At 73.6% G+C, this 57,671-nt stretch carries 30 protein-coding genes (2 of these 30 only partly in view); 16 read left to right on the top strand and 14 right to left on the bottom strand.

The features are described 5' to 3' along the window. A protein-coding gene (gene mqnE, locus MID12_RS02495; RefSeq protein WP_263164590.1) for an aminofutalosine synthase MqnE crosses the window boundary here: on the bottom strand, positions 1 to 152 show its 5' end (the start). Its footprint begins 1,012 nt before the window's first position; 152 of the gene's 1,164 nt are visible here — the first part of the coding sequence; its start codon is at positions 150 to 152; its stop codon lies off the left edge, out of view. Positions 153 to 571: 419 nt separating this feature from the next. Between mqnE and MID12_RS02490 the strand changes: the two genes are divergently transcribed. From MID12_RS02490 to MID12_RS02480, 3 genes are all read left to right on the top strand, one after another. Continuing rightward, positions 572 to 1,432 carry a 1,4-dihydroxy-6-naphthoate synthase gene (locus MID12_RS02490; protein ID WP_040246435.1) on the top strand — a complete coding sequence of 287 codons (861 nt, stop codon included), beginning with the start codon at positions 572 to 574 and terminating at the stop codon, positions 1,430 to 1,432. A gap of 266 nt (positions 1,433 to 1,698) precedes the next feature. After that, on the top strand, positions 1,699 to 11,775 hold the full coding sequence (locus tag MID12_RS02485; RefSeq protein WP_411576894.1) for a type I polyketide synthase: 10,077 nt from the start codon (positions 1,699 to 1,701) through the stop codon (positions 11,773 to 11,775). Between the two features lie 103 nt (positions 11,776 to 11,878). Beyond that, positions 11,879 to 21,418 carry a type I polyketide synthase gene (locus MID12_RS02480; protein ID WP_263164586.1) on the top strand — a complete coding sequence of 3,180 codons (9,540 nt, stop codon included), beginning with the start codon at positions 11,879 to 11,881 and terminating at the stop codon, positions 21,416 to 21,418. 273 nt (positions 21,419 to 21,691) lie between these two features. Here the strand turns inward: MID12_RS02480 and MID12_RS02475 are convergent, their stop codons facing one another. From MID12_RS02475 to MID12_RS02455, 5 genes are all read right to left on the bottom strand, one after another. Beyond that, on the bottom strand, positions 21,692 to 22,267 hold the full coding sequence (locus tag MID12_RS02475) for a helix-turn-helix transcriptional regulator (RefSeq protein ID WP_040256081.1): 576 nt from the start codon (positions 22,265 to 22,267) through the stop codon (positions 21,692 to 21,694). A 613-nt stretch (positions 22,268 to 22,880) separates the two neighbouring features. Next, positions 22,881 to 25,706: a helix-turn-helix transcriptional regulator gene (locus tag MID12_RS02470; protein WP_263164584.1), complete on the bottom strand. Its 2,826-nt coding sequence runs from the start codon at positions 25,704 to 25,706 to the stop codon at positions 22,881 to 22,883. 640 nt (positions 25,707 to 26,346) lie between these two features. After that, positions 26,347 to 29,235, bottom strand: coding sequence for an ATP-binding protein (locus tag MID12_RS02465; protein WP_263164582.1), 2,889 nt, complete (start codon positions 29,233 to 29,235; stop codon positions 26,347 to 26,349). A gap of 194 nt (positions 29,236 to 29,429) precedes the next feature. Continuing rightward, the gene (locus MID12_RS02460; protein WP_040246429.1) at positions 29,430 to 30,650 is read right to left on the bottom strand and encodes a cytochrome P450; all 1,221 of its coding nucleotides are present in this window, start codon (positions 30,648 to 30,650) and stop codon (positions 29,430 to 29,432) included. Positions 30,651 to 30,711: 61 nt separating this feature from the next. Next, positions 30,712 to 31,935 (bottom strand): cytochrome P450, encoded by a 1,224-nt coding sequence (locus MID12_RS02455; protein ID WP_237282641.1) that lies wholly within the window; start codon positions 31,933 to 31,935, stop codon positions 30,712 to 30,714. Positions 31,936 to 32,246: 311 nt separating this feature from the next. Here MID12_RS02455 and MID12_RS02450 point away from each other — a divergent pair, with 311 nt between their 5' ends. The 4 genes from MID12_RS02450 (at position 32,247) to MID12_RS02435 (ending at position 35,636) form a co-directional block, all read left to right on the top strand. Next, positions 32,247 to 32,459 carry a ferredoxin gene (locus MID12_RS02450; RefSeq protein WP_040246426.1) on the top strand — a complete coding sequence of 71 codons (213 nt, stop codon included), beginning with the start codon at positions 32,247 to 32,249 and terminating at the stop codon, positions 32,457 to 32,459. A gap of 44 nt (positions 32,460 to 32,503) precedes the next feature. Then, positions 32,504 to 33,751: an activator-dependent family glycosyltransferase gene (locus MID12_RS02445; protein ID WP_263164578.1), complete on the top strand. Its 1,248-nt coding sequence runs from the start codon at positions 32,504 to 32,506 to the stop codon at positions 33,749 to 33,751. An 89-nt stretch (positions 33,752 to 33,840) separates the two neighbouring features. Next, on the top strand, positions 33,841 to 34,857 hold the full coding sequence (rfbB, locus tag MID12_RS02440) for a dTDP-glucose 4,6-dehydratase (protein WP_040246424.1): 1,017 nt from the start codon (positions 33,841 to 33,843) through the stop codon (positions 34,855 to 34,857). Further along, positions 34,851 to 35,636, top strand: coding sequence for an AfsR/SARP family transcriptional regulator (locus tag MID12_RS02435; protein WP_052482061.1), 786 nt, complete (start codon positions 34,851 to 34,853; stop codon positions 35,634 to 35,636). The genes rfbB and MID12_RS02435 overlap by 7 nt, the downstream gene beginning before the upstream one ends. An 84-nt stretch (positions 35,637 to 35,720) precedes the next feature. Here the strand turns inward: MID12_RS02435 and MID12_RS02430 are convergent, their stop codons facing one another. Then, on the bottom strand, positions 35,721 to 36,719 hold the full coding sequence (locus MID12_RS02430) for an NAD-dependent epimerase/dehydratase family protein (RefSeq protein ID WP_052482060.1): 999 nt from the start codon (positions 36,717 to 36,719) through the stop codon (positions 35,721 to 35,723). Positions 36,720 to 36,930: 211 nt separating this feature from the next. On the opposite strand from MID12_RS02430, the gene MID12_RS02425 reads away from it, so the two are divergent. Further along, positions 36,931 to 37,521 carry a dTDP-4-dehydrorhamnose 3,5-epimerase family protein gene (locus MID12_RS02425; protein ID WP_078844694.1) on the top strand — a complete coding sequence of 197 codons (591 nt, stop codon included), beginning with the start codon at positions 36,931 to 36,933 and terminating at the stop codon, positions 37,519 to 37,521. 55 nt (positions 37,522 to 37,576) lie between these two features. Continuing rightward, positions 37,577 to 38,803, top strand: a complete 1,227-nt coding sequence (locus tag MID12_RS02420; protein WP_263164572.1) for a macrolide family glycosyltransferase — start codon at positions 37,577 to 37,579, stop codon at positions 38,801 to 38,803. A 133-nt stretch (positions 38,804 to 38,936) separates the two neighbouring features. Here MID12_RS02420 and rfbH read toward each other — a convergent pair whose 3' ends face one another. Then, positions 38,937 to 40,238: a lipopolysaccharide biosynthesis protein RfbH gene (gene rfbH / locus MID12_RS02415; protein ID WP_263164570.1), complete on the bottom strand. Its 1,302-nt coding sequence runs from the start codon at positions 40,236 to 40,238 to the stop codon at positions 38,937 to 38,939. A 433-nt stretch (positions 40,239 to 40,671) separates the two neighbouring features. Here rfbH and MID12_RS02410 point away from each other — a divergent pair, with 433 nt between their 5' ends. Continuing rightward, entirely contained in the window at positions 40,672 to 42,030 is a 1,359-nt protein-coding gene (locus tag MID12_RS02410; protein ID WP_263164568.1) for an acyltransferase, read from the top strand. Between the two features lie 20 nt (positions 42,031 to 42,050). Here the strand turns inward: MID12_RS02410 and MID12_RS02405 are convergent, their stop codons facing one another. Further along, on the bottom strand, positions 42,051 to 43,793 hold the full coding sequence (locus MID12_RS02405; protein WP_263164566.1) for a pyruvate dehydrogenase: 1,743 nt from the start codon (positions 43,791 to 43,793) through the stop codon (positions 42,051 to 42,053). Positions 43,794 to 43,879: 86 nt separating this feature from the next. Continuing rightward, positions 43,880 to 45,391 (bottom strand): protein phosphatase 2C domain-containing protein, encoded by a 1,512-nt coding sequence (locus MID12_RS02400; protein WP_263164565.1) that lies wholly within the window; start codon positions 45,389 to 45,391, stop codon positions 43,880 to 43,882. Positions 45,392 to 45,933: 542 nt separating this feature from the next. Between MID12_RS02400 and MID12_RS02395 the strand changes: the two genes are divergently transcribed. Next, a complete protein-coding gene (locus tag MID12_RS02395) occupies positions 45,934 to 46,422 on the top strand; it encodes an ATP-binding protein (protein WP_263164564.1) in 489 nt (162 codons plus the stop codon). An 86-nt stretch (positions 46,423 to 46,508) separates the two neighbouring features. Here the strand turns inward: MID12_RS02395 and MID12_RS02390 are convergent, their stop codons facing one another. After that, positions 46,509 to 47,531, bottom strand: coding sequence for a DUF2637 domain-containing protein (locus MID12_RS02390; RefSeq protein WP_263164562.1), 1,023 nt, complete (start codon positions 47,529 to 47,531; stop codon positions 46,509 to 46,511). Positions 47,532 to 47,809: 278 nt separating this feature from the next. Next, positions 47,810 to 48,655: a (2Fe-2S)-binding protein gene (locus MID12_RS02385; RefSeq protein WP_263164561.1), complete on the bottom strand. Its 846-nt coding sequence runs from the start codon at positions 48,653 to 48,655 to the stop codon at positions 47,810 to 47,812. 218 nt (positions 48,656 to 48,873) lie between these two features. On the opposite strand from MID12_RS02385, the gene MID12_RS02380 reads away from it, so the two are divergent. Together MID12_RS02380 and MID12_RS02375 are read left to right on the top strand one after the other, a co-directional pair. Further along, on the top strand, positions 48,874 to 49,701 hold the full coding sequence (locus MID12_RS02380; protein WP_263164559.1) for a GntR family transcriptional regulator: 828 nt from the start codon (positions 48,874 to 48,876) through the stop codon (positions 49,699 to 49,701). 328 nt (positions 49,702 to 50,029) lie between these two features. After that, positions 50,030 to 52,096, top strand: a complete 2,067-nt coding sequence (locus MID12_RS02375) for a neutral/alkaline ceramidase (RefSeq protein WP_263164558.1) — start codon at positions 50,030 to 50,032, stop codon at positions 52,094 to 52,096. A gap of 145 nt (positions 52,097 to 52,241) precedes the next feature. On the opposite strand, the gene MID12_RS02370 is transcribed toward MID12_RS02375, so the two are convergent. Both MID12_RS02370 and MID12_RS02365 read right to left on the bottom strand, forming a co-directional pair. After that, positions 52,242 to 53,018 carry a hypothetical protein gene (locus MID12_RS02370; protein WP_040246412.1) on the bottom strand — a complete coding sequence of 259 codons (777 nt, stop codon included), beginning with the start codon at positions 53,016 to 53,018 and terminating at the stop codon, positions 52,242 to 52,244. Positions 53,019 to 53,147: 129 nt separating this feature from the next. Then, positions 53,148 to 54,827, bottom strand: a complete 1,680-nt coding sequence (locus MID12_RS02365) for a PucR family transcriptional regulator (protein ID WP_263164557.1) — start codon at positions 54,825 to 54,827, stop codon at positions 53,148 to 53,150. A gap of 256 nt (positions 54,828 to 55,083) precedes the next feature. Here MID12_RS02365 and MID12_RS02360 point away from each other — a divergent pair, with 256 nt between their 5' ends. The 3 genes in view from MID12_RS02360 to pucD are tightly spaced (at most 3 nt apart) and all read left to right on the top strand, a layout consistent with a single transcriptional unit that may run on beyond the window. Continuing rightward, positions 55,084 to 55,974, top strand: a complete 891-nt coding sequence (locus MID12_RS02360) for an FAD binding domain-containing protein (protein ID WP_263172808.1) — start codon at positions 55,084 to 55,086, stop codon at positions 55,972 to 55,974. Further along, on the top strand, positions 55,974 to 56,522 hold the full coding sequence (locus tag MID12_RS02355) for a (2Fe-2S)-binding protein (RefSeq protein WP_040246409.1): 549 nt from the start codon (positions 55,974 to 55,976) through the stop codon (positions 56,520 to 56,522). The genes MID12_RS02360 and MID12_RS02355 overlap by 1 nt, the downstream gene beginning before the upstream one ends. A gap of 3 nt (positions 56,523 to 56,525) precedes the next feature. Continuing rightward, on the top strand, positions 56,526 to 57,671 hold the 5' end (the start) of the coding sequence (gene pucD / locus MID12_RS02350) for a xanthine dehydrogenase subunit D (protein WP_263164556.1). The gene runs 1,254 nt beyond the window's last position; 1,146 of the gene's 2,400 nt are visible here — the first part of the coding sequence; the start codon lies at positions 56,526 to 56,528; its stop codon lies beyond the right edge, outside the window.

The raw sequence follows: 57,671 nt of genomic DNA, 5'->3' as shown, positions 1-57,671 counted from the left end.
ACATCGCCGTTCTTGCGCGTGCGCACCTCGTGCGCGAGTCCACCCAGCCAGGCCAGGTCGTCCGACTCGTACAGGGCGATGCCGTCCTCGCGGGACAGCCGCTCACCGGAGAAGACCTTGTCCTCCAGCTCGCGCTTGAGCCCAGCGTCCATGGCCGGGAACCTCCTCGATCAGTGCCTGGCGGCACGGTTGATGAGTCCGGGCTCCGCTCCGCGCGCAGTCCGTGACTCGTGAGCGGGCCCTGCCTCGCGTCTCCCCTCCACGGGACGGGGAGGCCCCGCCCGGTAGGGGGACAACCGGGCGGGGCACGACGGAGCCGTGCGGCCGTCGACCCGGGCAGGAGCCGCGCGTCCGGTCCGCAGTGCCGGGCGCGGGGCGGGTCCCTGCCGGACGGCAGACACTGACGCCGCGTCGGTGGGGCGTCTCCATCCTTACGGAGGACGGTCTGGGGAAACCCCCACACTGGCAACGGGTTTGCTGACCGCACACGATCGCGGCGCCACTGTCGAAGAGCGGCGGCGGTACACCCGGTCCGCCCGCCGAGCCGCCCGGTCACGAAAGAAGGCAGCCCATGACGACACCGCTCGCGCTGGCGTACTCCCCGTGCCCCAACGACACCTTCGTCTTCCACGCCTGGACCCACGGCCTGCTCCCCGGCGCCCCCGGCACCGAGGTCACGCTCGCCGACATCGACCGCACCAACCACCTCGCCCAGGACGGCGGCCTGGACCTGCTCAAGGTCTCCTACGGGGTGCTGCCGCACATCCTCGACGACTACGCGCTGCTGCCCTGCGGCGGAGCCCTCGGCCGCGGCTGCGGCCCGCTCGTCCTGGTGCGGGAGCCGCAGCAGCCGGCGGCCCTCGCCGGGGCGCGGATCGCGGTGCCCAGCACGACCTCGACCGCCTATCTGCTCTTCCGCCTCTGGGCGGACACCGCCGTGCCCTCCGGCGTCGGGGAGATCGTCGTCCTGCCCTTCCACGAGATCATGCCCGCCGTCCGGGACGGCCAGGTCGACGCGGGCCTGGTCATCCACGAGGCCCGCTTCACCTACGGCGACTACGGACTCCACTGCCTGGCCGACATGGGCGAGGAGTGGGAGAAGGAGACCAGCCTGCCCATCCCGCTCGGCGCCATCGTCGGCAGACGCAGCCTCGGCGAGGAGGTGCTCAAGGACGTCACCCGGGCCATCCGCGCCTCCGTGCAGGCGGCCTGGCTCTCCCCCCAGGCCTCCCGCGCCTATGTCCTGGAGCACGCCCAGGAGATGGAGACCTCCGTCGTCGACCAGCACATCGGCCTGTACGTGAACAGTTTCACCGCCGACCTCGGCGACGAGGGCCTGCACGCCGTACGCACCCTCCTGGAGCGCTCCGCGGACCGGGGCCTCGTCCCGCCGGTCCCGCCGGAGGCGTTCCGCGCGACGAGCCGTCTGTGAGCCGGGCCCCGCGGCCCCGCGACCCGGCCCGCCCGCCGTACCGCACACCCGGCGTCACCACAGGTGGGCAACGCTAGGAGTTCTCTTAGAGCCCCTCTCGCGCCCCCTCGGGAACGACGGAGCGTCACCATAATCGGCCACGGGGAGCTGCCCCGCCCGGGGCGATCCGCGGACTGCGCCCCCGAGAGGACGAACTGCCGCGCTCCGCCCGCGACACCGCGAGGGGAGACCGCAGGCCGGTGCCCCGTGCCCGTCGGCGAGACGCCGTGCCCACTGTCGAAGGGAATCGATCCGTGAGCGAGGACAGGCTTCGCGACTTCCTGACCCGCGTCTCCTCCGACCTCCAGCGCACCCGGGCCCGGTTGCGCCAGGTCGAGGGCAGGGCGACCGAACCCATCGCCGTGGTCTCCATGAGCTGCCGCTACCCCGGCGGCGTCCGCAGCCCCGAAGACCTGTGGCACCTGGTCGACTCGGCCGCCGACGGCATCACCGGCTTCCCCGAGAACCGCGGCTGGGACCTCGACGCCCTCTACGACCCCGACCCCGCCCACCCCGGCACCTGCTACACCCGCGAGGGCGGATTCCTGCACGACGCCGCCGACTTCGACGCCTCCTTCTTCGGCATGTCCCCCCGCGAGGCCCTCGCCACCGACCCGCAGCAGCGCCTGCTCCTCGAAGTCGTCTGGGAGGCCCTGGAGCGGGGCGGACTGCGCCCGGCCGACCTGCGGGGCAGCGCCACGGGTGTCTTCGCCGGCGTCATGTACAACGACTACGGCACCCGCTTCGCCGAGATGCCCGCGGGCTTCGAGGGCTACCTCGGCAACGGCAGCGCCGCCAGCATCGCCTCCGGCCGCATCTCGTACACCTTCGGCTTCGAGGGGCCCGCGGTCACCGTCGACACCGCCTGCTCCTCCTCGCTGGTCTCCCTGCACCTCGCCGCCCAGGCGCTGCGCGGCGGCGAGTGCGACCTCGCGCTCGCCGGAGGCGTGGCGGTGATGTCGACGCCCGTCACCTTCCTGGAGTTCAGCCGCCAGCGCGGGCTCTCCCCCGACGGCCGCTGCAAGTCCTTCGCCGACGCGACCGACGGAACCGGCTGGGGCGAAGGCGTCGGCATGCTCCTGCTCGAACGCCTCTCCGACGCCCGCCGCCACGGCCACCCCGTCCTCGCCGTGCTCCGCGGCTCCGCCGTCAACCAGGACGGGGCCAGCAGCGGCCTCACCGCCCCCAACGGCCCCGCGCAGGAACGCGTCATCCGCGCGGCCCTCGCCGCGTCCGGCCTCACCCCGGCCGAGGTGGACGCGGTCGAGGCGCACGGCACCGGCACCACCCTCGGCGACCCCATCGAGGCGCAGGCGCTGCTCGCCACCTACGGGCAGGACCGGCCCGCGGGCCGCCCCCTGTGGCTGGGCTCCCTGAAGTCGAACATCGGCCACACCCAGGCCGCCGCCGGGGTCGGCGGCGTGATCAAGATGGTGCAGGCCCTGCGCCACGGCCGACTGCCCCGAACCCTGCACGTCGACGCCCCCACCACCGAGGTGGACTGGACCGAGGGCGAGGTACGGCTGCTCACCGAGGCCGTCGACTGGCCCGCCGGTGAGGCCCCGCGGCGCGCCGCCGTCTCGGCCTTCGGCGTCTCCGGCACCAACGCCCACCTCGTCCTGGAGGAGGCCCCGCCCGCCCCGCGGGACGAGACGGAACAGGAGCCCGAACCCCGGGCCCCGGCCCGCCCCGGGCTCCTGCCCTGGACACTGTCCGCCCGCAGCGACGAGGCCCTCCGCGCACAGGCGGCCACCCTGCTCGCCCGCCTCGACGAGGAGGACGAGGAGACCGCGGACCCCCTCGCCACGGCACACACCCTGGCCGCGCACCGCTCGCTCTTCACCCACCGCGCCGTCGTCCTCGGCGACACGACCGAGGCACTCAAGGAAGGCCTCCGCGCCCTGGCCGCCGGGGAGCCCTCCGCCCACCTCACCCTCGGAACAGCGAGCCGCCGACAGAAGAAGGCCTTCCTGTTCGCGGGTCAGGGCTCCCAACGGCCGGGCATGGGACGGGAGTTGTACGAGGCGTTCCCGGTGTTCGCGGAGGCTTTCGACGCGATCTGCGCGCGGATTCCCGGGTTGAAGGAGGTCGTGTTCGAGGGCGGGGATCCGGAGGTTCTGCGGCGTACGGAGCATGCTCAGCCCGCGTTGTTCGCGTTCGAGGTGGCGTTGTTCCGTCTGGTCGAATCGTTCGGTGTGCGGCCGGAGTTCGTGGCCGGTCACTCGGTCGGGGAGATCGCTGCCGCGCATGTGGCGGGGGTGTTCTCGCTGGAGGATGCGTGTGCTCTGGTGGCGGCACGCGGTCGTCTGATGCAGCAGCTGCCTTCGGGTGGTGCGATGTGGGCGGTGGAGGCTTCTGAGGAAGAGGTGCTGCCGCTTCTTGAGGGCCGTCCGGAGGTGGGTGTTGCGGCGGTCAACGGGCCGCGTGCGGTGGTGCTTTCGGGCGCCGAGGCCGAAGTCGAAGTGCTGGCAACGCAGTTGAAGGAGCAGGGCCACCGCGTCAGTCGGCTGAAGGTCAGCCATGCCTTCCATTCGCCGTTGATGGAACCGATGGTGGAGGAGTTCCGCACCCTCGCCGAGGGCTTGACGTACGCCTCGCCGCGACTCGCGGTGGTCTCCACCCTGACCGGTGGTCCCGCCGACGCCGACGAGTGGACGGACCCGGCGTACTGGGTGCGCCATGTGCGCGAGGCCGTGCGTTTCGGCGACGGGGTGAAGGCACTGGCCGCCGCCGGGGTGACCCGGTTCCTGGAGATCGGGCCGGACGCCACCCTCACCGCACTCGCCGCCGACTCCCTTGCCGAGAAGGCCGATGCGGTGCTCGTTCCCGCCCAGCGCAAGGACCGCCCCGAGACCGAGGGAGTGCTCGCGGCGCTCGCCGCGCTGCACACCACGGGCACGGCCGTCGACTGGGACGTACTGCTCCCCGGCGACCACCCGCTCGTCGCCCTGCCCACCTACGCCTTCCAGCGCACCCGCTACTGGCTGGAGCCCGAGCCGGCCCGGAACCCGGGCCGCGGCGGCGGCCACCCGCTGCTCCCGGTCAGCACCTCGCTCGCCGAATCCGGCGCCGTGGTGGCCTCCGGGCAGCTGTCCCGCCGTACGCACGCCTGGCTCGCCGAACTGGCCACGGGCGGTGCCGGAGCACTGCCCGTGGCCGTCGTCACCGAACTCGCCCTGCACACGGGCCGGTCGCTCGGCGCGCACCACCTCACCGAGCTGCGGGTCGACGCGGTCTCGCTCCCCGCCGAGGGCGAGGTCGAGATCCAGACCGTCACCGAGGCCGCGGAGACCGAGGGCCGGTGGCGCTTCACCCTGCACGCGCGCGTCGCCGCCCCAAAGGGGGAGGAGCCCAAGCCCTGGCACCGCTGCGGCCAGGGTCTCCTCTCCGCCCGCCCCGAGGACGCCGCCGGCCCGGACGAGGAGCCCGAGGCCGGAACCTGGCCGCCGCCCGGAGCCGTTCCGCTGCCGACCGAGGAGCTGTTCGCCGCCCTCGGCGACCCGGCGGAGGCCCCCCTCACCCGCGCCGCGCTCACCGCTGCCTGGCGGCTCGGCGACGAGGTGCTCGCCGAAGTCTCCGTACCGGAGGAACGCCTCCCCGAGGTGGACCGGCACGCCCTGCACCCCGCCCTCCTGGACGGCGCCCTGCTGGCCCTCACCGCCCTCGGCGAGCCGGTCGCCCGGCGCGCCGAGTGGTCCGGCCTCGGCCTGCACGCGAGCGCCGCCCGCGACGTACGGGTCCGGTGGAGCCCCCGCCCCGGAGCCGGGGCGCGGCTGCGGCTCACCGACACCGAGGGGGCGCCGGTGCTCACGGCGACCGCCGTGGCCGTACCGCCCGCCGAGCCCGTGGTCCTGCCCGGCGCCGCCCCGGAACGCGGCGGCGAACTGTACGCACTGACCTGGTCGGCGGCCGGACCGGCCACCCTCCCGGCACCGGACTCCGTGGCGCTCGCGGCCGACCGCGCGGACCTGCTCACCGCCGGGGACGCCCCGTACGCCGGACTCGTCGTCCTGCCCTGGCCCGCCCAGGAGGAGGGCGACCCGGCGGCAGCCGTGCACCGCTGCCTCGCCGAAGCCCTCGAACTCCTCCGGCACTGGCTCACCGACCCGCGGGCCGCGCGGTCCCGCCTGCTCCTGCTGACCCGGGGCGCCGTCGCCGCCACCCCGCGGGAGGACGTCACCGACCTCCCGGCCGCCGCGGTACGGGGCCTGGTCAAGTCCGCCCAGGCCGAGAACCCGGGCCGCTTCCTCCTCCTCGACAGCGACCGGGACCTCACCGAGGCCGAACTCGCCCGGGCCGCGCGGTACCCGCACGAGGACCTGCTCCAGCGCGACGGTGCCTTCCTCGCCCCCGCCCTGGCCCCCGCCGAGGAAGTCCGCGAGGAGCCGGTCGTCTCCTTCGACCCGGAGCGGACCGTTCTGGTCACCGGCGGAACCGGCACCGTGGGCGCGGCCACCGTCCGCCACCTCGTCCACCGGCACGGCGTACGCCACCTGCTGCTGCTCACCCGGCGCGGTCCCGCGGCCCCCGAAGCGGCCGAGCTGCTCGCCGAACTCACCGGCTCCGGCGCCGAACTCAGCGTCCTCGCCTGCGACGCCGCGGACCGCGGGGCCGTCGAGGCCGCCCTCGGCACCCTCCCGGCGGCCCACCCGCTGGGCGCCGTGGTCCACGCCGCCGGGATCCTCGACGACGGTGTCCTCACCTCGCTCACCCCGGCCCGCCTGGACGCCGTACTGCGCCCCAAGGCCGACGCCGCCCTCGTCCTGCGCGAGCTCACCCGGGACCTGGACCTGACCGCCTTCGTCCTCTACTCCTCGGCCGCCGCCACCTTCGGCGGCCCGGGGCAGGGCAACTACGGTGCCGCCAACGCCTTCCTCGACGCCTACGCCGCCCGGCTGCGGTCCGAGGGGCTCCCCGCGCTCAGCATCGCCTGGGGCCTGTGGGAGCAGGAGAGCGGGATGACCCGCAGCCAGGAGTCGGCCGTACGCGGCCGTGCCGCACGGGGCGGCATCGGCGCCCTGCCCACGGACGAGGCCCTCGACCTCTTCGACCGGGCCCTGCACCACACCGGGGGCACTCCGCTCCCGCTGCGCCTGGACCGGGCCGCGCTCGCCCGCGAGCCCGAGGGGATCCACCCGCTCCTGCTCCCCTTCGCGCCCCGCAACACCCTGCCCAAGGCCGCCGCCCGCCCCGGAAGCACGGCAACCGCCGCCTCCGCGCGGCGTTCCCTGAGCCCTGCCGAGCCGGCCGACCTGGTGCGCGCCACTCTCGCCGCGGTGCTCGGCCACGGCTCCGGCACCGCGATCGCCCTGGACGGCCCCTTCAGCGAACTGGGCCTCGACTCGCTCACCTCGCTGGAACTGCGCAACGCGCTGAGCGCCTCGACCGGCCTCGACCTGCCCGCGAGCCTGGTCTTCGACTACCCGACCCCGGCCGCCGTCGCCGCCCACCTCGCCGCACTCCTCTCGCCGGGGTCCACCGAGGGTGCCGCCGCCCCGGACGCGCCGTCCGCGGCGGGCGCCACCCTCGGCGAGGAGCCGCTCGCCATCATCGGCATGGCCTGCCGCTTCCCCGGCGGTGTCGAGAGCACCGAGGACCTGTGGGACCTGCTCGTGTCGGAGCGCGACGCCGTCGGCGACTTCCCGGGCGACCGGGGCTGGAACGTCCCGGTCCACCAGGGCGCGGGCCCCGCCGCCCCCGGCACCACTCTCACGCGGCGCGGTGCCTTCCTGCGCGATGTCGGCGGTTTCGACGCGGAGTTCTTCGGCGTCTCCCCGCGTGAGGCCCTGGCGATGGACCCGCAGCAGCGGCTGCTCCTGGAGACCTCCTGGGAGGCGCTCGAACGCTCGGGCCTCGACCCCCGGTCGCTCAGGGGAAGCCGTACGGGGGTCTTCGCGGGGACCAACGGCCAGGACTACCCCCAGGTCCTCGCCGCCTCCGACGAGGACACCGACGGCTACCTCGGAACCGGCAACGCGGCCAGCGTCTTCTCCGGCCGCATCGCCTACTCGCTCGGCCTCGAAGGCCCGGCGGTCACCGTCGACACGGCCTGCTCCTCCTCCCTCGTCGCCCTGCACTGGGCGGCCCGTTCCCTGCTCGCCGACGAGTGCACGACGGCCCTCGTCGCCGGAGCCACCGTGATGTCCAGCCCCGCCGCCTTCGTGGAGTTCTCCCGTCAGGGCGGTCTGGCGGTGGATGGCCGGTGCAAGGCGTTCGGTGAGGGTGCGGATGGTACGGGGTGGGGTGAGGGTGTCGGTGTTGTGGTGGTGGAGCGCTTGTCGGTGGCCCGTGCGAAGGGGCATCGGGTTCTGGCGGTAGTGCGTGGGTCCGCGGTCAATCAGGACGGTGCGTCGAATGGTTTGACGGCGCCTAATGGTCCTTCGCAGCAGCGGGTGATTCGTGCGGCTCTGGCGGATGCGGGTGTGTCTGCCGATGGTGTGGATGTGGTGGAGGCGCACGGGACGGGCACGGCGTTGGGTGATCCGATCGAGGCGCAGGCGCTGCTGGCCACGTACGGGCAGGACCGGCCGATGGGGAGCCCGTTGTGGTTGGGGTCGGTGAAGTCGAATCTTGGTCATACGCAGGCTGCTGCGGGTGTGGCGGGTGTGATCAAGATGGTGGAGGCCTTGGGGCGTGGGGTGTTGCCCGCCTCGTTGCATGTGGGGGCACCGTCGTCGCGGGTGGATTGGTCTGCGGGTGCGGTGCGGGTGTTGGAGGAGTCGTGCGGGTGGCCCGAGGTGGGGGGTCGTCCGCGTAGGGCGGGTGTGTCGTCGTTCGGGTTGAGCGGGACGAACGCACATGTGATCTTGGAGCAGGCGCCTGAGGACCTGTCCGGTGAGGCTGAACTCCCGGCGGATGAAGGGTCGTTGGCGCAGACCGACACCGACACCGACACCGGCGCAGGCATCGATGTTGCTGGTGTTCCGGTGGCGTGGGTGGTGTCGGGGCGTGGTCGCGGTGCGTTGAGTGCGCAGGCGGAGCGTCTGGCTGCCTGGGTCGAGGATCAGCCCGCTGTGGATGTGCGGGGTGTGGGTCGTGCGTTGGCGTTGACGCGTTCGGCGTTCGAGGACCGTGCCGTGGTGCGGGGCTTTGACCGTGAGGAACTGCTTGCCGGTCTGGGGGCGTTGGCGCGAGGTGAGACCTCGCCGCGGGTGACGCTCGGCACGGTGGGTGAAGGCCGGTTGGCGTTCCTGTTCGCGGGCCAGGGCGCCCAACGCCCAGGCATGGGACGGGAGTTGTACGAAGTCTTCCCGGTGTTCGCGGAGGCGTTCGACGCGATCTGCACCCACATCCCCGGGTTGAAGGACGTGGTCTTCGAGGGCGAGGACCCGGAGGTTCTGCGGCGTACGGAGCATGCCCAGCCCGCCCTGTTCGCCTTCGAGGTGGCCCTGTTCCGTCTGCTCGAATCGTTCGGCGTACGCCCGGACTTCGTGGCCGGTCACTCGGTCGGAGAGATCGCCGCCGCGCACATCGCAGGCGTCTTCTCCCTGGAAGACGCGTGCACCCTGGTAGCAGCACGTGGCCGTCTGATGCAGCAACTGCCCGCAGGCGGAGCCATGTGGGCGATAGAAGCCTCCGAGGCGGAAGTCCTGCCTCTGCTGGACGACCGCCCAACCATCGGTATCGCGGCGGTCAACGGCCCCCGAGCCGTGGTCCTCTCCGGCGCCGAGGCCGAAGTCGAAGCGCTCGCAACCGAGTTGAAGGAGGCGGGCCACCGCACCAACCGGCTGAAGGTCAGCCACGCCTTCCACTCACCGTTGATGGACCCGATGCTGGAGGAGTTCCGCACCCTCGCCGAGAGCCTGACCTACGAGACCCCGCAACTCCCCGTCGTCTCGACCCTGACCGGCGCCGCAGCACAGGCGGACGAGTGGACGAACCCCGCCTACTGGGTCCGTCACGTCCGCGAAGCCGTCCGTTTCGCCGACGGCATCGAAGCCCTGGCGCAGGCCGGAGTCACCCGCTTCCTGGAGATCGGACCCGACAGCACCCTCACCGCCCTCGCCGCCACCAACCTGCCGGGGGAGGGGAGTTGGCTCCTCGCCCCCGCCCAGCGCAAGGACCTGGGTGAGGTGGAGAGTCTGCTCGGGTCGGTTTCCGAGGCGTATGTCCGGGGAGTCGACGTGGACTGGACGGCCCTGCTGGGCCAGTCCGCCGCGGCAGGGCTGCCCGTACTGCCGACGTACGCCTTCCAGCGGGAGCGCTTCTGGCCGAAGGCCGCGCGTGTCTCCCCGGCGCGGGACACCCAGGACTCGCCCTTCTGGGAGCTGGTCGAACGGGAGGCCGCGCAGGATCTCGCGCAGGTGCTCGGCCTGGACGAGGGGCTGGTCAAGGAGGTCGTTCCGGCGCTGTCCGCCTGGCACAGGGACCGGTCGGCACGGGCGGAGGCCGATGCCTGGCGCCACCGGATCGCCTGGGAGCCCGTGCGGCTTCCGGCCGGCCGCTTCGAGGGGCGCTGGCTGCTGCTGCACACCGAGCACGGCGGCGCCCTGGCGCGGGCCCTCGCCGACGCCGTCCCGGAGGTGACGCCGCTCGCGGTGGGCGCCGACACCGACCGCGCCGGTCTGGCCGAGGCGCTCGCACGGGCCACCGGGGACGGGCAGCCGACCGGTGTCCTGGTGCTCCCGGACACCGTGGCCGGAGCGCTGCGGCTGATGCAGGCGCTGGGCGACGCACAGGTGACCGCCCCGTCCTGGTGGCTCACCCGGAACGCCGTCGCCGCGGGCGCGCCCTCGCAGGAGGGGCCCGATCCCGAGCAGGCGGCGATCTGGGGACTCGGCCGGGTGGCCGCCCTGGAGCACCCCGAACGCTGGGGAGGCCTGGTCGATCTGCCCGCCACCCTCGACGCGGGGCTTCTACGGGGTCTGGCCGCCGCCGTCACCTCGGGAACCGAGGACCAACTCGCCCTGCGCGGCGCCGAGATACTCGCCCGGCGCCTGGAAGCCGCGCCGCTGCCCGAGGCCACCGGACCCGCCTGGGTCCCCCCGGGGCGCGTACTGGTCACGGGAGGCACCGGTGCCCTCGGCGCCCACGTCGCCCGCTGGCTGGCCGAGCGCGGCACGCACCACCTCGTACTGACCGGACGACGGGGGCCCGAGGCTCCCGGCGCCGCCGAACTCCGCGCGGAACTGGCGCACTTGGGGGCGGAGGTGAGCATCGAGGCCTGTGACGTGGCCGATCGCGCCCAGCTGACCGCCCTGCTCGACGCCCACCCCGTCGATGCGGTCTTCCACGCGGCGGGACTGCCCGACGCCACCCGCCTGGACGACGCCGACGAGGCCCACCTCACCGAGGTGTGGCGGGCGAAGGCGGTGGGTGCGGTGTTGCTGGACGAGTTGTCGCGGGGGCGTGATTGGGATGCCTTTGTGGTGTTCTCGTCGATTGCGGGTGTGTGGGGGAGTGGGGGGCAGGGGGCGTATGCGGCGGCGAATGCGTGTGCGGAGGGTGTGGTGGAGCGGCGTCGTGCTGGTGGTCTGGTGGGGACGTCGGTGGCGTGGGGGCCGTGGGCCGGTGGGGGGATGGTCTCGGGTGAGGGTGCGGGGGAGTTGGAGCGTCGTGGCTTGCGGTTGATGGATCCGGGGCGTGCTCTGGTGGGTCTGGAGCGTGCGTTGGGTGCGGGGGAGGGTGTGGTGGTGGTCGCGGATGTGGAGTGGGAGCGGTTCGTACCGGCGTTCACCAGCCGCCGCACCAGCCCCCTGCTGACCGGCTTCGCACCGGCCGCCGAGGACACCGGGGCCCCGGAGGCCTCCACCGTCGACGCGGCGGCCCGGCTGCTGGCCCGGCTCGCGGGCAAGCCCGAGTCCGAACGGCGGCGCGCGCTGCGCGAGTTGGTACGGGAGCTCGCCGCCCGCGTACTGCACCGTTCGAGCGACCGGCCGGTGGACAACGACCGCTCCTTCCAGGAGGTCGGTTTCGACTCCCTGACCGCGGTCGAACTGCGCAACCTGCTCAACGCCGAGACCGGCCTGCGGCTGCCCTCCACCCTGGTCTTCGACCATCCGACGCCTCGGCACCTGGCCGAGCTGCTGCACACGGAGCTGTTCCCGGAGCCCGAGGCCGCCCACGAGGAGCAATTGCGGCAGAAGCTCGACCGCATCCCCTTCTCCCGGTGGAAGGACAGCGGGCTGCTCGCCGCCGTGCTCTCCCTGGCCGAGGAGGGCGAGCCGGGCGGTACGGGCCAGGCCGCCACCCCCCAGGGTGCGCCCGGCCCGAGGCAGGACTCCGCGCCCGAGGACGACGAGGCCATCCACGCGATGGAGATCGACGACCTCGTCGAACTCGCCATGGGCGATGGCGCGCCCTGACCGGCACGACACCCGGCGCGCCCGCCGCCCCGCCCGGCACCCCCATACCCCTCTTCCGGCATCCCGTCCGCTCGTACGGACCCACCAACCAGTGGAGCTGAGCATGTCCACCTCCGAGGAGCGCGTCGTCTCGGCGCTGCGTACGTCACTGCTGGAGAACAAGCGTCTGCGCAGGCGCAACGAGGAACTGGAGCGGGCGGCGACCGAGCCCGTGGCGATCGTCGGAATGGCATGCCGCTACCCGGGCGAGGTCGCGGCCCCCGAGGACCTGTGGCGCCTCGTCCTGGACGGTGTGGACGCGATGACGCCGTTCCCGGCCGACCGCGGCTGGGACCTCGCGGACGCGGCCGTCGGCCACGGCGGTTTCGTCAGCACCGCCGCCGACTTCGACGCCGGTTTCTTCGGGGTGTCGCCGCGCGAGGCCCTGTCGATGGACCCCCAGCAGCGCCTCGTCCTGGAGACCTCCTGGGAGGCCCTGGAACGCGGCGGCATCGACCCGGCCTCGGTCCAGGGCAGCCGTACGGGCGTCTTCGTCGGGTGCAGCAACCAGAACTACGGTGCCGCGGGCGGCAGGCTGCCCGACGGCGCCGACGGCCACCTGCTCACCGGCAACGCGGCCAGCGTCGTCTCGGGACGCGTCTCCTACGTCCTCGGGTGCGAGGGCCCCGCCGTCACGGTCGACACGGCCTGCTCCTCCTCGCTGGTGGCGCTGCACCTGGCCGTGCAGTCGCTGCGCTCGGGCGAGTGCGACCTCGCGCTCGCGGGCGGGGTCACGGTCATGGCGACGCCGGAGGTGTTCGCCGAGTTCGACCGGCAGGGCGGCCTGGCGGGCGACGGCCGCTGCAAGGCCTTCGCCGAAGCCGCGGACGGCACCGGCTGGGGCGAGGGAGCGGGCATCCTGCTGGTGGAACGGCTCTCCGACGCGGAGCGCAACGGCCACCGGGTCCTCGCCGTGGTCCGCGGCTCCGCGGTCAACCAGGACGGCGCCTCCAACGGGCTCACCGCGCCCAACGGCCCCGCCCAGCAGCGGGTGATCCGCGCGGCCCTGGAGAACGCCGGGCTCCGGCCGCAGGACGTGGACGTGGTCGAGGCGCACGGCACCGGCACCACCCTCGGCGACCCGATCGAGGCCCAGGCCCTCCTGTCCGCCTACGGGCGCGAACGCGAGGCCGGGCGGCCCCTCTGGCTCGGCTCGGTCAAGTCGAACATCGGCCACACCCAGGCCGCCGCGGGCGCCGCCGGTGTGATCAAGATGGTGGAGGCCCTGCGCCACGGCGTGCTGCCCGCCACCCTCCATGTCGACGAGGCGACCTCGCACGTCGACTGGAGCTCGGGTCAGGTACGCCTGCTCACCGAGCGGCAGGACTGGCCCGAGGCGGAGCGCCCCCGCACGGCCGGAGTCTCCGCCTTCGGCGTCAGCGGTACGAACGCCCATGTCCTCCTCCAGCAGTACGAGCCCGCCCGCACCCCGCAGGAGCCGGAGGCCGCCGACGGGACCGCGACCGCGCGCGCGGTCCCGCCCCTGGTGACCTGGCCCCTCTCGGGCCGTACGGAGGAAGCCCTGCGCGACCAGGCCCGCGCCCTGGCCTCCTTCGTGGACCGGCACCCCGGCCTCGACCCCCACCGCCTCGGCCAGGCCCTCGCGACGACCCGCACCCCCTTCACACACCGCGCCGTCGTCGTGGCCGAACCCACCGCCGACTTCGCCCGCATTCTTCGGGGACTGGCCGACGGCACGGCCGAGAAGACCCCGGAACTCGTCCGCGGCCAGGACCGCGGCGAGGGACGCACCGCTTTCCTGTTCGCGGGTCAGGGCTCCCAACGGCTCGGCATGGGACGGGAGTTGTACGAGGCCTTCCCGGTGTTCGCGGAGGCTTTCGACGTGGTGTGCGCGCTGGTCGGTGAGGGCCTGCGGGATGTCGTCTTCGGTGGGGATGCCGACCGGTTGAACGAGACCGGGTGGACGCAGCCCGCGTTGTTCGCGTTCGAGGTGGCGTTGTTCCGTCTGGTCGAATCGTTCGGTGTGCGGCCGGAGTTCGTGGCGGGTCACTCGGTCGGGGAGATCGCTGCCGCGCATGTGGCGGGGGTGTTCTCCCTGGAGGATGCGTGTGCGCTGGTGTCGGCGCGCGGTCGTCTGATGCAGCAACTGCCTTCGGGTGGTGCGATGTGGGCGGTGGAGGCCTCGGAGGCGGAGGTGCTGCCGCTGCTCGAGGGCCGTCCGGAGGTGGGTGTCGCGGCGGTCAACGGGCCGCGTGCGGTGGTGCTTTCGGGTGCTGAGGCCGAAGTCGAGGTGCTGGCTGGTGAGTTGCGGGAGCGGGGTCACCGCGTCAACCGGCTGAAGGTCAGCCACGCTTTCCATTCGCCGTTGATGGAACCGATGGTGGAGGAGTTCCGTGCGGTTGCCGAGGGCGTGACGTATGGGCCTTCGCGGCTCGCTGTGGTGTCTACCCTGACCGGTGCGGTGGCGGACGCGGACGAGTGGGGGGACCCGGCGTACTGGGTGCGTCATGTCCGCGAGGCCGTGCGTTTCGGTGACGGGGTGGAGGCGCTGGCGGGGGCGGGAGTGACCCGTTTCCTGGAGATCGGGCCGGACGGCACCCTCACCGCACTCGCCGCCCACAGCCTCTCCGGGGACGGCGGTCACCTTCTCGCCTCCACTCAGCGGAAGGAGCGCCCCGAGGCCGAGTCCTTGTTCCGGGCGCTCGCCGGGGTGCACTCCGACGGCGGTGAGCTGGACTGGGCCGCACTGCTGGGCGACCGGCAGGACACCTCGGATCTCGACCTGCCGACGTACCCCTTCCAGCGTCGGCGCTACTGGCTCTCTCCCGACGAGCCCGCCTCGGGCACCTCGGCGGGACCCGTGCACGCCTCGGCGGTGGTCGACGCTTCCTTCTGGGCGGCGGTCGAGCAGGAGGACCTCGACCACCTCGCCGCGGACCTCCGGATCACCCCCGGGACGCTGGAGCCGGTGCTCCCCGCGCTCTCCGCTTGGTACCGGCAGCAGCGCGACCGCGTACGGCTCAACTCCCTGTGCCATGAGGTCTCCTGGCAGGTACTGACCGGCGACGGGGAGGCGGCACCGGCCGGGACGCGGTCCGGGCAGTGGGCCGTGCTCGCCCCCGGCGGCGGCACGGAGGGCGAGGCCGCGGACCTGGTGGAGCGCCTCGTCGCCGCCCTGCGTGCGCGGGGGCTCTCCGCCCAGGTGATCGAGACCGCTCCGGACGAGCACGAGCGGCTCGCTCCGGCGCTCCGGACCGTTCGCGAGGAGCACGGACCGCTGGACGGGATCCTCTCGCTGCTCGCGCTGGACCCCGCGGCCGACCCCGCCGCGACCACGGTCGCCCTCGTATCGGCCGCGAACGAGGCCGGTTCCTGCGGGCGCCTGTGGACGCTCACCCGGGGCGCGGTCGCCGTGAGCCCCGCGGAGAGCCCCGACTCCCTTGCCCAGAGCGCTGCTTGGGGACTCGGCCGGGTGGCCGCGCTGGAGCACCCCGACCTCTGGGGCGGCCTGATCGACCTGCCCGCCTCGGTCGACGCGCTTGCCGCCTCGCGGATCGTCAAGGCCGTGACCCGCCCGACCCCGGGCGAGGACCAACTCGCCGTCCGGGCGAACGGCCTCTTCGGCCGTCGCCTGGTGGCGGCCTCTCCGCTCCCGGCCGTCGCCGAACGCTGGGAGCCGCGAGGCACGGTGCTCATCACCGGCGGCAGCGGGGCACTCGCCGGGCACCTCGCGCGCTGGGCCGTGGAACGCGGTGCCCGCGATCTCCTGCTGGTGAGCCGACGGGGAGCCGAGGCGCCCGGCGCGAGCGCGCTGCGGGAGGAGCTGACGGAGTCGGGCGCGCAGGTCACCTTCGCCGCCGTCGACGTCTCCGTACGCGAGGATCTGGCCGGACTTCTGGCGGAGCACCCTGTCGACGCGGTCTTCCACACGGCAGGTGTGCTGGACGACGGCACGCTGCTCAGCACCGGTGCGGAACGTCTGGCCCGGGTCAGGGCGCCGAAGGCCGAAGCCGCCCTTCTTCTCGACGAGTTGACGCGCGCGCAGGACCTCTCCGCCTTCGTCCTGTTCTCCTCACTGGCCGGCACGCTGGGCAGCCCCGGCCAGAGCGCGTACGCCGCCGCCAACGCGACGCTGGACGCGCTGGCCGAGCGGCGTCGGGCGGAGGGTCTGCCGGGCACGTCGATCGCTTGGGGCCCCTGGGCCGGTGGCGGCATGGCCGCCGAGGCGGGGGACCGCCGCCGCGGCCAAGGCGCGGTGACCGCGCTGGACCCGGAGACGGCGCTGTCGGCCCTCGGCGCGGTACTGGACCACGGGCGCACCCACCACTTCGTCGCCGAGGTCGACTGGGACCGTTTCGTCCCGGCCTTCACCGCCGTCCGCCCCAGCGCACTCCTCGCTGCACTGGCCCCGCCCACCGGCTCCACGGAACCGGCGACCGACCAGGGGGCCGCCCCGGACCCGACCGGTCTTCGTGGGCGTCTTGCGGGGTTGTCGGTGGAGGGGCAGTTGCGTGAGGTGTTGGAGTTGGTGCGGTCGCGTGCTGCTGGGGTGTTGGGGTTTGCGGGTGCGGGGGAGGTGGGTGCGGAGCGTTCTTTCCGTGATCTGGGTGTGGATTCGTTGATCGCGGTGGAGTTGCGCAATGTGCTGGCGTCGGTGTGTGGGGTGTCGTTGCCGGCGACGGTGGTTTTTGATTATCCGACGCCGTTGGCGTTGGCGGGGTTCTTGCGGGATGAGGTGTGCGGGGGTGCGGTCGCGGAGGCGGCTGGTGCTGCTGTGGTGCCCGTGGCGGGTGCTGTCGGTGATGAGCCGGTGGCGATTGTCGGTATGGCGTGCCGTTTCCCGGGTGGGGTGGATTCCCCGGAGTCGTTGTGGGAGTTGCTGGTCCAGGAGCGGGACGGGATCACCGACTTCCCCACCGACCGCGGCTGGGACTCGCTGGACGAGATGTACGACCGATATGCGGGTGCGGAAGGTGAGGGCCGTACCTATACGCGTCAGGGTGGCTTCCTGAGCGATGTCGGTGGTTTTGATGCGGAGTTCTTCGGGGTGTCTCCGCGTGAGGCGTTGGCGATGGATCCGCAGCAGCGGTTGCTGTTGGAGGCGTCGTGGGAGGCGGTGGAGCGCTCGGGGATGGATCCGCGGTCGCTGCGGGGGAGCCGGACGGGCGTTTTCGCGGGCACCAACGGCCAGGACTATCCGGTGCTGCTCGGAGTCTCCGAGGGGGACTTCGGGGGCTACGTGGGTACGGGCAGCGCGGCCAGTGTGGTGTCGGGTCGTGTGTCGTACGTGCTGGGGCTTGAGGGTCCTGCGGTGACGGTGGACACGGCGTGCTCGTCGTCGTTGGTGGCCTTGCATCTGGCGGTGCGTTCGGTGCGCTCGGGGGAGTGTGATCTGGCGCTTGCGGGTGGGGCGACGGTGATGTCGACCCCGGGTGCGTTTGTGGAGTTCTCCCGCCAGGGTGGTCTGGCGGTGGATGGCCGGTGCAAGGCGTTCGGTGAGGGTGCGGACGGCACAGGATGGGGTGAAGGCGTCGGTGTTGTGGTGGTGGAGCGCCTGTCGGTGGCCCGTGCGAAGGGGCATCGGGTTCTGGCGGTAGTACGTGGGTCCGCAGTGAACCAGGACGGTGCGTCCAACGGTCTGACCGCGCCGAATGGTCCCTCGCAGCAGCGGGTGATCCGTGCCGCTCTCGCCGATGCGGGTGTGCCTGCTTCCGGGGTGGATGCGGTGGAGGCGCACGGTACGGGCACGGCGTTGGGTGATCCGATCGAGGCGCAGGCGCTGCTGGCCACGTACGGGCAGGACCGGCCGATGGAGAGTCCGTTGTGGTTGGGGTCGGTGAAGTCGAATCTTGGTCATACGCAGGCTGCTGCGGGTGTGGCGGGTGTGATCAAGATGGTGGAGGCCTTGGGGCGTGGGGTGTTGCCCGCTTCGCTGCATGTGGGGGTGCCGTCGTCGCGGGTGGATTGGTCTGCGGGTGCGGTGCGGGTGTTGCAGGAGTCGAGCGACTGGCCGGAGGTGGACGGCCGTCCACGTAGGGCGGGTGTGTCGTCGTTCGGGCTGAGCGGGACGAACGCACATGTGATCTTGGAGCAGGCGCCTGAGGACCTGTCCGGTGAGGGCGAACTCCCGGCGGATGAAAGGTCGTTGGCGCAGACCGACACCGACACCGACACCGACACCGGCGCAGGCATCGATGTTGCTGGTGTTCCGGTGGCGTGGGTGGTGTCGGGGCGTGGTCGTGGTGCGTTGAGTGCGCAGGCGGAGCGTCTGGCTGCCTGGGTCGAGGACCAGCCTGGTGTGGATGTGCGGGGTGTGGGTCGTGCGTTGGCGTTGACGCGTTCGGCGTTCGAGGACCGTGCCGTGATCCGGGGCAAGGACAGGGAGGAACTGCTCGCCGGTCTGGGGGCGTTGGCGCGGGGCGAGACGTCGTCGCGGGTGACGCTCGGCACGGTGGGTGAAGGCCGACTGGCGTTCCTGTTCGCGGGCCAGGGCGCCCAACGGCCAGGTATGGGCCGGGAGTTGTACGAAGCGTTCCCGGTGTTTGCGGAGGCGTTCGACGCGATCTGCACGCAGCTCGGTGAAGAGCTGCGAGACGTCGTCTTCGGTGAGGACGCGGACCGGCTGAACGAGACGGGCTGGACGCAGCCCGCTCTCTTCGCCTTCGAGGTGGCCCTGTTCCGTCTGCTCGAATCGTTCGGCGTACGCCCGGACTTCGTGGCCGGTCACTCGGTCGGAGAGATCGCCGCCGCGCACATCGCGGGTGTGTTCTCCCTGGAGGACGCCTGCGCCCTGGTAGCAGCGCGTGGCCGTCTGATGCAGCAACTGCCCGCAGGCGGAGCCATGTGGGCGGTAGAGGCCTCCGAGGCGGAGGTCCTGCCTCTGCTGGACGACCGCCCAACCATCGGTATCGCGGCGGTCAACGGCCCCCGAGCCGTGGTCCTCTCCGGCGCCGAGGCCGAAGTCGAAGCCCTCGCAACCGAGTTGAAGGAGCAGGGTCACCGCACCAACCGGCTGAAGGTCAGCCACGCCTTCCACTCACCGTTGATGGACCCGATGTTGGAGGAGTTCCGCACCCTCGCCGAAAGCCTGACCTACGAGCCCCCGCAACTCCCCGCCGTTTCCACCCTGACCGGCGCCACAGCGGACGCGGATGAGTGGACGAACCCCGCCTACTGGGTCCGTCACGTCCGCGAAGCCGTCCGCTTCGCCGACGGCATCGAGACCCTGGCAGGCGCGGGAGTCACCCGCTTCCTGGAGATCGGGCCCGACGGCACCCTCACCGCCCTCGCCACCCACACCCTTGCCGCGCTCTCCGAGGCCTCGGCTGAGACCGGTGACGTAGCGGTCGAGGGAGTCGCCGAGGAGTACGTCTGCGCGCCGGTCGCACGGAAGGAGGTCGCGGAGGCCCCGGCCCTGCTGGAGGGGCTCGCGCGGCTGTATGTGGCCGGTGCCGCGGTCGACTGGGCCGCTGTCTGCAAACCGATGGCGGTGGCCGGGGCGCCGGTGGATCTGCCGTCGTACGCCTTCCAGCGCACCCGCTACTGGCCGCAGACGCCGGTCCGGGCGCGGGGTGCGGGAGGGAGCGAGGGCGACCGTGCCTTCTGGGAGATCGTCGGGAACGAGGACGCGGGTGAACTGGCCGCGACGCTCGGTGTCTCCGAGGACGCCCTCGGATCCGTGCTCCCCGCGCTGACGACGCTGCGGCAGCAGTACGCGGAGCGCTCGGCCACCGACCAGTGGCGCTACCGGACCGAGTGGCTGCCGGTGTCCCCGGACGCCGGTGCCGCGCGGGACGGGCGCTGGCTCCTGCTCCAGGAGCCCGGTACCGCACCGCTCGCGGGCCTGGAGGAGTTCCTCCCGGGGCTGGAGCGGATCGACTGCGCGGCCCGCGAGCGCGACGGACTGGCCGGGATCCTCAAGGACGCGGTGGGCGGCGACCAGCCGCAGGGCGTCCTCTCCTGCCTCTCCGGCGCAGCGCACGACGGGGTCGCGCTCGCGCTCGCGCTGGTGCAGGCCTTGGGGGACGCCGCGCCGACGGTCCCACTGTGGCTCGCCACCCGGGCCGGGTTCGGTCCGGAGCCGGTCCCCGAGGATCCGTGGGCGGCGGCGGTCTGGGGTCTGGGCCGGGTGGCCGCCCTGGAGCACCCGGAACGCTGGGGCGGTCTGCTCGACCTGCCCCGCGACCCGGGCGCCGCCGAACTGGAGCGTGCCGCCGCGGTGTTGGCCGCGGGCGAGGAGGACCAGGTGGCGGTGCGCGCCGAGGGGACGTACGCCCGGCGGCTGCTGCCCGCGCCCGTTCCGGCGGCCACCACCGACTGGACCGCCCCGTCCCGGGTCCTGGTGACCGGCGGTACGGGGGCACTCGGCGCCCGTGTCGCCCGCTGGCTCCTGGAGCACGGCACCACCGACCTGGTACTGACCAGCCGCAGCGGTCCCGAGGCTCCCGGCGCCACCGCCCTCGCCGAGGAACTGCGGGACGGCGGCGCGAAGCGGGTCGAGATCCTCGCCTGCGACATCGCGGACCGGGACTCGGTGACCGCCCTGCTCGACGCCCACCCCGTCGACGGCGTCGTGCACGCCGCGGGCGTCCTCGACGTGGCGCCCCTCGACGTCGTCAACTCCGAGGACCTGAACACGGCCCTGCGGGCGAAGGCGGTGGGTGCGGTGTTGCTGGACGAGTTGTCGCGGGGGCGGGATTGGGATGCCTTTGTGGTGTTCTCGTCGATTGCGGGTGTGTGGGGGAGTGGGGGGCAGGGGGCGTATGCGGCGGCGAATGCCTGTGCGGAGGGTGTGGTCGAGCGCCGCCGTGCTGGTGGTCTGGTGGGGACGTCGGTGGCGTGGGGGCCGTGGGCCGGTGGGGGGATGGTGTCGGGTGAGGGTGCGGGGGAGTTGGAGCGTCGTGGGTTGCGGTTGATGGATCCGGGGCGTGCTCTGGTGGGTCTGGAGCGTGCGTTGGGTGCGGGGGAGGGTGTGGTGGTGGTCGCGGATGTGGAGTGGGAGCGGTTCGTGCCGGCGTTCACCAGCCGCCGCCCCAGCCCCCTGCTCGCCCAACTCCCGCAGGCGGAAGCGGTCTTGGCCCAACAGGACCGGGCCGCCGGGCCGGCCGGTACGACGCCGCCGCTCGTCGCCAGGGTCCTGGCGCTGCCGCGTGAGGAGCGCAGGTCGGCGCTGCGCGAGCATGTGCGGCAGGCCGCCGCGCTCGCGCTCGGCCACGGGGACGCCGCGGGTGTCGACCCCGGGCGGTCCTTCCGCGACCTGGGCTTCGACTCCCTCACCGCGGTGGAACTGCGCAACACCCTCACCAGGGACACCGGCCTGCGCCTGTCGGCCACGGTCGTCTTCGACCATCCCAGCGCGGCCGACCTGGCCCGCCATCTCGACGCCGCACTCGCGGGCGAGAGCCGGACCGTGGCCACGATGCTCGCGGAGCTGGAGACCAGCGTCTCCGGGATCCTGTCGGCCGAGCCCGACCGGGACGCCCGGGAGCTGCTGGGCAGCCGTCTGCGGGCCATGCTGGCCCAGGTCGAGGGCGCGGAGGCCGAAGAGGCGGACGGCGCCGGGAGCGTCTCGCTCAGCGACCGTCTGGACGGGGCCAGCGACGAGGAGCTCTTCGACTTCATCAGCCGGGAACTCGACCAGTGACACGGGAACTCGACCAGTAGCAGGGGCCGTACGGCAGTGGTGGGGATCGGTCGCCTCCGGGGGCCGGTCCCCACCACCGCCGTACCCAACGCCGATGTCCGGGCCCGGGGCCGATCCGTGAGAGCGGACCGGACCCGGGCCCCGGACATGCGACGGCAGGCCCGGCCCCGGACATGCGACGGCAGCGGTCGCACCCTCGGGGGAAGGAGGCGCGACCGCTGCCGTGATCAGGGGGGGCCGGGGCCCGTGCGCCCGGGAGAGGGCGCGGTGCTGCTACTTGATGAACTCGGGGAGCACCCGCGGCGGCCACTGACCGACCGTCAGCATCCCCATCGAGTGGGCGCGGGCCACCAGCGCGGCCCGGTTGGGCGCGCGGAGCTTCCGCAGCATCAGCCCGACGTGGTACTCCACGCCCTGCCGGCTCAGATAGAGCCGCGCCGCGAGCTGCACGGTCGAGGCGCCGCTGGCCACGCCCTCCAGGACCTGGGCGTCCAGGCTGCTCAGGAGCTTCTCCTTGGGCTTGACGGCCGCGTCCTCGGCGGCCGGGGCGGCCGCCTCGTCGGGGCGCACCTGGACAACGATGCCCACCAGGTTGCCGGAGGTGTTCTGCACCGCTATGCCGGTCAGTTCGCCGGAGAAGGCCCGCCCGGCGCCGCCCAGACCGACGACGCGCTCGGCGAACCGGTTGCAGCGCCCCTCCGAGAGACGGCTGAAGTGCCGGCCCAGGACGGTCGGGGAACTCGGGTGCAGCAGATCGTAGAGGCTGCGTCCGCAGGTCTCGGCCGAGGTGCGGCCGAACTGGCGGGCGAAATCCGGCTCCGCGGCGAGGATGTGCATAGCCGGGTCCATGTGCGCGGTGTATGCGCGCCGAGGGGCCACGGGATGCGGCCGGGTTTCCGCGGACTGCCTTCGTGAGGCGGCCGCCCGGCGTTTCGCCGCCGACTCGCCGGTGTGGTGATCGCTGATCATCTGTGTGGTCACTACGGGGTACCGACTTTCTGTGTATAAGCATGGGGGATACAGATATCGCCGGGAGGACACAAGGCAGAGTGGTATAGCGATAAGGAGTGCGCGGCGATATGCCGCCAGCCGCTCCGAAATCAACTGTGATTGAGCCTAGGAATGCCGAGCAGGTCGGTCAAGCAAGGTTTTGCGTACCGCCAAAACATTGTGGTTCGGGGGTTCGGTGGTTCGGTGCCGAACCGGGCGGTGCAAGCGGTTTCCCGAGGGTCAAATCGCCATATTGGCGAGCGTACCGTGCAGTGTTTCCGGTACGTTACGCAGCTCGTCGAGCGTTCGCCGCCTGGAGGTTTGGCGTTCAGTTGCCCTGTGCAATGCCACCATAGACGCTTGCGCAGTGCATGATGACCCTAGTCGCTCGATGCCCGTTTCCCCAATTTCGATGCCCGACTGCTGCCCGTCGGGTGCGCATGCGTCCGCACGGGAATGGCGGATCGGGTTGTCAGGCTTCCTCGTCCAATTCGGCGAGAGCGGCGGCCAGGCTGGGGCGGCCCGGTATGTCGAGTTTCCGGTAGGTGTTCGACAGGTGCTTCTCGACCATGCGCGAAGATATTCCGAGCTCGCCGGAAATCTCCGGGTTGCTCTGTCCCGTGGCCGCGAGACCTGCCACCTTGCGTTCCGAGGGCGTCAATCTCGACTTCTTCCGCACGGCGGCGGGCGGTGCCTCGGACTGAAGGGATTGAATTCTGGTCAGCATCCAGTCGGCCTGGCATTCGAGCGCGAGTTCCTGTGCCCGTTTGAGTGCGTTGGCGCGCCGTGCCGGTTCCGTTTCGGCGTGACTGCCCAAGGCGTACAGAGCCCGGCAGAGTTCGTATCCGTTGGTCCCCTGCTCCAGGACTGCGACGGCCTCCTCCAGGATCGCCGAGCCCTCGCGCTCCTCGCTCACCCGGCCGAGGGCCAGCAGGGCCCGGCCGAGCGCGGTCGGCGCCCCCCAGGCCCGGGCCTGCTCGACCTCCTGGCGCGCGGCGGCCTTCGCCTGCTCGTGCTCACCGAGCCGGTGGTGGACGAGGGCGACGCAGGACGGCCAGGGCAGGGCCACCGGGTTGCGCCAGCCGATCCGCTCCATGTGCAGCCCGGCCGTGCGGAAGTGGTCGAGCGCGGGGCGCAGTTCACCCCGCCGCACCGCGCTCGTGCCGCGCGCCACGTGCAGCAGCGCGCTGAGGTGCTCGTTGCCCGCGCTGCGCCGGTACTGGACCAGGATGCTCTCGGCGAGCGCGGGATCGGCGGTGTTCAGCGCGACGATGGCGAGCACCGCGACCAGCATGGTGGGCAGGCCGCTGGTCTCCGGACCGGTGAGGGCGTCCGCCTGCAGGGCCTTGCGCCGGGCGTAGACGGGCTGGCCGTCCGCGAAGGCCACCAGGGCCTGCTCCGCGCGGATGATGGCCTGCTCCACGTCGCCGCCGCGGTGCTGCGCCAGCCGGTGCGATTCGCGCAGCCAGCTCGCCGCCCCCTCGGTCTGGCCCGAGGCGGCGAGGATGTTGACCACCAGGGGCAGGGTGCTGTGCACATGCTCGAAGGAGGGCGGCTCCTGTTCGAGCAGCCGGGCGCAGAGCGCCGACAGCCGTGCCGCCGGTACGGCGTTGGCCACGAAGACGATGTGCATCAGCGCGGTCAGCAGCTCCCGCTCGCCGGGTGTGTCCATGCTCGGGTGCGGCCCGAGCTGTTCGAACCGGCGCACCGCCTCGGCGATGTGCGCGGGATCCTGGGCGCTGAGGACGTGCTCGCGTGCCTGGAGCCGCAGGGCGAGTTCGCGTTCCTCGGGCCCCTTCGTCCCGGAAGCCGCCAGCTCCTCGGCCACCTCGCGCATCATGGCGTCGACCCGGAAGGCCGAGGGGTCCATCAGGAGCGGCCCGAGGCGTACGACCGCGGCGGCCCGTTCGCGGACCGAGTCGAGGAGCGGCACCGCTTCGACGACATGGCGCAGGGAGGCCGCGGTGGCGAAGCTGCGCTCCGCGCCGGCCAGTTCGATGAGCAGGCCGGCCCGGTCCGGTCCGGTGAGCGAGGTTTCGAGCAGCGCCCGCCGCAGATAGCGGGCCGCGTCGCGGGTGGAGGCGCGGTGCAGCGCGCTGCGCGCGGCCGTCCGCAGGATGTCCACCGCCTTGTCGCCGGGCAGGGTGAGGGTGGACATCAGGTGGTTCGCGGCGAGTTCGGCGGAGTGGCCGCTGCGGTGCAGCAGTTCGGCTGCCACGCTGCGCATCGCGGTGCGCTCCTCGGCGGGCATGCTCTCCTCGAGGAGGTCCCGCAGCAGCGACCCGGTGGACAGGGTCCACCCGTCCTCCGCCACCAGCCCGGCCAGCCGCAGCACCCGCAGGGCCTCGGCGCACTGGGCGCTGTCGAGCTCCGCGAGGTCGGCGAGCAGCTCCGGATCGCTGTCGGGGCCGAGCACGGTGAGGGCGTGCGCGGCGCGCCGCAGATGGTCGGGCTGGGACCGCAGGAAGCCGGCCAGCCGCTGGCGCACGCTCTCCGGCCGGAGCAGGCTCACCATCGGCGCCTGGGCGGCGGTCGGGCGCAGCCCGCGGAACTGCGCCTCGTCCACCAGCGCCCCGAGCAGCAGCGGGTTGCCGCCGGTGCGGACGCGGAAGGCCTCGACGTACTCCGGTTCGGCCGGTGCGCCGCACGACTCCTCGACCAGCCGCCGGATGCTGTCGCCGCCGAGGGGGCGCAGCACACAGGTCCGGTCGGCGAGGGCGAGCACATCATGCACGTAACAGCGGTTGCCCCGTACATCGCCGGTCAGTACCGAGACGGCGAAGACGATGCGCATGCCGCCGCGGCAGGCCAGGGTGTGGATGAGCACCTTCAGGGATTCGGCGTCGCACCAGTGCAGGTCGTCGATGATGACCAGTACGGTGCGGCCGTCGGCCATCGCGTCGACCAGGGCCGCCAGCCAGCGCGGCGCCCCCTGCACGGTCAGCGCCGACCAGGGGGCCTCCAGGCCCGACTCCGCGATGGCGCGCACCTCGGGTGGTGCGCCCTCGGCCGCGGCCCGCAGCCAGGACCTGGCCTGTTCGGTGGAGGCGGCGGCGAGGACGGGCTCCACGAGCTGCCGTACGACACCGAGACCGAAGCTCTCCTCGGCCGCGGCGGCCTGCGCCCTCAGGAGCAGGGTGTCCTCCTCGCGGCCCAGCTCGGAGAGGGCTTCGAGGAACGTCGACTTGCCGACGCCCAGCGCGCCCTGTACCACGAGCAGCGAGCCCTCTCCCGCGGCGGCGCGGCGCAGTGTCGCGGCGGCCTCGTCTCTCAGGTCGTCGCGCTCCAGTAGCAGCATGGTGCCCCTCCCTCGTCGCACGGTCCGTCCACCGTTCGGGGTCGGTGGGGTGCGGGATCCGTGATCGCAGTGGTGCACCCGCGGCGCGGCGGGTACGACGGAGCCGCCCTTCCGCGGACGGGGAGGGACGGGTCACCGAGGACCGCTGTGCGCGGGGCAGGTCAGACAGCCGGGCGGCGAGTCGCCACCGCCGGATCGGGGGGTGGTCGAACCGGCAGCCTGCGATGGACGCACGGGAGCTTTCGGCGTGCCCTGCGGGCCCGCGCCAACGGGAGGCACCGCGCGCAGGTACACCTGCACACGGGCCAGGGCCGGTGGTGTCGGTGGCCCGTGGAGTCGCTCATGCAGACAGAGTCCTGAGAGTTGTTCAATTCCGCGAGAATGACTGAGCAGACCACAGCGGAGACCACACCCACAAGAGGATCTGCCGAAAACGATCAGCTACGACTCTTTCACTCTCAGGTGACAAAGCGATGAACTGGCGGAGGCGGTCCGTCGAAGCCCGCGGCCGCGCGCTCCGCCCGCCCGCCGGCACACGGAAAACCGCCCCCGGCGGGGCCGCGCGAGGGCGGTCCGCCGGGGACGGCTGTGGCTGTGGCGGCGGCCGCGGGGGTCGGTGCCCCGGGCCGTACGGAGGGTGTCAGGCGGGGCGGCCCGGCTTCGGCCGGGTCCCCTCCTCGGGGGGACGCAGGGCGCCGCGCAGCTCGCGGCGCCCGGAGACGCCGAGCTTGCGATAAGCCGAGGTCAGGTGGACCTCGACGGTGCGCTGCGTGACGAAGAGGGTCTCGGCGATCTCCGCGTTGGAGGCGCCCTCCGCGGCCAGCCGCGCCACCTGGCTCTGGCTCCGGGTGAGCGAGCCGAGCCCGCGGGAGACCGGGCGGCGCGGCCGCGCCCCGGTGGCGAGCAGCGCCTTGCGGGCCTCCTCGTGCAGGGCGCGCGCCCCGGCGGCGTACGAGGCGTTCCAGCCCTTGCGCAGCACCTCCCGGGCGGCCTCCTTGTGCCCCAGCTCGTACAGGGCCCGGCCCCGCGACACGCGCACCCGGGCGAGTATCAGCTCCGCCCCGGTCGGGGCGAGCACCGCCTCCGCCTCCTCCAGCAGAGCCGCCCGCTCGCGCGGGTCGTGCACCGCCGCCGCCCGCAGTTCCAGAGCCGTGCCGAGGGCGCAGGGGAGCTGGCCCGCGCGGGCCAGGCCGATCGCCTCGTCGGCGAGTTCCCGCGCCTCGGCGTGCTGCCCCAGGGCCAGGTGCGCCTGGCCCGCCCAGTACCACCACGGGGAGACCGCGGGGTTGGTGCGCTGCCAGGCGCGCTGGCGCCGCCCGCACTCCGTCAGCAGGGCCAGCGCGCCCTCGGCGTCGCCCTGCGCCAGGCGCAGACGGCCGTGGGCGCCCAGCAGTTCGTTCCACTGCCAGGCGTCCTCGTCCTTCGGGTCGGGGGACCCGGCCACCGCCGCGCTGGCCGCGTCGAGGTCCCCCTGCTCCAGGAAGACATGCAGCCGGATCGCGAGCGCCAGGGCCTGGTGGTGGCTGACGGCCGCGAGGTCGGTGTCCTTCAGCGCCCGCGTCGCGGACTTGAGGGCCGCCTCCAGGGAGCCGAGCCGCAGGCAGGCGTCCGCGCTGAGGCCCAGCGCGTTGCGGCACTCGTCCTCGGGCAGCGTCTCGCCGCCGTGGATGAGCTGCCGGAAGACGTCCTCGGCCTCGCGCGGCGCGTCCGTGTAGAGGAGCGAGGTGGCGGCGGTGGCCAGGAAGGCGTACGAGTCGGTGGTCGGGCTGCTGCGCTGCCAGGCCCTGCGGGTGGCGGCGAGGCACTCGGGCACCCGGTCCATGCGGGAGGCGACGAGGACCGCCCGGGTGGCCACGAGCACCCGCTCCGCCGGGGTCTCACCGGGCAGGTCCAGATCGAGCGGCACGGTGTCGATGAGCTCCAGATACGCCTCGCGGCTCCCGATCACCGCCATCAGCAACTGGGCCTCGAGGAGCTGGGCGCTCGCGACGCCGTCCTCGGCGCCGGTGGTGCGGTGCCGGTTGAGCAGTCCCACCGCACGGGCGAGCTGCCCGGTGCGGGCGAGGCCCACCGCGAGCGCGCTGAGCGCGGTCAGCCGCAGCTCGGGGTCGATGGCGCGCTTCAGAGCCACCGTCAGGTGCCCGACCGCCGCCTCGGGGTCCACCCGGCCCTCGGCGACGCCCAGTTCGGTCAGCAGCGCGGGGGAGCATTCGTTCTCGCGGCCCTCCGGCACACAGGGCCGCAGCAGCTCCACCGCACGCTCCGGCCTGCTGGCGAGCATGGCCTCCCGGGCGGCCTCCCGCAGCAGGGTGGTGGCCCACGGCTCGGTGGGGGTGCCTTGGGACCGCAGCAGCTGGGCGATGACCTCGGCGGTGGGGGCCCCGCTGTCGTGCAGCAGCCGGGCGGCCCGGCCGTGCGCGGCGCCGCCCTCGCGGTCGCCGATGCCGTCGAGGACGGCCTCGCGGACCACGGGGTGGGTGAAGGACCAGGCGCCGGCGCCGGCGGTGAAGCCCACCAGGCCGAGGGAGTTCAGGGTGAACAGCGACTGGGCGAAGGCGGGTTCGTCGAGGGTGGCCAGCCGCCCGCACAGATCGGTCGGGGTGCCGTCGCCGAGGACGGCCATCGCCCTGACGGCCCGCAGGACGCTGTCCGGCTGCTGGCTCAGCAGGTGCGCGATCCGGCTGCGGAAGGACTGCGCGCCCTGGCCGTCGACCGCGGTGATGTTCTCGACGGTGAGGTCCAGGCCGTTCTCGCGCAGCGCCGAGACCAGCCGGGTCACCAGGAGCGGATTGCCGCCGGTCACCGCCAGACAGGAACCCTGGAACTGCGCGTCGCCCGCGGAGCCGGTCAGCGCCTGGGCCACCCGGCCGATGCCCTCGGCGGTCAGCGGACGGGGCCGCAGGGTGCGGCACTGGGGCTGCGCCGCGATCTCGTCCAGGGAGGCGGAGGCGTGGCCGCCGCGGCAGCTCAGGGCCAGCAGGACGGGCTGGCCGGGCAGCCGCCGCGCGGTGTGCGCGAGGAAGTGCAGCGAGGCCGGGTCCGCCAGGTGCGCGTCGTCCACCGCGAGCAGCAGCGGCCGGTGCGTCGCCGCGGAGCGCAGCAGCTCGTACAACTCGGCCAGCAGCCCGTGCGGGACGGCGTTGACATCGATATCAGACTTGCCGCGCGCCGTGGGGTCCGCGGACTTCTCGGGGTGCACGGGCCAGGGCAGCGCCGGATCCGCGCGGTAGGCCTCGGCGAGCGGGGCCACCAGGCGCCGGGCGAGGCTCAGCGGCGTCTGCTGCTGCTCCGGCTCCGCGCGCGCCGTCAGCACGTGCAGGGCCGGGGCGGCACCGACGAGGGCGCGCAGCAGCGCGGACTTGCCGATGCCGTCCGGTCCTTCCAGCACGATCAGCCCGGGGGACCCGGCGGCCGCCCGGCGGGCGGCCTCGGTCAGGACGGAGAGTTCGCGCTCGCGCTCCACGAGTTCGGGTGGTGCGCCGGTCTTCCCCGAACCATGTGGACTGCGCTCGCCGGTGACGACGGTCATGGCGGTTCACCCTCTCCGAAGGAGCCTCAGGAGCCGCCGGCCGGGGCGGCTCATGTGCTGCGTGCTGTCCCCGCCGGCCGACGGGGGCCTCAGTCCGGGCGCGTACCGGACGGCTGTCCGGATACCCCTCCTGAACGCGGCCTTCTCTACGGTTCGAGACGCATACACCTCAATGTGTCCCGTCCGCGGGCGATCTAGTCCCAGGCGACGGGCAACTCGTCCACTCCGTAGTGGACCGACCGGTCGCGCAGCGGGACTTCGGCCGCCGGCTTGGCCAGCCGCAGGCTCGGGAAGCGGTCGAAGAGCTTGCGCAGACCGATGCGCATGCTGGAGCGCGCCAGGTGCTGGCCCAGGCACTGGTGGGCACCGAAACCGAGCGCCAGGTGCTTGCGCGGGATCCGGGTCACGTCGAGGCGGTCGGGGTCGGTGAAGACCTCCGGGTCGCGGTTGGCCGCGGGCAGCGAGAGCACCACCGTCTGCCCGGCCTTGATGGTGCGCCCGCCCAGCTCGACGTCCTGCACGGCGCACCGGCTGGAGCCCATCTGGGAGATGGTCAGATAGCGCAGCAACTCGTCGACCGCGCCCGCCTCGTACAGCTCGGGGCGCTCGCGCAGCAGGGCGAGCTGCTCGGGGTGTTCGAGGAGCGCGAAGGTGCTCAGCGCCAGCATGTTCGGCGTGGTGTCCAGGGAGCCGCCGAGGGTGAGGACGGCCAGGTTGACCAGTTCGTCCTCGGTCAGCTCGCCGGTCGCCGAGAGGCGCCCGAAGAAGTCCTCGCCCTGCTCGGCCATGCGCTCGGCCACCATCGGCCGGATCAGCGCGTCCATCGACTCGATGTGGTGGATGAACTCCTCGAGCGTGTACGTCAGCCGCATCAGCGCCCCGAAGTGCTCCGCGATGCCGTCCATCAGCTCGGGGGTGACATCCATCAGCGAGCAGACCGAGCGCAGGCTGAAGACCTCCGCCCAGTCGGTGACCAGGTCGGCGGGCGAGCCCTTGGCCGCCATCTCCTCCAGGGTCTCGTCGACCAGGCGCTCCAGCTCCGGTTCGTAGGCCTGGATGCGGCGCAGGGTGAAGTGCCCGGCCAGCAGGCGCCGGTACTTGGTGTGCTCGGGGGCGTCCATCTTCGCGAAGGAGCCGGGCGCGGAGGGCACCGGCTTGTACTCGTCCATCGGGAAGGGCGGCGCGACGACGTGCGCCAGCAGTTCGTTGCGGTGGCTGAACCGCTCGTCGGCGAGGATCTCGCGCACCAGGTCGTGCCGGGTCACCAGCCAGCCGTTCGGGTCGCCGGGCGCCACCTGGAAGGTGACGGGGCTGACCGGGTCCTCGGCGCGCAGCCGGGCGTAGGCGGCGGGCGGGTCGAAGGGGCAGCCGCCGCGGTCCGAGGGGATCACGGGGGGATCGGGCCTGGTCTTCATGGTCGCTCCGGGGGATGCGGGAGGCGTCGGAAGGGGGAAGGGCGCGGCCTGTGCCGCGGGTTCAGGACCGTTCGAGGCGCAGCGGGAGGCGGCGGGCACCGAAGACGTTGGTGCCGTGCCAGGAAAGGCGCACCTCGGGGTCGACCTCGATACGGGCGTAGCGGTCGAGCAGCGCGTCGAGGGCGATCCGGCCCTCCAGGCGGGCCAGCGGCGCACCGATGCAGTAGTGCACGCCGTGCCCGAAGGCGGCCTGCTTGCCGTTGGCCCGGTGCAGGCGGAAGGAGTCCGCCTCCTCGAAGACGTCCTCGTCGCGGTTGGCGGAGAGCAGCCACAGGTAGACCAGGCCGTTCTCCGGGATGTCCACCCCGCCGAGGGTGACCTCGGTGGTGGTGACCCGCTCGATGCGGGTGAACGGCGGGCGCAGCCGCAGCGTCTCCTCGATCACCGCGGGCACCAGGGAGCGGTCCGCGCGTACCTGGGCGAAGAGTCCGGGGTCGCGGTCCAGGCTCATCAGGGTGTTGCCCAGCAGGACCGAGGTGGTGATGTGCCCGGCCATCAGGAGCAGGGTGGCGAAGCTGGCGATGTCCTCGTCGTCCAGCCGCTCGCCCTCCAGCTCCGCCTCGACCAGGATGCCCAGGAGGTCGCCGCGGGGGGAGCGGCGCCGCTCGTCGATGAAGGTCTGGAGGTAGGCGGTGATGCCGACCGCCGTCTCCTCCATGGCGCGTACGCTCTCCGGGTCGTCCGGATCGGTGTTCAGGAGCTGGTCGGCCCAGCCCTGGAACAGCATCCGGTCCTCGCCCGGCACCCCCAGCATGCGGGCGATCACGGTCACCGGCAGGGGGTTGGCGAGGACGTCGACCAGGTCGTAGCGGTCTCCCTCGGCCCGGTCGAGGAGTTCGGCGGTCAGCTCGGTGATGGCCGGTTCCAGGCCCGCGATGAGCCCGGGGGTGAAGGCCCGGCTGATCAGCCGGCGCATCTTGCCGTGCAGCGGCGGGTCGAGCAGCAGCAGGGTGCCGCGGGGGGCCTGCCGTTCGCCGCCCGAGAGGCGGCCGACCGTGTCCGAGGAGAAGGTGCCGGGGTCGGCCAGGATGCGCTGCACGTCGGCGTGCCGGAAGACATGGACGATTCCCGAGCCGTCCCGCCACACCGGCTGCTCGGCGCGCATGCGCGCCGCCCACGCCAGGAGGGTGTCACCGCCGTCCGGTTCCACGGTCGGGGCGCGGTCCGGGAGACCGGCGGCCGCCTGGGCCGGATCGAGCACCTCCGACATGCCTTGCTGCGCCACTGGGTCACCTTTCGCAGAGGTCGTCGCCCGCACGGTGCACGCGTCACGGGAGTCGGGCCCTGGCACCCCGCGGGCGGTAGCGGTCACTCCAGCACGGGGGCCGTTCCCGCGGCCAGTACGAGCCGCGGACTCTAGGGATTCACCGAGTACCGGCCCCGGCGGGAACCCCGCGCGCCCGCCGCGCGCGGCGAATCTCTGGAGGAAACCCCAGACAGCTCGGCGCGGACGTCCCAACAGGTGGGGGCGCCCCGCAAGATGGGGCACATCCCGGCTGCCCGTCGACTCCGACCCGTGTGTGAAGAGGCTTGCCCATGGACATTTCGATCGACCACGACAAGTGCATCGGCGCCGGTCAGTGTGCCCTCATCGCCCCCGAGGTCTTCGACCAGCGCGTCGAGGACGGCCTGTCCGTGCTGCTGGTGGAGGACCCGGGAGCGGACCAGTACGAGGCGGTGCGGGAGGCGGCCGAGATGTGTCCGCTGGGCGCGATCACCACGGCCGGGGCCGCGCGCCCGCGGGACTGAGGCACGACACCGTCCGTTCGCCCTCCGACGAGGAAGTGGAAACCATGCGCGTTCTGTTCGCGGGTCTGCCGGAGAAGTCGCACCTCTACACGATGGTCCCGCTCGCCTGGGCCCTGACCGCGGCGGGTCACGAGGTCATGATGGCCAACGCCCCGTCCCTGACGGCGGACATCACCGGCGCCGGACTCGTCGCCGCCCCCGTCGGCACGGACAACGCCATGCACCGCGACATGAGCGGCTCCCGGGACTCCCAGGACGCCGACGTCGCCAACTGGAGCCGCCTCGGCTACGGCGAGGTGGACCACGAGAGCCTGCTCGGCCGGTACCGCATCTCCGTCCCCTGGGGCTTCGCCCGCTACAACGACCCCCTGGTGGACGACCTCGTCGCGCTGGCCAGGTACTGGAAACCGGACCTCGTCGTCCGCGACCCCATCGCCTACGCGGGCGGGATCGCGGCCCGTGCCTGCGGCGCCGCCCACGCCCGACTGCTGTGGTGCGCCGATGTGTACGGGCAGGCCCGCGACACCTTCGTCGAGCTGGCCCGCGACGTCCCCGAGGAGCAGCGGGAGGACCCGCTCGCCGACTGGGTCGAGGAGCGCGGCGGACCCTACGGCGTGCCCTGCGACGAGGAGCTCCTGAACGGCCAGTTCACCCTGGACACCCTGCCGCCGAGCCTGCGCCCGCCGAGCGGCCTGGAGCAGGTGTCCCTGCGCTACGTGCCCTACAACGGCCCCGCCGTGCGATGGGACTGGCTCCGCGAGGAGCCCAAGCGCCCCCGGATCTGCCTGACCCTCGGCCGCACCAACTCCGAGGCCTACGGCGGCGACTACCTGCCGGTCGAGGACATCCTCGGACAACTCGCCGCCCTCGACGCCGAGGTGGTCGCCGCGCTCACGCCCGACACGGTGGAGCAGCTCGGCGCCCTGCCGGACAATGTGCGCGCCGTCAGCGGTGTCGCCCTGAACACCCTGCTGCCCTCCTGCGCGGCGGTCGTCCACCACGGCGGCTGGGGCTCCTTCTCCACCGCACTGGTCAACGCCGTACCGCAGCTCGCCCTGTCCACCCTCGTCGCCGACCAGGAGCTGCGCGGGCGTTCCCTGGAGGACGCCGGGGCCGGGCACTTCCTGCACCACAGCGAAGCCGGCGCCGCACGCGTCGCCGAGCTGACCCGGCGCCTCCTGGAGGAGCCGTCCTACACCGCCGCGGCCCGGCACCTGCGGGACGAGTCCGCCGCCATGCCCGGCCCGCACGAGGTCGTCGGCACCCTGGAACGGCTCGTCGCCGCCCGCTGAGCCGCCGTCCGCAAGCCTCGCACCCACCCCCGTACCCCGAGAAGGGAGGACGGCGCCCGCTCGTTCCACCGGAGAAGCGCCGTACCGAGATGAGTCAGACGCGCATCCTGGTGACCGGCGGTGCCGGCTTCATCGGGTCCCACTACGTCCGGACGCTGCTCGGCCCGCTGGGGCCCGACGACGTCAGCGTCACCGTCCTCGACGCCTTCACCTACGCCGCCAACCCGGCCAACCTCGACCCGGTCGCCGACTCCCCGCGCTACCGCCTGGTCGTCGGCGACATCTGCGACACCGAAGCCGTGGACGCCCTGATGGCCGAGCACGACGAGGTCGTGCACTTCGCCGCCGAGTCCCATGTGGACCGCTCGCTGGCCAGCGCCACCGAGTTCGTGCGGACCAATGTGCTCGGCACGCAGACCCTGCTCGACGCGGCGCTGCGGCACGGGGTGCGCACCTTCGTGCACGTCTCCACCGACGAGGTCTACGGCTCCATCCCGGACGGCTCCTGCGCCGAGGACCAGCCGCTCAGCCCCAACTCCCCGTACGCCGCGTCCAAGGCGGCCAGCGATGTCATCGCGCTGGCCTACCACCGTTCGCACCAGCTCGACGTGCGGGTCACCCGCTGCTCCAACAACTACGGGCACCACCAGTTCCCCGAGAAGATCATCCCGCTCTTCGTGACCCGCCTGCTGCGGGGCGGTCGCGTCCCGCTCTACGGGGACGGACTGCATGTGCGCGACTGGCTGCACATCGACGACCACGTCCGGGGCATCGAACTGGTCCGCACCCGGGGCCGCGCCGGTGAGGTCTACAACATCGGCGGCGGCACCGAACTGACCAACCGTCAGCTCACCGAACTCCTCCTGGAGGCCTGCGGAGCGAACTGGGACAGCGTCGACCACGTCACCGACCGCAAGGGCCACGACCGCCGCTACTCCGTGGACTGGCGCAAGGCCCATGTGGAACTCGGCTACAAGCCGCAGAAGGACTTCACCGAAGGGCTCGCCGAGACCGTCGCCTGGTACCGCGCGCACCAGGAGGTCTGGGAGCAGGCCGCCCGCAGGACCGCCGCCGCCGTCGCGGGCAGGGGGGACCTCCCGTGCTGACCTTCTCCACCCTGGGCCCGCTGTGCGTACGCGCCGACGGCCACGACGTCACGCCCACCGCGCCCAAGGTGCGCCAGCTCCTCGCCCTGCTCCTCGCCCGCCGCAACACCGTGGTCCCGCTCGCCGCGATCGCGGACGAGCTGTGGTCGCACTGCCCGCCGCGCAGCTCCACCGGCACCGTGCAGACCTACGCCTACCAGTTGCGCAGGGCCCTGCCGGACGAGGAGGGCGCCCCGCAGGGCGGCCGGCTCACGACCCACCCGCAGGGATATGTGCTCCAGGTGGCCACCGGCGAGTGCGACCTGGACGAGTTCGGCCTGCTCACCCTGAAGGGGCAGACGGCACTCGCCGAGGACGACAGCACCGGGGCCGCCCGGCTCCTGGAGCGCGCCCTTGAGCTGTGGCGCGGCCCGCTCTTCGCCGATGTGGCCCAGGGGCCGACGCTGCGCGGCTACGCCATGCGCCTGGACGAACTGCACCTGCAGGCGCAGGAGATGCGCATCACCGCGCAGCTCCGCCTCGGCCGGCACCGCCATGTCGTGGGCGAACTCAAGGAGTTGGCCTGCGCGTATCCCCTGCACGAGTGGTTCCAGGGCACCCTCATCATCGCCCTGGAACGCTGCGGGCGCCGCAACGAGGCCCTGCAGACCTACCAGCGGCTGCGGGAGGTGCTGCGCGAGGAGCTGGGCCTCGACCCCTCACCCGGGCTGCAGCGCATCCGCCAGCACGTACTGACCGACCGCATCAGCGTCGCCGACCTCGACCTGCTGCCCGGCTAGCCCGCCCCGCCGTCCGTTCGCCTCGTCCCGCTGTCCTCCCGCTCCGGGTGCGCGCCCCCTCGGGCCGTGCCCGGAGCGCCGCCGTCATCCGCTCCCGCGGCTGTCCGAGGCGAGGTCGGCGGCGGCGCGCCACATGTCCGCGATCATGTCGCGCGGGGTGCGGCCGGGCGTCCAGTCCAGGAGCTCCCGGGCCCGGGAGATGTCCACGCCCATCCAGTCGGTGTCCGTCACCGGTCGCACACCGGTCAGGGAACTCTCCACCAGCCGGGCCGGGCGCCCGCTGATCCCGATCAGCAGGTCGACCATGTCGCGTACGTGCTGCGAGCTGCCGCTCGCGATGTTGACCACACTGCCGGCCGCCCCGGGCACGCGCATGGCGGCGACCACCGCCCGCGACACGTCCTTGGCGTCGACGAAGTCGCGGCTGCTGCGCAGCGGCGAGACCCGGACCTCGGCCGTGGTGCCGGGCGCGGCGGCGAGCAACTGCCCCGCCACATGGCCCAGCAGGCTGCCCGCGGGAGCGCCCGCGCCGATCACGTTCGACAGCCGCAGCACGACCGCGTCGGTGGCGCCCTCGGCCGCGGCCCGCAGCACCGCCTGGGTGCCCTCCAGCTTGGAGCGGCCGTAGTCCGTGGTCGGCCGCGTCGCCGAGGACTCCGAGAGCCGTACCCGCGAGGGCTGCGGGGCGTACTCGTGCACCGAGCCGAGCTGCACGAGCCGCGGCCGCACCCGGGAGCGGGCGAGACCGGCCAGGAGGCGGTCCACCAGGAGCTGGTTGCCGAGGCGCATGCCGCCCACCGAGGAGGACCACACCTCACCGGCCGCGTTGACCACGGCGACCGGGCGCTCCTCGTCGAGCAGCGCGGTCAGCGCCTCGGGCCCGTGGGAGGCGAGGTCCATGAGGTAGAGCCGCCAGGAGGCCGGTGTCTTGCGCGGGCGGCGTGCCACCGCCAGGACCTCGTATCCGGCCCCCTCCAGGGCGGCCCCCACATGGCGCCCCACGAAACCGGTCGCACCGAGGAGCAGCACCCGGCCGGAGCGGGGGTCCGCGTGGTCCGGAAGGCTCCGTGCAGCGAAGGCCATGCCGTTCTCCTCCAAGGGGCCGGCCGTCCGTTCCCGGCCCGCCGCGTCCGCTCGTAGCCCGCACCGCTGTACGCGGGCGGCGCTCGGCCACTGTGGCACCCCGCGGTCCAGGATCTCTGAGAGCCCGTTGAACTCGACCGGTCCACCGCCCGTCCTGGACCGGTCCTGGAAGCGCGTGTCCTAGCGTGCTGCCACCATGAAGGTTCGAGAGATGGCTGTGCCGGACGCGTACCACATCACGCCGCACAAGCTGTGCGACCTACGAGGCAGCTTCTACGAGTCGTTCCGCCACGAGCGCCTGGCGGAGGAGATCGGGCGGCCGTTCCCGGTCGCCCAGGTGAACTACTCGGTCTCCCGCCGCAGCACCCTGCGCGGACTGCACGGCACCCTGCTGCCGCCGGGCCAGGCCAAGCTGGTCTGCGTGGTGCGCGGCGCGGTCCTCGACATCGTCGTGGACCTGCGGACCGGCTCCCCGACCTGGGGCGTGCACGAGGCGAACTGGCTGGACGCCGCCTCCGGCGAGGCGCTGTTCGTCGCCGAGGGCCTGGTGCACGGCTTCCTCGCCCTGACCGACGACACCTGCGTCTCCTACCACTGCTCCACGGAGTTCGTCCCCGGCACCCAGGTGGACATCGACCCCTTCGACGCCGAACTCGCCCTGCCCTGGAGCCTGTCCGACACCCCCCTGATGTCCGCCAAGGACTCCTCCGCGATGTCCGTCGCCACCGCCCGCGAGAACGGGTCCCTGGCCGCCTACGAGGACTGCCTGGCGCACTACGCCGCGCTCCGCGGGGCCGCCTGACCCGGGGCTCCGCGGGACCCACGGCCGCATCCGCCGCACCCTTCCAGGAGAACCCATGACACTCGGCAGTGAGGCCTCCGCCCCCCGGCACTTCGCGCTGCTCCTCTTCGCGGACTTCGGCCACATCGGCCCGACCCTCGGCCTCAGCCGCGAACTGACCGCCCGCGGCCACCGCGTGACCTATGTCGTCGACGGCGCCTACGCCTCCGTCGTGGCACAGACCGGGGCCCGGGCGGTGACGTACACCTCCGCCCGCGGGGACTTCTACCGCGCCGCCGACCCCGACCCCGACAGCCTCGCCCGGGACGGCTACGCCCTGCTCGCCGACACCATGGCCACCGTCTACCCCCTCGCGCGCGAGGCCCTCGCCGCGGACCCTCCCGACGCGGTCCTCTACGACTTCGAGACGGTCGTCCCCGCCCGCGTCCTCGCCCGCGAACTGGGCGCGGTGCCGGTGCAGTTGTGGCCGAGCCACGCGGCCAACGAGGTCTTCTCGCTCCGCGCGCAGATGTGGGGCAAGGACCACCCCGTGATGGCCGAGGGCGCCGAGCTGGTGATCGCCTTCATGGGGGAGCACGGCATCGGCCTGTCCGAGATGGGCCGCTACGGCGCCGAGTGGGACGAGCGCAACCTGGTCTTCCTGCCGCGGGAGTTCCAGGTCGAGGGGGACAGCTTCGACGAGCGGTTCGCCTTCGTGGGACCGACGTTCACCGAGCCGGAGCCCGGCCTCTGGTCGCCGCCGGGCGACGGGCGGCGGCTCGCCCTGGTGTCCCTGGGCACCGAGTCCGGCGACCGGGACGACTTCTTCCGGGTCTGCGCCGAGGCCTTCCCGGCCGGGGAGTGGCACGTCGTGATGACCCTGGGCCGGGGCGCCGACCCCACCCGCCTCGGCGCGCTGCCCGCCCATGTCGAGGCCCACCCCTGGCTGCCGCACCCCGCCGTGCTCCCGCACGCGGACGTGTTCGTCTGCCACGCCGGTATGGGCAGCCTGATGGAGGCGCTGCACTGCGGGACCCCCGTGGTCGCCCTGCCCCGCGCCCACGAACTCGACCTGAGCGCACGCCAGTTGGAGAAGCTCGGCGTGGGCAGGGGGCTCGCGGGGCAGGCGCTGACCGCGGACGGCCTCCGGCGGGCGGTCGCGGAGCTGCTCGCCGACCCCGCGGGACCCGGCGCGCGGGCGCGGATGCGGGAGGCCGTCCGCCGCGCGGGCGGCGCCCCCCGCGCGGCGGACCTGGTGGAGGAGTGGGCGGCGCTGCGGCCGAGCCGGACCGCCGTGGGCTGACCGGGCGCCCCGGGCCCGGCGAGGACCGCGGGCCCGGCGCGCTCAGCCGTGCGGGGCCGCCCCCTCGAAGGGAGCGGCCCCGCACGTACCTGCGCACGTTCCCGCGGTCGCCGACGGGGCGCGGGGCCGCCGGTCAGTGCGGCCGGGTGACGAACTCCTTCACGGTGCTGATGCTGTGGTCGATCATCGGGTCCGTCAGACCCGGGAAGACCCCGATCCAGAAGGTGCGCTCGGTGGTGATGTCGCTGTTGGTCAGCGGGCCGCTCACCCTGAACTCCCGTCCCTCGTAGGCCGGGTGGCGGGTGAGATTGCCCGCGAAGAAGCGGCGGGTGGCGACCTTGCCCTGCTCCAGGTGCTCGATCAGCGCGGCCGGCGCGAAGGGCGCCCCGGGGCTCACCGTCAGGGCGAAGCCGAACCAGCTCGGGTCGCTGCCCGGGGTGGCCTCCGGCAGCACCAGATGGGGCAGTCCGTCCAGGCCCGCGCGCAGCCGGGCCCAGTTGTGCCGCCGGGCGCGGCCGAACTCCTCGATGCGGCTGAGCTGTTGGAGCCCGAGCGCGGCCTGCGGGTCGGTCGACTTCAGGTTGTAGCCGACGTGGGAGAAGATGTACTTGTGGTCGTAGCCCTCCGGCAGCGACCCCATCTGCTGCTCGAAGCGCTTGAAGCAGCGGTTGTCCTCGCCCGGTTCGCACCAGCAGTCCCGGCCCCAGTCCCGCATCGACTCGACGATCCGCGCGAGCGCCAGGTTGTCGGTCAGTACGCAGCCGCCCTCGCCCATGGTGATGTGGTGCGCGGGATAGAAGCTCTCGGTGGCCATGTCGCCGAAGGTGCCGGTCAGTTGCCCCCGGTAGGTGCTGCCCAGCGCGTCGCAGTTGTCCTCGATGAGGAACAGGCCGCGGTCCTCGGCCAGTTGGGCGATCTCCGCGACCTGGAAGGGGTTGCCGAGCGCGTGCGCCATCATGATCGCCCGGGTCCGGGGCCCGATGGCCTGCTCCACCCGCTCCAACGAGGCGTTGTAGGTGCCCAGTTCGATGTCGGTGAAGACCGGTACGAGTCCGTTCTGCAGGATCGGGTTGACCGTGGTCGGGAAGCCCGCGGCCACCGTGACCACCTCGTCGCCCGGCAGCAGCCGGTGCTCCTCCAGCTGCGGGGAGGTCAGGGCACTGAGGGCCAACAGGTTCGCCGAGGAACCGGAGTTGGTGAGATGCGCCTTGCGCAGGCCGAAGAACTTGGCGAGCCCGCGCTCCAGCCTGCGGGAGCTGACCCCGGCGGCGATGCGCATGTCCAGTGCCGCCTCGACGAAGGCGACCCGGTCGTCCTCGGAGAGCACGGCCCCGGAGGCCATGACAGGGGTGACGCCCGGCACGAATCCGGAGGACTCGTTGTTTCGATGGTATTCGCGGACCAGGTCGAGGATCGCGCTCTTGTCGTTCCCCATCGGCTGAGGGCCTCCTGTGTGTGCCAGTCGGGACGAGCGGTACGGCGGAGTCGTACGCGGAGCCGCATGAGGAGGCCCGCATCCGTCGATCCGGGTCACCAGCCCAGCACGCCCGCGCCCCGGCGTGCCACAGGTGCCGGGCAAGACTAGGGACTTTCACCGATAGCGGCCCGAGCGGCCTGCCGCCGCGCGGGACACCCCAGGGTGTGCCTTCACCGTCCCGCACGGCGCCCGCGGCGCCCGGCACGCACGCTCGCCGCACCGGACAAAGGCCCGAGCAGCTCCGCTACGAGAACCTTCGCCCGGCGCACCGAGCGCACGCACCGGACACCGCGGACACCACACAGGACGGTGACGACACACCCTAGGGATTTCCTCGCCGCCCGCGGGCCAGGCTGGAGTGTCCGACCCGTACCGTCCCCGTTGAGGTGTCATGACATCCGGCCCCGCGTCACGCGAGAAGGACCGCATCCGCACGCTGTGCTCCGGTCGGCCGACCGGGCAGCGCGTCCGGCTCGGCGTCTACGACCTGATGACCGGCACCTTCGCCACCTCCCGCACCTTCTACTACCGCGAGGCGCTCGACGCCGATGCCCTGCAGGAGTCCCTGGTCCGCACCCTGGCGGACCACCCCCTGCTCACCGGGCGGCTGCGACGGGACGCGGACGGCGGCCTCAGCGTGCTGTGCGACGACGCGGGCGCCGTCTTCCGCGTCTCCCGCAGCGACCGTGCGATGCCGGACTACGGCCCCGAGCTGTCCGCCAAGAAGGACCTGCGGCACTATCTGCACTCCGTCAACGCCTTCCGCGTCGTCGACCACGACACCCCCCTGCTGACCGTCCAGGTGACCCATATGCGGGGCGGCGGCTCCGTCCTCGGGGTGTCCATCAACCACAGCATCGTCGACGGCGGCGGCTTCGTGGACTTCCTCCTGCGGTGGTCCCGGATCCACCGCGGCCTGGAACCCGGCGCCCCCGCGCCCCACGACAGGACGCCGCTGGAGGAGATGGCGGCCGGCACCCGCGCGGCAGCCGAGGACCCGCAGTACACCCTGGTCTCCGGCCGCCGGAAGTTCGGCTTCCTGTGGCGGGTCAACGCCGGGGCGCGGCGGGTGCCCACCCTCACCACGCGCTTCTCCTCCGAGGAGGTCCTCGCGCTCCGGGAGACGGCGGCCGCCGGGCTGGCCGGTGAGGGGATCGAGGTCTCCAGCGGGGACGCCCTGACCGCGCAGGTCTGGCGGGTGCTCGCGGCGCTGCGCGACCGGCCGCCGGAGAGCACCGAGCGCCTGGGGCTGGTGGTCGGGCTGCGCGGGGCGCTCAAGGAGCAGTACCCCGAGGGCTTCTGGGGCAACGCCGTCTCCAACATCACCGCCACCCTGCCCACCCGGGTGCTGCGCGAGGAGCCCGCGGAGCGCGCGGTCGCCGCCGTGCGCGAGGCGCTCAACCGCGTCACCCCCGAGCGGATCCGCGAGGAGACCGCCTATCTGGAGGCCCAGCGGCGGGCCGGGCGGGTGCGCCGGGTGCTCAGCCGGATGTCCCTCGACTCCTTCGAGGACACCGTGGGCATGAACAACGTCAGCCGACTGCCGGTCTACCAGGTGGAGTTCGGCTCCGGGCGGCCCTTCTGGTTCGAGTACCCCTCCATCCCGATCCCCTGGAACGTCCTGGTCACCCCCACTCCCCAGGACGACTACAGCCGCGACGTCCACGTGAGTCTGCCGCTCGCCGCCGCCGATGTGCTGCGCACGCCCGAGTGGCACAGGCGCCTGCACGCGCTGGCCCCCTCCCACTGAGACCGGGGGCGGCGGGGCGGTCAGGGCCGGGGCACGTTGCGCAGATTGGCGCGGGCCATCTGGACCATGCGGCCGACGCCTCCGTCGAGGACCACCTTGGAGGCGGAGAGCGCGAAACCGGTGACCATGTCGGCGCTGATCTTCGGCGGGATGGAGAGGGCGTTGGGGTCGGTGACCACATCGACCAGGGCCGGGCCCGGGTGCGCGAGGGCCTCCTTGAGGGCCTTGGCGAGCTGCTTGGGCTTCTCCACCCTGACCCCGTGGGCGCCGCAGGCCCGGGCGACGGCCGCGAAGTCCGGGTTGCGGTTGGCCGTGCCGTACGAGGGCAGTCCGGCGACCAGCATCTCCAGTTCGACCATGCCGAGCGCGGAGTTGTTGAAGAGGACCACCTTCACCGGGAGTTCGTACTGGACGAGGGTGAGGAAGTCGCCCATGAGCATGGCGAATCCGCCGTCCCCGGACATCGAGACGACCTGCCGGGAGCGGTCGGTGAACTGGGCGCCGATGGCCTGGGGGAGCGCGTTGGCCATCGAGCCGTGCGAGAAGGAGCCGATGATCCGGCGGCGGCCGTTGGGCGTGAGATAGCGGGCGGCCCAGACATTGCACATGCCGGTGTCGACGGTGAACACCGCGTCCTCGGCGGCGAGTTCGTCCAGGACCGAGGCGACGTACTCGGGATGCAGGGGCACATGCTTGTCGACCTTGCGGGTGTAGGCCTTCACGACCCCTTCGAGGGCGTCCGCGTGCTTCTTGAGCATCCGGTCGAGGAAGCGGCGGTCCGTCTTCGGGGAGACCTTCGGGATCAGGCAGCGCAGCGTCTCGCCCGCGTCGCCCCAGACCGCGAGGTCCAGCTTGCACCGCCGTCCGAGGTGCTCCGGCCGCACATCGACCTGCGCGATCTTCACATCGTCCGGCAGAAAGGCGTTGTACGGGAAGTCGGTGCCGAGCAGGATCAGCAGATCGCACTCATGGGTGGCCTCGTAGGCGGCCCCGTACCCGAGCAGACCGCTCATCCCGACGTCGTAGGCGTTGTCGTACTGGATCCACTCCTTGCCGCGCAGGGCGTGGCCCACCGGGGACTTGATCTTCTCGGCGAGCTGCATCACCTCCGCGTGCGCCCCGGCCGTGCCGCTGCCGCAGAAGAGGGTCACCCGGTCCGCCTCGTCGATCAGGGCGGCGAGCCGGTCGATCTCGGCGTCGCCGGGGCGCACCGTGGGCCGCGAGGTGACCAGGGCGTGTTCCGAGGCGCGTTCGGGTGCGGGCCGGTCGGCGACGTCGCCGGGCAGCGTCACGACGCTGACCCCGCTCCGGCCGACCGCGTGCTGGATCGCGGTCTGCAGCAGCCGGGGCATCTGCTGCGGGCTGGAGATCATCTCGCTGTAGTGGCTGCACTCGGCGAAGAGCCGGTCGGGATGGGTCTCCTGGAAGTAGCTGAGCCCGATCTCGCTGGAGGGGATGTGCGAGGCGAGGGCGAGGACCGGGGCCATGGAGCGGTGGGCGTCGTACAGGCCGTTGATCAGGTGCAGATTGCCCGGCCCGCAGGATCCGGCGCAGGCGGCGAGGCTCCCGGTGATCTGGGCCTCGGCCCCGGCCGCGAAGGCGGCGGTCTCCTCGTGCCGTACGTGGATCCAGTCGATGGCCGGAGTGCGCCGCACCGCGTCGACCACCGGGTTGAGGCTGTCGCCCACCACCCCGTAGAGCCTGCGGACCCCCGCCCTGACCAGGATGTCCACGAACTGCTCGGCGATGTTCTGCTTGGCCATCCCGCCCGCACCTCCAGGTCGCCGCTCGGCCCCGCGGCGCCCGATGGACCGGCCGCCGCCCGTCCATCAATGCACACCTCGCCCCCTCACGCCTCCCACACCGCGGCGGCCGTCCGGTCGTCCGCGTAGCCCCTGACCCCCACCTGGGTGTCCGCCAGGAAATCGGCGAGCCCGGGCGGGTCCTGGCCCCGCCAGCGGTCGGCCAGGTGCGCGAGGAGGGCGGGCTCGCCCCGCAGGGGCGCGGCAAGGCCGGGCCCGCACAGCAGCAGGACATCACCCGGGCGGCCGACCGAGACCTGGAAGCGGAAGGGATCGCGGGCGCGCTCGCGGGCGGGCACATAGGGGCTCGGCGGTGCGGTCACGCCCAGGCGCAGGGTGTCGGGCCCGCTCCCGGTCCCCGGCCCGGCATCCGCCGTCTCCCCGGCGGTGCTCGGCTCGATGTCCTCCCACCGCCCCTCGCGCAGCCGCAGGAGCCCGCCGTCGCCCACCCCGAAGAAGACCCGGCTGCGGCAGCGCGGATCGGCGGGCAGCAGCAGGCAGCGCAGCACGGCGGTGTACCCCGCCGGGTCCGCGCCCTGCTGGTGGGCCCGGGCCCGCAGCTTGCCGAGGCTGCGGTCGGTCAGGCGCTGCAGCCCGGACTTGAGGTCGGCGCGGCGCCCGGCGCGGATGTCCTCGGCGAGCCGGGCGTGGCTGCGCCCGACGGCCTCGCCCAGCCAGGCGCAGGCCTCGGCCGCGGCCCGGTGGCCACCGGCCGCGCCGCGTGCCCCGGTGGCCGTCGCGAGGAGGACGAGGGCGTCCTCCCCCTCGCCGAAGCGGGCGGTGAGCAGGCTGTCCCGCCGCGGCTCGCCCAGGTGGCGCGCCGCGTCGCCGCGCACCGAGACGGCCCGCAGGGTGCAGGAGCCGTACCGCGCCCCGTCCAGGACGGTGTCCGCGACGAGTTCTTCCAACGCCTCCGGGTCGGCCGCCGGGAGCGCGGTCGGCTCGGCCTCGTAGCCGGGCGGGTCCTCGCCCACGTACCGCACGCGCGGCGGTGGCCCGGCGGCGGGGGCCGGGGCGTCCGCCGTTTCCTGAGGCGCGGCGGCCGGGCGGGAGGCGAAGGTGCGCGGCTGCGAGGGCTGGGCCGCGGGCGGCTCCCACGGGGCCCGGGGCCGGGGCGGTCGGCGGGCGGGCGCGGCTGCCGCCGGGGCGGAGGGGCCGGTCGCGGTGCGGGGCGGGCCGCCGGGGACGGACGGGGCGGCCGATGCCTCGCGCGGGTCGGCCGGCGGCGCGCCCGGTCCGGGCAGCAGGAGTTCCGTGTCGGGTTCCAGGAGCGCTTCGTCGGGGTCGGCGCGGGGCCCGGGCACGGGGGCCCGGGATCCGCTCTCCTCCTCCGGAGGGCGGTCCCAGGTGCTTCCGGCAGGGGGCTCGGCCGGTTCGTCGCCGGTGCCCGGGGCCGAGTCCGGTCCGGGCGTCCGGCCGGGGCGCAGTGTGCCCGCCGCCGAGGCGAAACGGTCGTCGAGCGTGTCCCCGGACGAGGCCTCGCCGGTGTCCTCGGCGCTCTCGTCGTACAAGTCGCGCCACCAGTCGTCGTGGCCCGCGTTCCCGTCCCCCTGCTTCATGCACCCATTCTCACCGCACGGCTCGCGTCTATCCGCCCATCGGCGAAATCGCCTTCCGTGAGGCCTCCCATGGGAGAGACACAAGACCGCCGGGCCGCTCCACCCCCCACGGCAGTGCTGCCCGGCGGTCGACTGCGCGCTCCGGCCCGGCACGGCCGGAGCGGGGCAGCACACCCGGAAAGCCGTCGGTGAGAACCGGAATCCGAGGGGACCGCTGCCCCGTGCATCCTTTCTAGTCTGCCGTTTCCGGCCAGCTCCAAACGAGCCGGTGACCGCATGGTGGACAGCGCGCGGCGGCACATCGGCTCCGTTGTCCCGCACCAGGGCGATTGACCTGCGAAAACATGACAGCAGGAAGGTTGTCCGGAACCTCGGGGGAGGTTTCCTGGAGTTTCTGTGCGGGAAGTGCGCTCGGTGGCCCCTCACCAGAGGTGAACTCCCGGGTAACTCCAGGAGTCGGAGGGGCTCAACAGGAGTGGCGGAGGGCGCGGGAGGGAAAAGCACTGCGTGTAGATGTTCGAGCAGGAAGGATCGGCAGCGGCATGCAGGCGGGGGTCATGACGAGGCAGATACGAGGGACCGGCTCGGCCGGACATCAGAGCGGCGGGGGTCAGGCGGTGCGCGCCACGGGCACGGCGCTGCGCACCGGCCGTACGGCACTCACCCGAAGAATCGGACGCGCGGAGCTGCGCGCCGTGCCCGCCGTGCGCCGGGAGGTCAGGGCGCTCGTCTCCGGCTGGGGGCGGCCCGCCGTCGCGGACACGGCAGAACTGCTCACCTGCGAGCTGGTCACCAACGCCCTGCTGCACACCGAGGGCGAGGCGGTGCTGACCGTACTCCTCGGGCCGGATCAACTCCGCGTGGAGGTACGGGACTTCGCGGGCCACCGACCGCGGCCGCGGGGCCCGCGCCCCGAGGGCGCGACGGGCGGCCGGGGCCTGCAACTGGTGGAGATGCTCGCCGGGGCCTGGGGCGTGGACCGCGCGGCCGGAGGCAAGACCGTCTGGTTCGAACTCGGCGAGGAGGGCTGAAGACACCCCCCCCGACCCGGCACCGGACACGACGACGCCGCGTCGGCGAGGGTGCCGACGCGGCGTGACGGGGGAGCGGTGGGCGCTCAGCCGAACTGCTGCTCAAGGTCCTTCAGCTTGCGCTCCAGCGAGTCGAGTCGCGGGAGGGTCATTGTGTCGTCCTCCGCGGTGAGGTCGACGACCGGCTTGCCGCCGCCGGAGACCGCGGCGAGCGAGGCCCGGGCACGGACCGGGAGTTCGGGGGCGGCGGCCGGTGCGGTGCTCTCCGGCGCGGTGGCGGCCACCGGCGGGAGCTCGACCTGGCGGCCTCCTTTGCCGAAGCCGCCCTTGCCGTAGCGGCCGAGGGCCTTGAGGCGGGCGCGCTGGAGCTTCTCCTGGTCCTTGCGCTGGACCCGCTCCTGGCCCTTGATCTTGCGGTCCTCGCGGACCTCGTCCACGGCCTCGTCCAGGGTGCGCACCCCTTCGAGGAGCATCAGCGACCAGGCGGCGTAGGTCTCGCGGGGCGCGCGCAGCCAGCGCACGATGCGGATCTGCGGGAGCGGGCGCGGCACCAGGCCCTTCTCGCGGAGGGCGGCGCGGCGGGTCTGCTTGAGGGCGCGGTCGAAGAGGACGGCGGCCGACAGGGACATCCCGGCGAAGAACTCCGGGGCGCCCGCGTGCTCCACGCCGCGCGGGGCGTGCACCCAGTTGAACCAGGCGGCGGCGCCCGCGAAGGTCCACACGAGGAGGCGGGAGCCGAGGGCCGCGTCACCGTGGCTGGCCTCGCGCACCGCGAGCACCGAGCAGAACATGGCGGCGCCGTCGAGCCCGAAGGGCACCAGGTACTCCCAGCCGCCGGACAGGTTCAGGTTCTGCCGCCCGAAGCCGACCAGGCCGTGGAAGGAGAGCGCGGCGGCCACCGCGGCACAGCAGAAGAGCAGGACGTACGAGGCGCTGCCGTACAGCACCTCCTTGCGGCGCCGACGCTCCTCGCTGCGCTGCCAGGAGTCCTCCGTGCCGGACTCCTTGGCGGGGCGCCTGCCCCGTACCAGCACGGTGGCGGCTGTGGCGATGCCGAGCAGGGCAGCCCCTGGCAGCACCCAGTACAGCGCCATGTCGTTCAGAGTCATTCGGGGGTCCCTCGCAGGCAGTAGGACGTTTCGGGCGTCATCGTGGCCCATCTGCTGCCGCCGCCGAGCGCTTTCGGCCAAGAACACGCCAAATGGGGTGGGAGCAACGGGGGGTGACTCGAACTCCCGCACGGAAAAGGGGAGTTGAGTTCGATCAAGACTACACGGCCGGGTGGCGCCGTGAGCACGCGCGCGGCGGCGTACCGTTTCGCCACCGCGGCCCCTCGCGGCCGGATTCCGCTTCCGCGCGGGCGGGGTGCTTTCCGGCCGTCCGGCGCTCAGACGGCGGTGGCGAGCCGGCGGGCGAGGCGGTCCGCGTCGCAGGTGCGCGGGCAGGTGTCGCAGGTGTCGCCGGGGCCCAGTGTGTAGGAGAAGCAGCAGGAGATCCGGTCCCTGGTCAGCAGGCGGGCCCCGTCGTGCCCGGGCAGCTCGCGGAAGCCCGCGGCGCCCGTGTAGGGCAGCGTCCCGCCGGGCAGCAGCCGGGACAGCTCGCGGGTGGCCCGGTCCTCCTCGCCGAGCGCGCGGCCCGCGGCCCACAGCCCCTCGGTGATGTCGTCGGTGGCCATGCCCCACAGGGCCCGGCCGCGCCGCCGCATCCGGGGTCCGAAGCGGTCGAGCAGCGGCCTCAGGTGCGCGGTGAGGGCGCCGAGGAGGGCCTCGCGCAGGGCCGCCTCGTCGGCGACCACCCGGGCGCCGGGCAGGGCGGCCGCCGGATCCGCGGGCAGGCAGCTGAAGGCGCCGGTGCGCACCGCGAGCCGTCCCTCCTCGCGGTGGAAGGTGACGTCCGCCACCGAGAGGTGCGGGACCCGGCGCCGCAGGAACCAGGGCAGGGTGAGCAGCAGGCAGCCGCTGTAGGCATAGCGGTGCAGGCCGAAACCGGCGATCACATCGGGGCGGCCCCGCTCGCCGTAGTCGCGCAGCACCTGCTCCTCGTCCCAGCGGAGGTAGGCGTCCAGGGCGGCGCCGCCCGCGGTGAGTTCGCCGATGCCGGTCCAGCCCTCGCCGCTCGGCGCCTTCTCCCCCTCGGCCAGTTCGGAGACGCGCAGCCAGGAGAAGGCCTCGTTCAGCCGGGCGTAGGAATCCGCGACTGCGGAGGGGCGGGCGGGGGGCACCGATGCGGCCATGAAGGTCCGTCCCAGACGTGATCGTTGACAGGTAAGGCTTACCTTACCCCGAGCTGAGGGGGTGTGACCTTCGGGTCCGCGCCGCCTATCGTGCTGCACGGCGAGAGCGGGATCCGCGGAGGAACGGCCGCCCGCCCGAGTTCGCGGAACGGTACGAAACGGACGCCGTCGCGCGAGGTCGCGCCGCCGAGCAGGGCCGAGCCGTCGAGGAGGACCGGATGGAGAAGGCGGCACGCGGTGCCCCCGGCCTGCCCGCACCCGGCGCCGCCCCGGCGCCGCCCGGCGTCCCCCCGGCGGGCACCGGCCAGGTCCCGGCCCAGCCGGGCCCCGAGGACGGCCGCACCCCGGCCGCCAGGACCGCCGCTCACGCCTTCCGGCCCCCGGCTCCCGGCCGCCCCGGCGGGGAGCCGCCGCGCCCGGTCGTCACCCGCTCCTCGGTGCGCGGACAGGTGCTCGCCGGACTCCGTATCGCGCTCGTGGAGGGTGAACTCCTCGCGGGCGAGGTGTACTCGGCGCCCGCCCTCGCGGAGCGCTTCGGGGTCTCGGCCACGCCGGTGCGCGAGGCCATGCAGCAGCTCGCCGCCGAGGGGGCGGTCGAGGTGATGCCCAACCGCGGATTCCGGGTACTGCGGCGCAGCCCCCGGGAGTTGACCGAACTCGCCGAGGTGCGCGCCCTGATCGAGGTGCCGGTCATGCTGGACCTCGCGCGGACGGTTCCCCCCGAGGGCTGGAGCGCGCTGCGCCCCAAGGCGGAGGCGACCGTACGGGCCGCCGCCCAGGGGGACTTCGCGGGCTACGCCGAGTGCGACCGCGCCTTCCACCGCGCCGTGCTCGCGCTCTCCGGCAACCAGCAACTGGTGCAGGTGGCCGAGGACTTGCACCGGCGCTCCCAGTGGCCCCTCGCGGGCGGCTCCACGCCGCGCGGCCGCGCCGACCTGCTCGCGGACGCCGCCGAGCACACCGCGCTCCTCGACGCCCTGATGGCCCGCGACCTGTCCGTGGTGCAGTCGCTGGTGCGCGAGCACTTCGCGGGCTCGCGGGACTGAACCCGCCTTCCCGGGGCGCCCGTTGCCCCGCCCCGCCTACGCGTGAGTAGAACTCGCCGGTAGCCCTGACGTGCACCTCTGTGACCGGCGCGAATTCCGTACCGCGCAGGGTCTTGCGGGAGCTCCCGGCGAGGAGTACGAATACCCGGACCTGAGCGTTGTTCATGTTGCCGGTGCGGTCAGCGCCGCTCACCGGTACGAGGGGGGAGCCCTGTGTCCCCGGCCGCCCGCCGCACGTGTCGGCAGGCGGCCGATTCTACGGCAACTCCCTTGTTTCCACGTGAAGTTGATGTGCCGTCACCCCCCCCACGTCCGACAGGAGAGACACATGGACCCACAGGCAGGGCAGGGGCGCAGCAGGCGTACGGTCCTCAAGGCCGGGGCGGTCGCCGGGATCGGGGCCGCCGCCGGCGGGTATGCCGCCGCGCAGCCGGCGAGCGCGGCGCCCCGGGCCGCGGCGGCGGAGGAGGGCTATCTGATCGGCCGGGGCGTCGCGGACGCCACCGGGGAGGTGGCCGAGGTCGGGATGATGGGCTACGGCCGCGCCGACCAGCAGGCCGAGGGGCTGCACACCCGGCTGCGCGCCCGCTCCTTCGTGGTGGTGGACCGGTCCACCGGCAAGCGGGTCCTGCTCTGCGTGGTCGACTCGCCGATGATCTTCGAGAGCGTGCACCAGGCCGTACTGCGCGGGCTGCGCGAGCGCTTCGGCGAGCTGTACACCCAGCAGAACGTGATGCTCTCCGGCACCCACACCCACGCGGGCCCCGGCGGCTACTCGCACCACTTCCTCTACAACGCCACCACCTTCGGCTTCCACCAGAAGACCTTCACGGCGGTCACCGACGGCATCCTGGAGTCCGCCGAGCGCGCCCACGCCGATCTCGCCCCCGGTGAACTCTTCCTCAGCCACGCGGAGTTGAAGGGCGTCAGCGCCAACAGGTCGCGGGTGGCCTTCGACCTCAACAAGGACGACATCAAGGCCCACTTCCCGGACGCGGTCGACACGCACTCCTCGCTGCTGCGCCTCGCCCGCGAGGGCCGCACCGTCGGCGCCGTCAACTGGTTCCCGGTGCACGGCACCAGCATGTCCGGCGACAACCGCCTCATCAGCGCCGACAACAAGGGCTACGCCGCCTACCACTGGGAGCGCGAGGTGGAGGAGGTCGACTACCTCGCCGACGCCGACCCCTCCTTCGTGGCCGCCTTCGCCCAGACCAACAGCGGCGACATGTCGCCCAACACCGATCTCCGACCGCCCACCACACCCGAGGACTTCGCGCACACCCGGCAGAGCGGACTGCGCCAGTACGAGGCCGCCGCGGGCCAGTTGGCGCAGGGCCGCAGGCTCAGCGGCGCGGTCGACGCCCGGCTGGTCTATATCAACCTCTCCGACGTCGAGGTGGCCCCGGAGTTCACCGGCGACGGCCGCGCCCACCGGACCTCGCTGCCCTGTATCGGCGCCTCGATGGCCGCCGGGAGCCTGGAGGACGGCCCCGCCTTCCCCGGCTTCGAGGAGGGCGAGAACCCCTTCTGGGACGCGGTCTCCGACTCCCTGATCTACACCGCCTCGCCCGAGCTGAAGCAGGCGCAGGCGCCCAAGGACATCTTCGTACCGGTGGGCGAGGTCAACAAGATCTACCCCTGGGTGCAGGAGCAGGTCCCGGTCCAGCTGGTGCGCATCGGCGGCCTCTACCTGATCGGCATCCCCGGCGAGGTCACCATCGGCGCCGGGTACCGGCTGCGCACCGCCGTCGCCGCGATCGTCGGCGCCGACCTCGACGACGTCCTGGTCGCCGGGTACACCAACTCCTACTTCCACTACGTCACCACGCCCGAGGAGTACGACTCCCAGCAGTACGAGGGCGGCAGCACCCTCTTCGGGCGCTGGCAGCTGGCCGCGCTGACCCAGACCGCCGCCCAGCTCGCCACCGCCCTGCACGAGGGGAAGGAGCTGCCGCCGGGCCCCGGTTCACCCGACCTCTCGGGCAAGCAGCTGGTGCTCCAGCCGGGCGTGGTCCTGGACGCGCCGCCGCTGCTCAAGCACTTCGGCGACGTGCACGTCCAGCCGCGCGAGAACTACACCGCGGGCGAGCAGGTGGAGGTGGTCTTCGCCGGTGCGCATCCGGGCAACGACCTGCACCGCGGCGGGAGTTACCTGGAGGTGCAGCGACTGGAGGGCGGCGACTGGCGCACCGTCGCCGACGACGGGGACTGGTCCACCAAGTTCCGCTGGCAGCGGGACGGGGTCGCCGCCTCGAAGATCACGGTCACCTGGGACATCCCGGAGGGCACCCCCGCGGGCCGCTACCGGGTGCGCTACCACGGCGAGGCGAAGCCGCTGGCCGGGACGATCGAGTCCTTCACCGGGACCTCGGCCCTCTTCCAGGTGCGCTGAGCCGCCCGCCCCTGACCCGGGGCCGCGCCGCCCCCGCGGCCCCGCCCGCTCCGGTACCGTCCCGGCCCCCCGTACGGGACGGTACCGGAGCACTTCGCTGCCCGCGGGCACCCGGAGGCCGCCCGGTGGGCGCTCAGGCGGGCCTTCAGGCGGCGGGCTGCGCCAGTTCCCCGGCGAGCCACACCGGCACCCCGCCGAGCAGCCGCAGCAGCCGCCCGGCCTCGGCGCGCAGCCTGCTGGCCTCCGGCTCCGGCTCGACCCCGGCGAGGGCGGCGAGGGCCGGCGCCGCGCCGATCAGGTAGCCGAGCTCCTCGCGTATCCGCAGGGACTCCGCGAAGCCGTGCCGGGCCTCCGCCAACTCGCCCTCGTGCAGGGCGATTCCGGCGAGGTGGCGCCAGGTGAAGGAGAGCAGCAGCGCGTCGCCGCGGGCACCGGCGGCCGCGTGGGCGCGGCGGTAGGCGGCGCGCGCGGACTGCCGGGAGTCGGCGAGGTTCTCGGCGACCAGGCCCCGGCGGAAGTCGAGCAGCGCCCGGCCGGGGGAGCCGGGGGCGAGCAGCGCCGCGGCCCTGCCGAGCGCGGCGCGCGCCTCGTCGGCGCGGTCGCGCACCCCCATCAGCGTGGCCGCGTAGGCGAGATGGCCGCGCTCGCAGGCGGCAGCGCCGCGCTCCTCGTCGCTGCGCGCGGCGGCCTCGGCGAAGCGGAGCGCGTCCTCGGCCTCGCCCCAGCCCTGCCGGGTGTACAGGCAGCGCTCGACGAGCAGCGCGGCGCGGTGCAGGGCGGCGTCCGCCCGCCGGGCCGCCGAGGGTTCGAGCAGGGCCGCGGCGTCCGTCCAGCAGGCGCGGGAACGCAGCCGCCATACCGCGGTCTGGAGTGGATCGTCGCTTGCGGTCGTTCCCTCGCCAGACACGGCGGTGTCCGCCACGTTGCCCTCCCGAACGCGTGCCTCGTCATTGAGTCGTGGCGGCATCTCAGCACGGAAGAGCGGCCGGGGCCAAGAGGCTGGGTGAAAGAATTCACAAAGTATGCGGCCGGGTCCGGTGGACGGCGGGAATCAACTCATGCGCAGCGCGAGGAAGAAGTCCAGCTTGTCCTCCAGGCGGGACAGGTCCCGGCCGGTCAACTGCTCGATCCGGCCCACCCGGTAGCGCAGCGTGTTGACGTGCAGATGCAGCCGGGCCGCACACCGCGTCCAGGAGCCGTCGCAGTCCAGGAAGGCCTCCAGGGTGGGGATCAGCTCCGCGCGGTGGCGGCGGTCGTAGCTCCGCAGCGGGTCGAGCAGCCGGGCGGTGAAGGCGCGCCGCACGTCGTCGGGGACGAAAGGCAGCAGCAGGACGTGCGAGGCCAGCTCCTGGTGCCCGGCGGCGGTGACCCGGCCCGGGCGGGCGGCGGCCACCCGGCGGGCGTGCCGCGCCTCCTCCAGGGCGCCGCGCAGCCCCTCCGCGGAGTGCACGGCGGCGCTCACGCCCATCGTCAGGCGCCCGTCCTCGGCGAGCCCGGCCGCCAGCGGTTCGCGGACCGCGGCGAGCAGCGGCTCCGCCTGGAGGGCCGCGTCCGCGTCCTCGCCGCCGCGGCCGGGCAGCGGGACCAGGGCGACGGCCTCGCCACCGGTGTGCGCCACCGCGATCCGGTCGGCCCGCTCCGCCGTCGCCGAGGGCGCGTCCAGCAGCATCTCCTCCAGGAGCGCCTGCGCGGCGGCCCCGTGCGCGCCCTCCTCGCCCGCGCCCTGCTCCCCGGCCGCCTGCCAGTCGATACGGGCCACCACCACCTGCCAGTGCGGCGCCGCCCCGACCCCCGGCAGCAGCACGGGCGCGGCGACCCGCAGCCGGGCGGCCGTCTCGGCGGGCGGGGCGCCGGACTGGACCAGTTCGAGGACCTCCTGCGCGAGGCGGCGGCGCACCGTGCGGGCGGCGTCCCTGCGGTCGCGCTCCACGGCGATCAGCTGGGTGACCCCGTGCAGCAGGTCCAGGCGCTCGGCGGGCCAGTCCGCGGTCTCCGCCTCCACCGCGAGCAGCCAGTCGGAGAGCACGCTCTCGCGTATGTCCCGCCCCGCCGCGTCGCTGCCGCGCACCGGGAAGAGCGCGTAGGCGGTGCCGTCCACGGTGACCCGGTGCGGCGGCCGGGACCCGGCGCGGGTGGCCGCCAGGTGCGCGGTGGCCAGCCGGGCGCAGGTGCCGGCGTCCAGGGCGGGCCCGCCGGGTCCTGAGCCCGCGAGCAGCCGGCCCGCGGGGGAGAGCACCCAGGCCCGCAGGTCCAGGTCGGAGCCGAGCAGGTCGAGGACGACCTGGGGGCCGCCGCCCGCGGGGCCCGGGCTCATCAGGCGCCGGTGCCGGTCCACCACGGCGGCCAGGTCCCCGGCCCGCTCGCCGGAGACCTGCCGTACGACGTGCTCGGTGACGGTCGCGAAGGCCACCGACTCGTGCACCGCGAAGAGCGGCAGCCCGTGCCGGGCGCAGGCCTGCACCAGGTCCTCGGGGATGTCGCCGAGTTCGGCCTCGCCGACGGCGAGGGCGGCCACCTTCGCGGCGGTGAGGATGCGCACGAAGGGCTCGGAGTCGGCGGGCGTCCGCCACCAGGCGAGGCCGGTGAGGACCAGCTCGCCGCCGGAGAGGTAGCGGCTGGGGTCGCGCAGGTCGGTCGTCATGACCCCGCGGACCGTGCGCTCCAGCTCGGCGCCGCCGCCGAGCAGCCGCAGTCCGAGCGCGTCGGTGTCGAGCAGAGTGCGCAGCCGCATGCAGGTGCCGCCGATCCGTGTCGAGGTCTCGCCGGCAGGAGGGGGAGCCCGCGTGCCGGTGCCGCGGGCGGGGCCGACGCGTCGTTCATACGAATCTACAAGATGCCGCCGCTGGCCAGCCAACTCCTTCGGGGCTTCGGTGACTGACCCCGGCGGAGTACACCGCGGTGTACTGGAGGGACCTCGTGTGCACACATCCGAGGGACCGGGCAGCGGTCCGCCGCCCGCGGCGGACACCCCAGGAAGCGAGCGGCTGATGGAGTTCCTGCGTCCCACGAGCTGGTCCGAGGCGCTGGCCGCCAAGGCCGCGCACCCCGAGGCGGTCCCCCTCGCGGGCGGCACCGATGTGATGGTCCAGCTCAACTTCGACCACCTGCGGCCCGCGCACCTGCTCGACCTCGGCCGGGTCGCCGAGCTGGGCACCCACGAGCGGGACGGGGCGCAGGTGCGGATCGGCGCCTCGGTGCCGTACACCACCCTGATCGAAGAGCTGCGGGACGAGCTGCCCGCGCTCGCCCTCGCCGCGCACACCGTCGCCTCCCCGCAGATCCGCAACCGCGGCAGCGTCGGCGGCAACCTCGGCACCGCCTCGCCCGCCGGTGACGCGCACCCGGCGCTGCTCGCGGCGGGCGCCGAGGTGGAGGCGGAGTCGGTGCGCGGCCGCCGCCGCATCCCGATCGACGACTTCTACACCGGGGTCAAGCGCAACGCCCTCGCCCCCGACGAACTCATCCGCGCGGTACGCGTCGACCGGGCCAGCGGGCCGCAGCAGTTCGCCAAGGTCGGCACCCGCAACGCCATGGTGATCGCGGTCTGCGCCTTCTCGCTCGCCCTGCACCCCGACCGCAGGACCGTCCGCACCGGCATCGGCTCGGCGGCGCCCACCCCGGTGCGGGCCGAGGCCGCCGAGGACTTCCTGACCGCCGTCCTGGACGAGCACCGCTGCTGGGAGACCGGACGGCCGCCGCCCCCGTCCGCGGCGGCCCGCTTCGCGCAGCTGTGCGCCGAGGCCTGCCGCCCCATCGACGACGTACGCGGCACCGCCGACTACCGCCGCCACGCCATCGCGGTCCTCGCCCGCCGCACCCTGCACTGGACCTGGACGTCCTACGGCGAGCGCGCCCGCAGCACCGAGGGAGCAGCCTGATGCGAGTGAACCTTGTGGTCAACGGACGCCGCCAGGAGGCGGACGACGTCTGGGAGGGCGAGAGCCTGCTCTTCCTGCTGCGCGAGCGGCTCGGCCTGCCCGGCGCCAAGAACGCCTGCGAACAGGGGGAGTGCGGCTCCTGCACGGTCCGCCTGGACGGCATCCCGGTCTGCGCCTGCCTGGTCGCCGCGGGCCAGGCCGAGGGCCGCGAGGTGCTCACCGTCGAGGGCCTCGCCGCCCGGCACGCGGGCACCCCCGGCGCGCCCACCGGTGCCGAGGAGGCCGCCCGCTGGCGGGCCCGCCCGGCGGACTCGGCGGCCCCGCTCGCCCCCGTGCAGCAGGCCTTCCTGGACGCCGGGGCCGTGCAGTGCGGCTTCTGCACCCCCGGGCTCCTGGTCGCCGCCGACGAACTCCTGGAGCGCGAGCCGAGCCCCAGCGACGCCGACATCCGCGAGGCGCTCTCCGGCAACCTCTGCCGCTGCACCGGCTACGAGAAGATCCTGGACGCGGTGCGCCTGGCGGCCGCCCGGCAGAGCGAGGCGGGCTGAACCATGGCGACCCGGGCGACGAAGACCACCGACACCACCTGGCTGCGGCCCACCGGCACCCCCGGCGGCATCGGCGAATCCGCGCCGCGCCCCGACGGCACCCTGAAGGTCACCGGGGAGTTCGCCTACTCCTCCGACATGTGGCACGAGGACATGCTCTGGGGCCGCCTGCTGCGCGCCCCGCTCGCGCACGCCGAGATCGTCTCCCTGGACACCACCGAGGCGCTCGCCCTGTCCGGGGTGCACGCCGTGCTCACCTACGAGGACCTGCCCGCCCCGGTCCGCCACTACGGACTGGAGATCCAGGACACCCCGGTGCTCGCCCGCGACCGGGTCCGCCACCACGGCGAGCCGGTGGCCCTGGTCGCCGCCGACCACCCGGAGATCGCCCGCCGCGCGGCCGCCCTGATCCGGGTGGAGTACCGCGAACTCCCCGTCGTCACCGACGAGTCGAGCGCCACCGCCCCCGGCGCCCCGGTCCTGCACCCCGACCGGGAGGACCCGCACGCCCCCCACGTACCGCACCCGAACATCCTGCACCGGCAGCCCGTGCTGCGCGGCGACGCGGAGGCGGCGGCCGCCCGCGCCGATGTGATCGTGCGCGGCGACTACGAGTTCGGGATGCAGGACCAGGCCTTCCTCGGCCCCGAGTCGGGGCTCGCGGTGCCGGACGAGGACGGCGGCGTCGACCTGTACGTCGCCACCCAGTGGCTCCACTCCGACCTGCGGCAGATCGCGCCGGTGCTCGGACTGCCCGAGGAGCGGGTGCGGATGACGCTCGCCGGGGTCGGCGGCGCCTTCGGCGGGCGCGAGGACCTGTCCATGCAGATCCACGCCTGCCTGCTCGCGCTGCGCACCGGGCGCCCGGTGAAGATGGTCTACGACCGCTTCGAGTCCTTCTTCGGCCATGTGCACCGCCACCCGGCCCGGCTGCACTACGAGCACGGCGCCACCCGCGACGGCCGCCTCACCCACGTCCGCTGCCGGATCGTCCTGGACGGCGGCGCCTACGCCTCCACCTCGGCGGCCGTGGTCGGCAACGCCGCCTCCCTCGCGCTCGGCCCGTACGCCGTCGAGGACGTCGCCCTCGAAGCGCTCGCGCTCTACACCAACAACCCGCCCTGCGGGGCGATGCGCGGCTTCGGCGCG

Origin of the sequence: Streptomyces sp. SCSIO ZS0520, assembly GCF_025643355.1 — a bacterium.
Lineage (GTDB): Bacteria > Actinomycetota > Actinomycetes > Streptomycetales > Streptomycetaceae > Streptomyces > Streptomyces physcomitrii.
This window is presented reverse-complemented; position numbering and strand designations above follow the sequence as displayed.

Bases quoted from the DNA above. Each gene is read 5' to 3' on its own strand.
- MID12_RS02465 (WP_263164582.1), bottom strand. From the start codon at position 29,235: ATGACCGTCGTCACCGGCGAGCGCAGTCCACATGGTTCGGGGAAGACC.
- MID12_RS02355 (WP_040246409.1), top strand. From the start codon at position 55,974: ATGCGAGTGAACCTTGTGGTCAACGGACGCCGCCAGGAGGCGGACGAC.
- MID12_RS02450 (WP_040246426.1), top strand. From the start codon at position 32,247: ATGGACATTTCGATCGACCACGACAAGTGCATCGGCGCCGGTCAGTGT.
- rfbH (WP_263164570.1), bottom strand. From the start codon at position 40,238: ATGGGGAACGACAAGAGCGCGATCCTCGACCTGGTCCGCGAATACCAT.
- MID12_RS02490 (WP_040246435.1), top strand. From the start codon at position 572: ATGACGACACCGCTCGCGCTGGCGTACTCCCCGTGCCCCAACGACACC.
- MID12_RS02430 (WP_052482060.1), bottom strand. From the start codon at position 36,719: ATGGCCTTCGCTGCACGGAGCCTTCCGGACCACGCGGACCCCCGCTCC.
- MID12_RS02400 (WP_263164565.1), bottom strand. From the start codon at position 45,391: ATGAAGCAGGGGGACGGGAACGCGGGCCACGACGACTGGTGGCGCGAC.
- MID12_RS02365 (WP_263164557.1), bottom strand. From the start codon at position 54,827: ATGCGGCTGCGCACTCTGCTCGACACCGACGCGCTCGGACTGCGGCTG.
- MID12_RS02385 (WP_263164561.1), bottom strand. From the start codon at position 48,655: ATGGCCGCATCGGTGCCCCCCGCCCGCCCCTCCGCAGTCGCGGATTCC.
- MID12_RS02475 (WP_040256081.1), bottom strand. From the start codon at position 22,267: ATGGACCCGGCTATGCACATCCTCGCCGCGGAGCCGGATTTCGCCCGC.
- MID12_RS02390 (WP_263164562.1), bottom strand. From the start codon at position 47,531: ATGACTCTGAACGACATGGCGCTGTACTGGGTGCTGCCAGGGGCTGCC.
- MID12_RS02480 (WP_263164586.1), top strand. From the start codon at position 11,879: ATGTCCACCTCCGAGGAGCGCGTCGTCTCGGCGCTGCGTACGTCACTG.
- MID12_RS02360 (WP_263172808.1), top strand. From the start codon at position 55,084: ATGGAGTTCCTGCGTCCCACGAGCTGGTCCGAGGCGCTGGCCGCCAAG.
- MID12_RS02395 (WP_263164564.1), top strand. From the start codon at position 45,934: ATGCAGGCGGGGGTCATGACGAGGCAGATACGAGGGACCGGCTCGGCC.
- MID12_RS02380 (WP_263164559.1), top strand. From the start codon at position 48,874: ATGGAGAAGGCGGCACGCGGTGCCCCCGGCCTGCCCGCACCCGGCGCC.
- MID12_RS02420 (WP_263164572.1), top strand. From the start codon at position 37,577: ATGACACTCGGCAGTGAGGCCTCCGCCCCCCGGCACTTCGCGCTGCTC.
- rfbB (WP_040246424.1), top strand. From the start codon at position 33,841: ATGAGTCAGACGCGCATCCTGGTGACCGGCGGTGCCGGCTTCATCGGG.
- MID12_RS02470 (WP_263164584.1), bottom strand. From the start codon at position 25,706: ATGCTGCTACTGGAGCGCGACGACCTGAGAGACGAGGCCGCCGCGACA.
- MID12_RS02405 (WP_263164566.1), bottom strand. From the start codon at position 43,793: ATGGCCAAGCAGAACATCGCCGAGCAGTTCGTGGACATCCTGGTCAGG.
- MID12_RS02410 (WP_263164568.1), top strand. From the start codon at position 40,672: ATGACATCCGGCCCCGCGTCACGCGAGAAGGACCGCATCCGCACGCTG.
- MID12_RS02460 (WP_040246429.1), bottom strand. From the start codon at position 30,650: ATGAAGACCAGGCCCGATCCCCCCGTGATCCCCTCGGACCGCGGCGGC.
- MID12_RS02445 (WP_263164578.1), top strand. From the start codon at position 32,504: ATGCGCGTTCTGTTCGCGGGTCTGCCGGAGAAGTCGCACCTCTACACG.
- MID12_RS02425 (WP_078844694.1), top strand. From the start codon at position 36,931: ATGGCTGTGCCGGACGCGTACCACATCACGCCGCACAAGCTGTGCGAC.
- MID12_RS02375 (WP_263164558.1), top strand. From the start codon at position 50,030: ATGGACCCACAGGCAGGGCAGGGGCGCAGCAGGCGTACGGTCCTCAAG.